49 protein-coding genes and 1 pseudogene are annotated in these 57,217 nt (G+C 71.4%); 15 read left to right on the top strand and 35 right to left on the bottom strand.

The features are described from left to right. The coding region (locus ABZ459_RS32700) for a S8 family peptidase (protein ID WP_357978922.1) at positions 1-1,238 on the bottom strand (1,238 nt) is incomplete at its 3' end. 235 nt (positions 1,239-1,473) lie between these two features. On the opposite strand from ABZ459_RS32700, the gene ABZ459_RS32705 reads away from it, so the two are divergent. After that, entirely contained in the window at positions 1,474-2,841 is a 1,368-nt protein-coding gene (locus ABZ459_RS32705; RefSeq protein WP_357978678.1) for an L-serine ammonia-lyase, read from the top strand. 150 nt (positions 2,842-2,991) lie between these two features. Here the strand turns inward: ABZ459_RS32705 and ABZ459_RS32710 are convergent, their stop codons facing one another. After that, positions 2,992-3,333, bottom strand: a complete 342-nt coding sequence (locus ABZ459_RS32710) for a hypothetical protein (protein WP_357978680.1) — start codon at positions 3,331-3,333, stop codon at positions 2,992-2,994. A gap of 155 nt (positions 3,334-3,488) precedes the next feature. Beyond that, positions 3,489-4,322, bottom strand: coding sequence for a GntR family transcriptional regulator (locus ABZ459_RS32715; protein WP_357978682.1), 834 nt, complete (start codon positions 4,320-4,322; stop codon positions 3,489-3,491). 59 nt (positions 4,323-4,381) lie between these two features. Between ABZ459_RS32715 and ABZ459_RS32720 the strand changes: the two genes are divergently transcribed. Then, positions 4,382-5,272 carry a LysR substrate-binding domain-containing protein gene (locus tag ABZ459_RS32720; protein WP_357978924.1) on the top strand — a complete coding sequence of 297 codons (891 nt, stop codon included), beginning with the start codon at positions 4,382-4,384 and terminating at the stop codon, positions 5,270-5,272. A gap of 16 nt (positions 5,273-5,288) precedes the next feature. On the opposite strand, the gene ABZ459_RS32725 is transcribed toward ABZ459_RS32720, so the two are convergent. From ABZ459_RS32725 to ABZ459_RS32740, 4 genes are read right to left on the bottom strand one after another with little or no spacing between them, the layout of a single operon-like run. Then, entirely contained in the window at positions 5,289-6,488 is a 1,200-nt protein-coding gene (locus ABZ459_RS32725; protein WP_357978684.1) for an MFS transporter, read from the bottom strand. Further along, positions 6,379-7,338: an alpha/beta hydrolase gene (locus tag ABZ459_RS32730; protein ID WP_357978686.1), complete on the bottom strand. Its 960-nt coding sequence runs from the start codon at positions 7,336-7,338 to the stop codon at positions 6,379-6,381. The genes ABZ459_RS32725 and ABZ459_RS32730 overlap by 110 nt, the downstream gene beginning before the upstream one ends. Beyond that, on the bottom strand, positions 7,335-8,138 hold the full coding sequence (locus ABZ459_RS32735) for an alpha/beta hydrolase (protein ID WP_357978688.1): 804 nt from the start codon (positions 8,136-8,138) through the stop codon (positions 7,335-7,337). Before ABZ459_RS32735 ends, ABZ459_RS32730 begins: the two co-directional genes overlap by 4 nt. A gap of 26 nt (positions 8,139-8,164) precedes the next feature. Continuing rightward, positions 8,165-9,319 carry an NAD(P)/FAD-dependent oxidoreductase gene (locus tag ABZ459_RS32740; RefSeq protein ID WP_357978690.1) on the bottom strand — a complete coding sequence of 385 codons (1,155 nt, stop codon included), beginning with the start codon at positions 9,317-9,319 and terminating at the stop codon, positions 8,165-8,167. A 468-nt stretch (positions 9,320-9,787) separates the two neighbouring features. Between ABZ459_RS32740 and ABZ459_RS32745 the strand changes: the two genes are divergently transcribed. Then, positions 9,788-11,224 (top strand): amidohydrolase family protein, encoded by a 1,437-nt coding sequence (locus ABZ459_RS32745; RefSeq protein WP_357978692.1) that lies wholly within the window; start codon positions 9,788-9,790, stop codon positions 11,222-11,224. A gap of 1,322 nt (positions 11,225-12,546) precedes the next feature. Here ABZ459_RS32745 and ABZ459_RS32750 read toward each other — a convergent pair. Then, the gene (locus ABZ459_RS32750) at positions 12,547-16,299 is read right to left on the bottom strand and encodes a trypsin-like peptidase domain-containing protein (protein ID WP_357978694.1); all 3,753 of its coding nucleotides are present in this window, start codon (positions 16,297-16,299) and stop codon (positions 12,547-12,549) included. After that, a complete protein-coding gene (locus ABZ459_RS32755) occupies positions 16,278-16,616 on the bottom strand; it encodes a CU044_2847 family protein (protein ID WP_357978696.1) in 339 nt (112 codons plus the stop codon). The genes ABZ459_RS32750 and ABZ459_RS32755 overlap by 22 nt, the downstream gene beginning before the upstream one ends. Before the next feature lie 556 nt (positions 16,617-17,172). On the opposite strand from ABZ459_RS32755, the gene ABZ459_RS32760 reads away from it, so the two are divergent. Further along, positions 17,173-18,003, top strand: a complete 831-nt coding sequence (locus ABZ459_RS32760; RefSeq protein WP_357978698.1) for a helix-turn-helix transcriptional regulator — start codon at positions 17,173-17,175, stop codon at positions 18,001-18,003. A 13-nt stretch (positions 18,004-18,016) separates the two neighbouring features. Here the strand turns inward: ABZ459_RS32760 and ABZ459_RS32765 are convergent, their stop codons facing one another. The 5 genes from ABZ459_RS32765 to ABZ459_RS32785 form a co-directional block, all read right to left on the bottom strand. Continuing rightward, positions 18,017-19,552, bottom strand: coding sequence for a long-chain fatty acid--CoA ligase (locus ABZ459_RS32765; RefSeq protein ID WP_357978700.1), 1,536 nt, complete (start codon positions 19,550-19,552; stop codon positions 18,017-18,019). 147 nt (positions 19,553-19,699) lie between these two features. Next, positions 19,700-20,518 (bottom strand): GNAT family N-acetyltransferase, encoded by an 819-nt coding sequence (locus ABZ459_RS32770; protein ID WP_357978702.1) that lies wholly within the window; start codon positions 20,516-20,518, stop codon positions 19,700-19,702. 643 nt (positions 20,519-21,161) lie between these two features. After that, positions 21,162-21,587 (bottom strand): hypothetical protein, encoded by a 426-nt coding sequence (locus ABZ459_RS32775; protein ID WP_357978704.1) that lies wholly within the window; start codon positions 21,585-21,587, stop codon positions 21,162-21,164. Between the two features lie 39 nt (positions 21,588-21,626). After that, on the bottom strand, positions 21,627-22,073 hold the full coding sequence (locus tag ABZ459_RS32780; protein ID WP_357978706.1) for a VOC family protein: 447 nt from the start codon (positions 22,071-22,073) through the stop codon (positions 21,627-21,629). Next, positions 22,070-23,482, bottom strand: a complete 1,413-nt coding sequence (locus tag ABZ459_RS32785; protein WP_357978708.1) for an alanine racemase — start codon at positions 23,480-23,482, stop codon at positions 22,070-22,072. Before ABZ459_RS32785 ends, ABZ459_RS32780 begins: the two co-directional genes overlap by 4 nt. Positions 23,483-23,621: 139 nt before the next feature. On the opposite strand from ABZ459_RS32785, the gene ABZ459_RS32790 reads away from it, so the two are divergent. After that, entirely contained in the window at positions 23,622-24,665 is a 1,044-nt protein-coding gene (locus ABZ459_RS32790) for an Lrp/AsnC family transcriptional regulator (protein WP_357978710.1), read from the top strand. Here the strand turns inward: ABZ459_RS32790 and ABZ459_RS32795 are convergent. The 5 genes from ABZ459_RS32795 to ABZ459_RS32815 all read right to left on the bottom strand — a co-directional run bounded on the left by ABZ459_RS32795 (position 24,613) and on the right by ABZ459_RS32815 (position 28,785). Next, positions 24,613-26,064, bottom strand: a complete 1,452-nt coding sequence (locus ABZ459_RS32795; RefSeq protein ID WP_357978712.1) for a hypothetical protein — start codon at positions 26,062-26,064, stop codon at positions 24,613-24,615. The two genes, ABZ459_RS32790 and ABZ459_RS32795, sit on opposite strands and share 53 nt — an antisense overlap. A 36-nt stretch (positions 26,065-26,100) precedes the next feature. Continuing rightward, entirely contained in the window at positions 26,101-26,787 is a 687-nt protein-coding gene (locus ABZ459_RS32800) for a response regulator transcription factor (protein WP_357978713.1), read from the bottom strand. Between the two features lie 5 nt (positions 26,788-26,792). Further along, a complete protein-coding gene (locus ABZ459_RS32805) occupies positions 26,793-27,923 on the bottom strand; it encodes a histidine kinase (protein WP_357978715.1) in 1,131 nt (376 codons plus the stop codon). Between the two features lie 103 nt (positions 27,924-28,026). Next, positions 28,027-28,470 (bottom strand): hypothetical protein, encoded by a 444-nt coding sequence (locus tag ABZ459_RS32810; protein ID WP_357978717.1) that lies wholly within the window; start codon positions 28,468-28,470, stop codon positions 28,027-28,029. Between the two features lie 60 nt (positions 28,471-28,530). Then, on the bottom strand, positions 28,531-28,785 hold the full coding sequence (locus tag ABZ459_RS32815) for a hypothetical protein (protein WP_357978926.1): 255 nt from the start codon (positions 28,783-28,785) through the stop codon (positions 28,531-28,533). Positions 28,786-28,809: 24 nt separating this feature from the next. Between ABZ459_RS32815 and ABZ459_RS32820 the strand changes: the two genes are divergently transcribed. Then, positions 28,810-28,995, top strand: coding sequence for a hypothetical protein (locus ABZ459_RS32820; RefSeq protein WP_357978928.1), 186 nt, complete (start codon positions 28,810-28,812; stop codon positions 28,993-28,995). A 53-nt stretch (positions 28,996-29,048) separates the two neighbouring features. Here the strand turns inward: ABZ459_RS32820 and ABZ459_RS32825 are convergent. Next, a pseudogene (locus tag ABZ459_RS32825) lies at positions 29,049-29,147 on the bottom strand (DUF4236 domain-containing protein); the annotation flags it as partial. Positions 29,148-29,273: 126 nt separating this feature from the next. Next, a complete protein-coding gene (locus ABZ459_RS32830) occupies positions 29,274-30,917 on the bottom strand; it encodes a chitobiase/beta-hexosaminidase C-terminal domain-containing protein (RefSeq protein WP_357978719.1) in 1,644 nt (547 codons plus the stop codon). A 465-nt stretch (positions 30,918-31,382) separates the two neighbouring features. On the opposite strand from ABZ459_RS32830, the gene ABZ459_RS32835 reads away from it, so the two are divergent. Both ABZ459_RS32835 and ABZ459_RS32840 read left to right on the top strand, forming a co-directional pair. Continuing rightward, positions 31,383-31,853, top strand: coding sequence for a pyridoxamine 5'-phosphate oxidase family protein (locus ABZ459_RS32835; protein ID WP_357978721.1), 471 nt, complete (start codon positions 31,383-31,385; stop codon positions 31,851-31,853). A 51-nt stretch (positions 31,854-31,904) separates the two neighbouring features. Beyond that, positions 31,905-32,519 carry an NTF2-like N-terminal transpeptidase domain-containing protein gene (locus ABZ459_RS32840; RefSeq protein WP_357978723.1) on the top strand — a complete coding sequence of 205 codons (615 nt, stop codon included), beginning with the start codon at positions 31,905-31,907 and terminating at the stop codon, positions 32,517-32,519. On the opposite strand, the gene ABZ459_RS32845 is transcribed toward ABZ459_RS32840, so the two are convergent. Continuing rightward, positions 32,476-33,546 (bottom strand): WYL domain-containing protein, encoded by a 1,071-nt coding sequence (locus ABZ459_RS32845; RefSeq protein WP_357978725.1) that lies wholly within the window; start codon positions 33,544-33,546, stop codon positions 32,476-32,478. The genes ABZ459_RS32840 and ABZ459_RS32845 overlap by 44 nt on opposite strands. Positions 33,547-33,649: 103 nt before the next feature. On the opposite strand from ABZ459_RS32845, the gene ABZ459_RS32850 reads away from it, so the two are divergent. Continuing rightward, positions 33,650-34,495 carry an NAD(P)H-binding protein gene (locus ABZ459_RS32850; protein ID WP_357978727.1) on the top strand — a complete coding sequence of 282 codons (846 nt, stop codon included), beginning with the start codon at positions 33,650-33,652 and terminating at the stop codon, positions 34,493-34,495. Between the two features lie 31 nt (positions 34,496-34,526). On the opposite strand, the gene ABZ459_RS32855 is transcribed toward ABZ459_RS32850, so the two are convergent. From ABZ459_RS32855 to ABZ459_RS32880, 6 genes are read right to left on the bottom strand one after another with little or no spacing between them, the layout of a single operon-like run. Continuing rightward, a complete protein-coding gene (locus ABZ459_RS32855; protein ID WP_357978729.1) occupies positions 34,527-35,885 on the bottom strand; it encodes a carboxylesterase family protein in 1,359 nt (452 codons plus the stop codon). Then, a complete protein-coding gene (locus tag ABZ459_RS32860) occupies positions 35,882-37,204 on the bottom strand; it encodes a M28 family peptidase (RefSeq protein WP_357978731.1) in 1,323 nt (440 codons plus the stop codon). The genes ABZ459_RS32855 and ABZ459_RS32860 overlap by 4 nt, the downstream gene beginning before the upstream one ends. Continuing rightward, on the bottom strand, positions 37,201-38,001 hold the full coding sequence (locus ABZ459_RS32865; RefSeq protein WP_357978733.1) for a carbohydrate ABC transporter permease: 801 nt from the start codon (positions 37,999-38,001) through the stop codon (positions 37,201-37,203). The genes ABZ459_RS32860 and ABZ459_RS32865 overlap by 4 nt, the downstream gene beginning before the upstream one ends. Then, positions 37,998-38,927 carry a sugar ABC transporter permease gene (locus ABZ459_RS32870; protein ID WP_357978735.1) on the bottom strand — a complete coding sequence of 310 codons (930 nt, stop codon included), beginning with the start codon at positions 38,925-38,927 and terminating at the stop codon, positions 37,998-38,000. Before ABZ459_RS32870 ends, ABZ459_RS32865 begins: the two co-directional genes overlap by 4 nt. Next, the gene (locus ABZ459_RS32875) at positions 38,924-40,177 is read right to left on the bottom strand and encodes an ABC transporter substrate-binding protein (protein WP_357978737.1); all 1,254 of its coding nucleotides are present in this window, start codon (positions 40,175-40,177) and stop codon (positions 38,924-38,926) included. The genes ABZ459_RS32870 and ABZ459_RS32875 overlap by 4 nt, the downstream gene beginning before the upstream one ends. Positions 40,178-40,187: 10 nt before the next feature. Beyond that, complete coding sequence (locus ABZ459_RS32880; protein ID WP_357978739.1) at positions 40,188-41,045, bottom strand: alpha/beta hydrolase; 858 nt, start codon at positions 41,043-41,045, stop codon at positions 40,188-40,190. A gap of 66 nt (positions 41,046-41,111) precedes the next feature. Between ABZ459_RS32880 and ABZ459_RS32885 the strand changes: the two genes are divergently transcribed. Then, positions 41,112-41,798, top strand: a complete 687-nt coding sequence (locus ABZ459_RS32885) for a TetR/AcrR family transcriptional regulator (RefSeq protein ID WP_357978740.1) — start codon at positions 41,112-41,114, stop codon at positions 41,796-41,798. Here ABZ459_RS32885 and ABZ459_RS32890 read toward each other — a convergent pair. From ABZ459_RS32890 to ABZ459_RS32900, 3 genes are all read right to left on the bottom strand, one after another. Further along, positions 41,768-43,660 (bottom strand): hypothetical protein, encoded by a 1,893-nt coding sequence (locus tag ABZ459_RS32890; RefSeq protein WP_357978742.1) that lies wholly within the window; start codon positions 43,658-43,660, stop codon positions 41,768-41,770. The two genes, ABZ459_RS32885 and ABZ459_RS32890, sit on opposite strands and share 31 nt — an antisense overlap. 2 nt (positions 43,661-43,662) lie before the next feature. Further along, entirely contained in the window at positions 43,663-45,243 is a 1,581-nt protein-coding gene (locus tag ABZ459_RS32895) for a hypothetical protein (protein ID WP_357978744.1), read from the bottom strand. A 70-nt stretch (positions 45,244-45,313) separates the two neighbouring features. After that, positions 45,314-46,324 carry a LacI family DNA-binding transcriptional regulator gene (locus ABZ459_RS32900; RefSeq protein ID WP_357978746.1) on the bottom strand — a complete coding sequence of 337 codons (1,011 nt, stop codon included), beginning with the start codon at positions 46,322-46,324 and terminating at the stop codon, positions 45,314-45,316. A gap of 156 nt (positions 46,325-46,480) precedes the next feature. Between ABZ459_RS32900 and ABZ459_RS32905 the strand changes: the two genes are divergently transcribed. Genes ABZ459_RS32905 through ABZ459_RS32925 form a run of 5 tightly spaced genes read left to right on the top strand, consistent with a single transcriptional unit; the run spans position 46,481 to position 53,037 of the window. Continuing rightward, positions 46,481-47,770, top strand: a complete 1,290-nt coding sequence (locus ABZ459_RS32905) for an ABC transporter substrate-binding protein (RefSeq protein WP_357978748.1) — start codon at positions 46,481-46,483, stop codon at positions 47,768-47,770. Further along, complete coding sequence (locus ABZ459_RS32910; protein ID WP_357978750.1) at positions 47,770-48,618, top strand: sugar ABC transporter permease; 849 nt, start codon at positions 47,770-47,772, stop codon at positions 48,616-48,618. Before ABZ459_RS32905 ends, ABZ459_RS32910 begins: the two co-directional genes overlap by 1 nt. Then, the gene (locus ABZ459_RS32915; protein WP_357978752.1) at positions 48,615-49,433 is read left to right on the top strand and encodes a carbohydrate ABC transporter permease; all 819 of its coding nucleotides are present in this window, start codon (positions 48,615-48,617) and stop codon (positions 49,431-49,433) included. The genes ABZ459_RS32910 and ABZ459_RS32915 overlap by 4 nt, the downstream gene beginning before the upstream one ends. Continuing rightward, the gene (locus tag ABZ459_RS32920) at positions 49,430-50,419 is read left to right on the top strand and encodes a serine hydrolase domain-containing protein (RefSeq protein WP_357978754.1); all 990 of its coding nucleotides are present in this window, start codon (positions 49,430-49,432) and stop codon (positions 50,417-50,419) included. The genes ABZ459_RS32915 and ABZ459_RS32920 overlap by 4 nt, the downstream gene beginning before the upstream one ends. Then, on the top strand, positions 50,416-53,037 hold the full coding sequence (locus ABZ459_RS32925) for a family 78 glycoside hydrolase catalytic domain (protein WP_357978756.1): 2,622 nt from the start codon (positions 50,416-50,418) through the stop codon (positions 53,035-53,037). The genes ABZ459_RS32920 and ABZ459_RS32925 overlap by 4 nt, the downstream gene beginning before the upstream one ends. Before the next feature lie 3 nt (positions 53,038-53,040). Here the strand turns inward: ABZ459_RS32925 and ABZ459_RS32930 are convergent, their stop codons facing one another. The 4 genes from ABZ459_RS32930 to ABZ459_RS32945 form a co-directional block, all read right to left on the bottom strand. Continuing rightward, entirely contained in the window at positions 53,041-54,375 is a 1,335-nt protein-coding gene (locus ABZ459_RS32930) for a peroxidase (protein WP_357978758.1), read from the bottom strand. A gap of 10 nt (positions 54,376-54,385) precedes the next feature. Further along, entirely contained in the window at positions 54,386-55,405 is a 1,020-nt protein-coding gene (locus ABZ459_RS32935) for a hypothetical protein (RefSeq protein ID WP_357978760.1), read from the bottom strand. 26 nt (positions 55,406-55,431) lie between these two features. Further along, on the bottom strand, positions 55,432-55,965 hold the full coding sequence (locus ABZ459_RS32940) for a hypothetical protein (protein ID WP_357978762.1): 534 nt from the start codon (positions 55,963-55,965) through the stop codon (positions 55,432-55,434). A 106-nt stretch (positions 55,966-56,071) separates the two neighbouring features. Then, the gene (locus ABZ459_RS32945; protein WP_357978764.1) at positions 56,072-57,022 is read right to left on the bottom strand and encodes a fatty acid desaturase; all 951 of its coding nucleotides are present in this window, start codon (positions 57,020-57,022) and stop codon (positions 56,072-56,074) included. Positions 57,023-57,217: the final 195 nt, after the last annotated feature.

The raw sequence follows: 57,217 nt of genomic DNA on the forward strand, positions 1-57,217 counted from the left end.
CACCTGCCGGCCGTCGCAGTGTCGGTGCCTGCCGGGTTGACCGTCCATCCTCTGTCCTCCTCGAAATCGTCGGCGAACACCGTCGAACCGGCCGGGGGTGTGCCGCCGATGAACAGCAGGCGGTTCGGCGAGCCGCTGCCCGGGTCGGCGATCTTGCCTGGGGTGGCGGCGGCGACCAGCGCGGCCTGCACGTCGGCGGGCGTCGCGGCAGGGTGCGCCGCCAGGTAGAGCGCGGCGGCCCCGGTGACGTGCGGTGCGGCCATAGAGGTGCCGCCGATGGACTTGGTCGCGGTGTCGCCGGTGTTCCACGAGGAGGTGATGCCGACACCGGGGGCGAACAGGTCGGTGCAGCGCCCGTAGTTGGAGTCGGAGGCGCGACGGTCCCCCGAACCGGCGTTGTTGACCACGATCGCCTCGGCGATCCGCCCCGGCGAGTTGCCGCACGCGTCGGCCTTGGAGTTGCCGGACGACACCACATAGGTGATGCCGGCCGCGATGGAGTTCCGGATCGCGGTGTCCTGGGTGCTGCTGGACGTGCCGTTCAAGCTCATGTTGACCACGGCGGGCCGGACGGCGTGCGCGGTGATCCAGTCCACCCCCGCGACGACCTGAGAGGTGGTGCCGTTGCCCGAGCAGTTCAGCACCCGGACGGCCACCAGCTCGACCTCTTTGGCGACGCCGTAGTCCGTTCCGCCGACGGTGCCGGACACATGGGTGCCGTGGCCGGCGCAGTCCTGCCCGTTGTGGCCGTCGCCGATCTCGTCCACCCCGATGGTGGCCCGGCCGCCGAACTGGCGGTGCGTGGTCCGGATGCCGGTGTCGGCGATGTAGGCCGTGACGCCCGAGCCGGTGTTCGGGTAGGTGTAGCTCCTGTCCAGCGGCAGGTCGCGCTGGTCCACCCGGTCCAGGCCCCACGACGGCGGATTGGGCTGGGTGCCGCTGGCCCGCACCACCCCGTCCTGTTCGACGTAGGCGACCTGCGGGTCGGCCGCGACCTGGAGCGCCTGTTCCGCGCTCATCTGGGCGGCGTAGCCCTTGAGCGCGGCCGAGTAGGTGTGCCGGACACGGCCGCCGTACCGCTGGGCGAGCCGGTCGACCTGGTCGGTGACCCTCAGGGCACGGTCCTTCAGGACGACGATGTACTGGCCCGGCACGGGCTCGGCGGCGGCCCGGACCTGGGGCTGTCCCGGATCGGCCATGACCGCCCCCGGTGGGGCCAGGGCGATCGCGCCGGACATGATCAGCACGGCTAAGCCTCGTGAACGTGGTGACACCGCTCCTCCAAAGGGGTTTCGGTGATGCCTCGGTCTAGTGCCTTCGCGGCGGCCGTGGTGACACATCGGCGCCAGTGGCTGTGTTGGGACTTTTCGGCCGGGGGTGGCCACATCGCGCCACTAGCGTCGGTGCGCCACCGCGCTTCCCTTCCCGGCGGTACACCTGGGTTCCGCACTCCCGCGATCTCGGAGCGTCTCCTTGCCCATCAGCGTCTTCGACCTGTTCAAGGTCGGCATCGGCCCGTCCAGCTCGCACACGTGCGGCCCGATGACCGCCGCCGGCACGTTCGTCCAGAGCCTGCGCGCCGACGGCCTCCTGCACCGCGTGTCCTCGCTCCAGGTGATCCTTTACGGCTCCCTCGGCCTGACCGGACTGGGCCACGGCAGCGACAAGGCGGTCATCCTGGGCCTCCAGGGCGCCACCCCCGAACTGCTCGACGTGGACACCGCTGACGCGTGCGTCTCGGCCATCCGCGCCTCAGGCGTGCTCCCACTGGACGGCCGGCGGCCGGTGCCGTTCAGGGTGGGCGAGCACCTCCTGTTCGAACGCCGCCACACCCTTCCGCACCACCCCAACGGCATGCGGTTCACCGCCTACGGCGAGGCCGGGGAGCCGCTGCGCGAGCAGGTCTACTACTCGGTGGGCGGCGGCTTCGTGGTCGCCGAACCCGTCGCCCAGGCCGGTCGGGCGACGGCGCCGACGATGCCGTACCCGTTCACCACGGCCGCCGAGCTGCTGGCCCACTGCGACCGGACCGCGCTGCCCATCTCCGCGTTGATGCTGGAGAACGAACGCGCCTTCGGCCGGTCGGCCACCGAGATCAGGGAAGGGCTGCTGAACCTGTGGGAGGTGATGCGCGCCTGCGTGGCCCGCGGCTGCTCCCGCGATGGGATGCTGCCCGGCGGCCTCCAGGTACGCCGCCGGGCGCACCGCCTGCACCGTGCGCTGTCGGCCGAACGGGAAGCCGGCACGCTGAACGCCGTGGACTGGGTGTCGCTGTTCGCGCTGGCGGTGAACGAGGAGAACGCCTCCGGCGGCCGGGTGGTGACCGCGCCCACCAACGGTGCCGCCGGGATCGTCCCGGCCGTCCTGCACTACTACGACAGGTACGTTCCAGGCGCCGATGACAACGGGGTGATCCGCTTCTTGCTGACCGCCGGCGCGATCGGCGTGCTGTTCAAGGAGAACGCGTCCATCTCCGGAGCCGAGGTCGGCTGCCAGGGCGAGGTCGGCTCGGCCTGCTCCATGGCCGCCGCCGGCCTGACCGAGATCCTTGGCGGCACCCCACGGCAGGTGGAGAACGCCGCGGAGATCGGCATCGAACACAACCTCGGCCTGACCTGCGACCCCGTCGCCGGCCTGGTGCAGATCCCGTGCATCGAACGGAACGCGGTCGCCTCGGTCAAGGCCGTCGCCGCGGCCCGCATCGCGCTCCGCGGCGACGGCGTGCACCTGGTCTGCCTGGACACGGCCATCAGAACGATGCGCGACACCGGCCGCGACATGCTCGACAAGTACAAGGAGACCTCGCTCGGTGGCTTGGCCGTCAACGTCGTCAACTGCTGAACGGCTCGGATGGTCGGGTGCCACACAGGCAGGGGGTCGATGATCGAGTGATCTGCGTTGCCGCCAAAGCGCCTGGGAGCGCGTTCAGCGAGCTGGCGTCCCTTCTGTCGTTGAACTTGGCATGGAGCGCCGCTCCGCACAGCCGCGCAGTCAGGACCTCCACCGGAGGCCAGGGCCCGTTGCCCAGCGCTCCTGTTCGGCGGGCTCGCGCTCGGCCAGGGCCTCGCCGCGGCTCTGGGTGGTGGAGCGGGCCACGGCCATCGCGGCCGCCAGGTCGCCGTGGCTGCCTCCGAGCTGGGCGTGCGCGCAGACGGCGGCGTGCCGGATCCCGGCCAGGCGGGGCAGCAGCGTCCGTTCCAGGGCGCGGATGACCCCACGCGGGTGGGCCCGGTCGTCGTGGGCGTCACCGGCGTAGGTTTCCTTCCGCTTCAGGATGCGCAGCAGGATCGGGCTCCAGATGACGGCGTGTGCAGGTCGTTGAGGTCGGCGCATGACAACGATCTGTTGAGCGACAAGTTTCCGGTCGCACGACGGCGATCCGCCCCCGCGTATGCCAAGACCGTTATGGGAGCAGTCGACATCGGTATTGGACGGAGTCGTCAGGGTCACCCAGGATGCAAGTGAATATCCTAAATTGGATCCAATTCTTACTGCTTGCGGGGGTGGACATGCTCAGATGTCGCGTCCACCACGTAGTCGGCGAGCACGGGGCGGTAGTCAGGCAGCGCCGATTCCCATGTGACCCGCACAGGAGGTGTCAGCATTCCCTCCGCGGTCACCGGGATGCGGATGCCCACGCCCGCGGCGGCGTCGATCAGCGGCCCGAACCGGTGCCAAGGGTCGGCGTCGGTGATGAGGCCGACCGCCGAGTTGAGCATGTGGAGTTCCTGGATCCGCCGCGCCCTGGCACCGTCCTTGGCCTGTATGGCCCGCAGGAAGGCCAGGTCGAGCTCCTGCGCGAAGGCGGGTATGCGCCGGCTGCGGTAGTAGAAGCGTTGCAGGCGCGAGAGCCGAAGGTACAGATCGTCGATGACCTTGTTCAGGGTCGGTCCGAACGTCAGCTGCGGCATGGTGTGAAACTCGGTGTGGTCGCGGTGGAAGTCGCGCGGCTCCTGCGGCAGGGTGCGCATGACCAGAGACAGCTCCTCCATGCGCTCCAGCGCCTGGTCGGAGATCTCCCGCACCGCTCTCGGCAGCAGCGGCGGCTGCAGGAGCAGCAGCGCGGCGAACAGTCCCTCCGCCTCATCGAGGTCGAGCCCGGCGACCGTGATGCCGTGGTTGGCGCGGGAGATGACGAAGCCCTCGGCCTCCAGCATCCGCAACGCCTCCCGGACCGGGGTGCGCCCGGCACCGAGACGGTCGGACAGCTCCCGCTGCGTCAGCCGCTGTCCCGGCGGGAGGTGCCCGGTGAGGATGAGCTCCCTGAGTTCCTCGTGCAGCAGTGCCACGGCATCGCCCGCCCGCGACCCATCTGTATCCATTTTTGGATCATATCTTCGATTGAAGGAGGGAGACGGTCATCGACCTTCTGCACGGCCGGCTGAAGCTTCGCCATCTCGTCGTCGTGGTCGCGATCGCCGACCACGGCAGCGTGCTGCGCGCCGCCGACCGGCTGACGCTCGCGCAGCCCGCGGTCACCCGGTCTCTGCGCGAGCTGGAGCACATCCTGGGCGTGCAGTTGTTCGTGCGAGGGCCTCGCGGGGTGACGCCGACCCCGTCGGGAGAGGTGTTCTTGGAACACGCCCGCGCGGCGCTCGCCGAACTGCGGCGCGCCGGTGAGCGAGTGTCCGGCCTGGCCAAGGGGGCGATGGGCACGGTACGGGTGGGCACGTTACTGGCCGGTTCCAGCGTGCTGCTGCCCCAGGCGATCGCCGATCTCAAACGGTCCCATCCCGGCGTCACGGTGGCGGTGTTCGACGCGACGTTCGACACGCATGCGCCCCGGCTGCTGTCGGGCGAGCTCGACCTGATCGTCGGACGGCTCAACCCGATCACCAGAAGGGGACGTCTGCGGCAGATCAAGCTCTGCTACGAGCCGATGCGACTGGTGGCCAGACGGGAGCATCCCGCGCTCGCGCAGCAGGAGGCGACCCTCGCCAGTCTGCTGGCCTACCCGTGGATCCTGCCGCTTCAGCAGACGGCACTGCGGCACGAGGTCGAGCAGGCCTTCGCCGACGAAGGGCTGGAACTCCCGGCGGATCTGGTGGAGTGCACGTCGATCCTGACCATGCGCGCGTTGCTACGGCAGACCGACATGATCGCGGTCCTGCCCGAGTTGATCGCCACCGCCGATCGCGACCTGGCGCCGCTCGCCGTACCGCTGGAAAGAATCAGGCGGCCGGTGGGCGTCACGCTGGTTCAGGGCAGGCCGCTCGCGCCCTTGGCGGCTCGGTTGCTGGACCTGCTTCGGGAGCGGGCAGCCGCCATCTGAGGTCATCCGGTTCTGGTCAGGTCTCGACGGGAACAGGGCGGGCGCTCACCGCGGCCCGGAGCAGGCCCAGCAGCGCGCAGCCGATGCTGAGCACGCCGAGCGCGGACCACGCCAGCGGGTAGCCGGCGGTGGCGGCGACCTCGCCGAACAGGTACGGCAGCGCGAATCCGCCCACCGCCGAGATCGTCAGCATCAACCCGAAGGCCGTCCCGATGTTCTCCTGCGACAGGCCCGGCCAGTCGCCGGGGATCGTCTGCCATACGGCCAGCGCGAAGTTGAACATGAAGCCGACACCGAGAGCGGGCAGCCAGAACCAGCCGGGCCCGCTCAGGGGCACGAGCAGGATGAACACCCCTTCGATCACGGCTGCCGCGACGAAGACGTTGCGGCGGCCGGAGAGCCGGTCGCCGAGCCAGCCGCCCGCGATGCTGCCGGGCACGCCGGCGATCCCGATGAGGAAGGCGGCCAGCGCCACCTCGCCCGCGCCGATGCGCTTCTGATCGAGCCCGTAGCCGGCGATCAGCTGGGAGCCCGCGATGAACGCGCCGTAGGCGCCGAGGAAGGCCGCGCCGTACAACCAGATGCCACGATTCATGAGGCTTTCGCGCAGTGCGGCCCGGGTCAGCCGGATGCCCCGCAGGTGGTCGCCGCCTGCGGGGACCCGGAACACGGCGGCGGTCACCAGCCCGACGACGACGCAGAACGCGCCTCCGGCGACCAGCGCCGTGCGCCAGCCGTAAGCCTCGGTGAGGTCACGCCAGGCGTACAAGCCCGCCGCGGAGCCGACGCTGAAGCAGGCGGAGGTGATTCCCAGGGCCAGCGCGTGGTGGCGATGCCGGAACCAGACGCTGACGGCCGCGACGCCCACCGCCGCGAACACCGAGGCGCCGATGCCGCACAGAACGCGGAAGACGACCAAGGTCGTGAAGTCCGTGGCGACGGCCGAGAGCACGGCGGCGACCCCCTCGACGGTGAGGCCGAGGGCGAGCACCCACCGCATGCCCATGCGCGTGGCCAACACGCCGCCGGGGATGTGAAAGACGCCGTAACCGACGACGAACACCGAGATCAACAAGGCGACCTGCGGGATGCCCAGCTGAAAGGTCTCACTGATCTGGCCGAATCCGGCTGCGACGTCGAACCAGTTGATCGTCATCGCGACGAACCCGGCGGAGACGATCGCCAGCATCCACCATTTGCGGGACGGGCGGTCCACACGGCCTCCTGAGGGGGGTGAACAGGTCGAGCAGGGCGCGGCTGAGCACGGAGTCCTGCCTGGTGAGTTCCAGCACGATGTCGTAGTGGTGGACGTCCGGCACGACCAGGAGCGCCGAGCCGGGTCCCCAGTCCCGCTGGAAGCGGGTGCTCTGGTCGAGGAAGCCGGAGCCGTCGTGCTCGGCCACGGCGAAGACCGCGGGCGGGCGCCGCCCCGGGAGACGAAGCGCGGGACTGAGATCGGCGGCCCTGACGTCGTCGAGCCCGAGCCACTCGTTGGCGAAACTGCGGACCAGCGGCCTGATGTCGAACAGACCGCTGATGGGCAGGGCCGCCTTGACCACGTCCTGAGGCAGTCCGAGCGCCTCCTGCCAGTCGTCGAGCATGAGCATGCCGGTCAGATGGCCGCCGGCCGAGCTGCCGCCGACGACGACGCGCGCCGGATCGAGCCCGTACCGGTCGCCTTCGCGGTGCACGAAGGCCACGGCCGCGCGAACCTGACGGACGATCTCCTCCAGAGGCGCGCCCGGTGCGAGCGTGTAGTCGACCGCGACGGTGGCGATGCCGTTCGCGTCCAGCATCCGTGCCATGAAGGCCGAGTCTTGGCGGGACAGAGCGCGCCAGTAGCCGCCGTGCACGAAGACGAAAACGGGTCTGGGCCGGTCACCGACGCCCCAGACGTCCAGCCGTTCACCGCTGGGACGGTCGTAGACGAGGTTCGCATGGCCGCGTAGCCCGGCTACCGCGGCCCCGGACAACGTCCGGTAGAGCCGCATGTTCTCGTCGAAGACCCGTGCGGGTACGGTCGCCCGCACGTTGTAGGCCCGGTCGACGTCCGGCTCAGGGATCACCGCCCGACCGAGGCGACGAACTTCTCCACGAGCCCGGCCAGGACTGAGGGTGACTCAAGCGTCGGGAAGTGCGTCTGCCCGGGGATGCGGTGCGGCTGGAACCAGGGGTTGGCCGCGGCGAACTCCTGCTGGACCGCCTCGTAGTCCGGCAGGCTCGGCTGGGAGAACAGGTGCGCGATCGGCCGTGACGCCGACAGGGCCGTCATCCTGCGCAGAGGGGAACCCCAGGTGGCGTAGGCGCTCTCGATGACCCGGCAGGAGCGGGCCCACATGTCGAAGTCGAAGGAGGCCATCTCGTCGCCGAGGTGACGGGCGACCGCGGGATGCGCGGTGCCGCCGAGCCAGAAGTCGAACAGCCGCTGTCGCCCGGCGATCCAGAGCGCGGGGTCCTGGATGTCGCGCAGGTCCTGGATGAACTGCGGCCAGGCTTCCACCATGATCCAGTCGATGACCACGGAACCTGGGACCCGTTCGAGGCTCATCCGGTCGATGATCTCCATGTTGGCCCAACCACCGTGCGAGGTGGAGATCGGGATGAAACGGTCGACGCCGAGTGCGTCCATCAGCGCTATCACGTCGGACGCCTGCTCGGCGGGCCCGAAGTCGGCGTCCACCGAACGGACCGCGCCGTGTCCGCGCCAGTCGACGCGGATCACCCGGTGGTTCTCCGCCAGAAAGGGGAGAACGTGGTCGAACAGGCGATGGTCCTGGCACCATCCGCTGACGAGCACCACCGTGGGACCTGTCGTCCCGGTGACGTCGTAGTCGATCGGGTTGCCGTCGACGACCAGGGTTTCCATGGGGCTTCCTTCCGCCGGCGTGTCGGTCACGCCGGAAAACGGGTCATACCGGTGGGGACGGTGGTCGCGGCGCGCATCCGCATCCTGGCGAGCGCCCGTGACCGGTTCATCAAGGTCAGGAGAGCCGCCCGGGGCCGGTCGGGCAGCGGATTGAGGTGGCCGAGCCGGTAGGAGAAGCGCTGGGTGTGCTGGATCACCGGCCGCTCGACGGTCTCCCAACGCCGCAACCGCGTCTCCAGATCGCCCTCGCCGAAGGTGACCGTCTCCGCGAGGCCGAGGGCGTTCATCATCGCGCAGCCGCCGCCCTGCCCGAGGTAGGGCGGCTGGGCGTGCGCGGCGTCGCCCAGAATGGCCGTCGCGCCCGCCGACCACCGGTCGAGCTCCAGGTACTCGAATCCGTCCCAGCGGCTCTCCACACCGAGATCGCCGATGAGCTCCTCCAGCTGTGGGAACGAGCGACGCCAGGTGTCCTGGTCGAGCGGCACGCGCTGCGCGGCCTTGTCGCCGGTCGAGCAGACCAGCGCGACGTAGAGCCGGTCGGCGCTGGAGGGGGTGTAGAGGATGCGGCGGCTGCCGGAGAAGTACTCGATGTACTTCGCCTCGTCCTCGGGGGCGACGAAGCCGGGGCGGCGGGGGATGAGCATGCGCGCCGCGCCCTGCGGCATGCGCACCCGCCGGCGCAGCAGGCCGAGCGAGTCCCGCAGCCGCGAGTTGACCCCGTCGGCCGCGACGACCAGATCGCTTCGCCGCCGTGTGCCGTCGGCGAACTCCACCTCGCCGCTGGGGGTGGCGGCGATGGCGGCGGATCCCGTGACGATCTCGACCCCGGCTCTGACGGCCGCGCCGGTGAGCGCGTCGATCAGCCGCCGGCGCAGGATCGTGTAGAGCTCGGGTCCGCGCTCGCCGTTGATCGGGATGCTCTCGACGACGCGGCCGTGCCGGTCACGGCTTTCCATGACTGGGCCGAGATGCGCGCCCTCGACCGCCTCGTCGAAGACGCCGAGGGCGCGAAGGACCGACAACCCGTTGCTCCACAGGTAGATGCCGGCGCCGATCGCCCTGATCTCCGGGTCGCGCTCGTGCAGCTGGACGGTCCAGCCGCGCTGGGCCAGCGCCGCCGCGGCGGTCAGCCCGCCGATGCCCGCACCGATGACCTGGGCGTGCCGCACTTTGCTGGACACCGCTCACCTTTCCCTTGCTTGACGCTGTCAGGTGATGCTGTCGCGGGAACCCCCTTCCGGACTAATGCCTAATCAAGCTGGAGATATAGCCGAATCGAGCTATGCCGGAGCGGTCATAGGTCCGGCCCGGATTGAGATTGGTCAGCCACGGGCCGAAGCGAGACCATCGGTGCATCCCAGACCCCACCGGAGTGCGCGGTCGGAACGGGTGTCATCGAACCGCCGACGCTCATCCCTCTGATCTCGGCCCGCGTGGCTTCGAGCGCCTTCACAGCCGTCGACGAGGGAGGTGCGCCGTCGTTCCCGGATGAGCCGGTGACCGTCGCCGGTGACCGGGCGGACCGGGCACTCGTCCCGTCCTGCGGTGGTGGTCGACCGGCGCGCCGGTCGCGGCGGCCACCGTCACCCAGCATGCCATCAGCAAACTCAGGCGGCTCGCCGCCTTCCCCCGATTGGCGAGGTCATCCCATGAGCACGAAGCGCACCATCATCTCCGGCGGACTGATCGTCAGCATGGACCCCGAACTCGGGGACATCGACGGCGGCGCCGTACTGATCGAGAACGAGAAGATCGTCCAGGTGGCCCGGTCGGCCGACGACCTCACCGGCGTGGACGCCGAGCGGATCGACGCCGCCGGCGGCTACGTGCTGCCCGGCATGATCGACAGCCATCGGCACACCTGGATGGCGCTGCTGCGCGGCGTCTCCGGCGACCAGGCCCTGCTGGAGTTCATCGCGAACACCTTCTACACCACGGGCGCGATCATGCAGGCCGCGGACATGGGCGTCGCCACCCTGGTCGGCTCCCTGGAGGCGCTCGACGCGGGCGTCACCTCAATCTTCGACTGCGTCAACAGCCCCGACCACGCCAGCGCCAACGTCGAGGGCCTGCGCGCAGCCGGGCTCCGCTCGGTCTACGCGTACGGCATGCAGCGCTACGACTACCAGCCGCCCGCGTTCAACAGCCACGCCGAGCGCCTGGCCGACGCCACCCGGCTGCGCGCCGAGTACTTCTCCGGCGACGACGACATGTACCAGATGGGCATGCTCTACAGCGACTTCGGCACCATCTCGTTCAACGACACCGCCGCCGAGGTCCGCCACTCGCGCGAGCTGGGCGTGCACGGCGCCTCGCACACCGGCGCGGCGGCCGGCTCGTCGCTGCTGCGCGGCCTGCGCGAGCTCAATGACCACAAGCTGCTCCTGCCCGGCCACCTGCACGTGCACTGCAACGGCCTGGACGAGACGGAGTGGAAGCTGCTCGGCGACAGCGGCGCGCACGTGGTCACCTCGCCGGAGACCGAGCTGCAGATGGGCATGGGCCTGCTGCCGATCCGCCAGGCAATGCGGCACGGCATCGCGCCCGGGGTCGGCACCGACATCGTCGCGGTCGCCGCGGGCGACCTGTTCGGCCAGATGCGCCTGGCCCTGCAGCACCAGCGCGCCATGGACGCCCTGCCGGTGCATGCCGAGGGCCGCACGCCGATCGAGGTCGACCTCAAGATCCGCGACGCGCTCACCTGGGCCACCACCAACGGCGCGAAGATCATGGGCCTGTCGTCCAAGATCGGTTCGCTGACGCCCGGCAAGCTCGCCGACGTCATCGTCGTCAAGCCGCGCTGGAACCTGGTGCGCTCCAGTCACCCCACCGCCACCGTGGTCCTGCAGTCGACCGCGGCCGACGTCGAGACCGTGCTGGTCAACGGCGAGTTCCGCAAGCGCGACGGGCAGCTCGTCGGGCACGACCTGGCGGCGCTGCGCACCAAGGCGAACCGCGCCCTGGACAACATCGAGCGGGCCGTCGCCACGCAGCGCACCTTCGCCACCAGCGAACTGGCCGACTTCGTGGGCCAGGTCGAGCGCGGCGCCAGCGTGAACTACGCGCACGCCTACATGACCAACTGAGACACCGCCCAGACAGGCAGGTCGCCCACCCAGTCCGGTTAGATCGCCCATGATCGGATGCCGTGCGGCAGGCTCCTCGTCCGCAGCCGCGCATGCGCGCCTGCAGCTCGGCGTCGTAGCCGGTCAACCGCTCCCGATGCCGGCGCAGGTGCTCCTGTCAGGACGGCACGGTGAACACCTCGGTGTAGGACCCCACGCGGGCCGCGGCCCCGCATGCCCACCCACACGACATGGCCTCCTGTCTCCACCTGGAAACGCCGAGCGCCCGCACCTCCCACAGGAACGCCTCCTGCGCGCGCACTCGGTAGGTGACCTCGACCGGCACAGGACCGTCACCGGCCGCCACCCGGCGGTCGGTCGACGCCCATAGTAAAAAACGCGCGGTTGCTCGGTGGTTGCTCGCGTGAACGCGGTACGGCACAGCATCTACCGTCACTTCCCGACACGACAGCGGGGAGAATTCCGGCCACAGCCACAGAAAACAGCACCCCGCGACACTGAACGGCATCGAGGGAACCGACTCATAATCCGTGGATCGTGGGTTCAAGTCCCACCCGCCCCACTCTTCAAAACCGCATCCGACCTGGGGTTTGTCGATTCCGCCACCCTCGAATCCTGTCTTTGATCATGGTCGGCCGCTCGGTCGTCTCCCTTGCACACGGGCCGAGCATCCTGTGTGGAGCGAAGCCGGCCTCGGGTGCGCCGACGCGATCGCTGATGTCGCCCGGTCGTTCACGTGGTCCCTGGGCGAACTCGACTTCGCCCTCGTACGCGGCCAGCGCGACTGGGGGCGTCACCAGCCCGGGCCCAGCCCACTGCGACCCCAGCGGAGACGGCGGCTCCTGCCCGGCTCGTACCAGGTGGGCCAGAGCGTGGGTTGCCCGTTCATCCCATGGTTGGACAGCGACGGCTCGGTGAGGGGGTGAGCTGGGGCTACCGGCTCGCCAACGATCCTCCGGCCTGCCCTGCACCGGCTCCGGGCCCAGCTGGGTGATCTGCCGCCCCGGCGTTCCGGCGGTCAGGTCGACGTCCTTCACCGCAGTCCGACGGCCCCGCCTCGGCGTAGCCCGCGCAGGGCGATCAACCGGTGGAGCGCGAACAGCCGATGGCTGACGGCTTGGGGGAGGAAGGCGAAGGTGTGCGAGAGCGCCCGACTGCCTGGCCGGAGACGGTTTGCCGGAGCAATGATTCCGCCTCCAGGACGACGGCATGAGCGATGAAGTGGCCGGACTGGACGACCTCGTCGTTCAGGGATGAACGATCAGAGGCATCAAGCTCATCAAGGACACCTTCGAATGCAGCCTTCACGCGACCCAGCTGTCTTAGTTGCCGACCGGGTTCGTGAGGCGGGTGAGGTACTCGGTGGCCGCAGCGCGCAGGGGCAGCGACTCGTCTGTGGCGCCGACGGTGGCGGACAGGAAGGCAGGGCCGCGCGGGTCGTCCAGGCAGGCCAGTGCGTAGGCGGCACGGATCCGCGGCGAGGGCGGGATCTGGGGGTTCAGCAAAGACGCCAGCAGGTCCGAGGCCCGTTGTGGATCGGTGTGGACGATCTGACGGGCCAGGATCAGGACATGCTCGGGCAGGAGGCCGGGAGCGGTGAGCAGCCTGTCCAGGCACTCCGCGTGCAACGGATCCGCCACCTCCAGGAGGACGCGTAACAGGGCGGGGTTGCCGGACAGCGTGGGCGGCAGGACGAGCCAGGCGCCGACCGCCGCTTCCGGGTCGCGGTGGGAAAGGTGCGCGAACGCCAGGCGGCGCGTCCCGGGATCGAGCGCGGGATGCGCGACCACGGCCGAGAGCGCGGCTGGGATGGACGGGTGTGGGCGCCGGGCGCATCCACCGAGCGCTATGCGGCGTGCGGTGCGGTCCAGGCTCTCGTCGGTGAAGACGTCCGCCAGGAGACGGGCCACCTCGTCGCCCACGTCAGGCTGAGCCGCCGAGCCCTGTGGGTTCGAAGTGACCAGAGCTTGGGCTTCGCGCGTGAGCAGGGCGAGAGCGGCAGAGCAGCGGTCGATGACGTGGCAGGCGGGGTCGGCGGCGAGCTCGGCGAGCAGGCTAAGACCGCGTTTCTCGCCGAAGCTGATCAGGATGTGCGCGATGCCGTGGCGGACCGCCCAGCCGGTGCTCCTGTCTCGGGCGAGCCCTTCGAGGATTTCCGGGCCTGAGGCGCGCCAGTACATGAGCCTGACGGCGGCGCTGCTGCGTACGCCTGCTGGGACGGCGGGATCGCCCACTACCTCCTTGAGCACGGTGATCGCACGCTCCCGCATCCTGGGAAGCGTGCGTAAACAGCCCACGGCCCAGACGCGTATCCGGGGCGACACCGACGGTGAGACGGCAAGTCGCAGGGCAAAGGCCTTGGGCATGTCACGGGGATAGGTCTGGGTGATCTGGCCGAGCTGCTGTCCAGGGTCGACCCGCCGGTCGCAGGCGACCGCGTGCAGGAAGTCCTGAACGCCGTGCGGGTTGCTGGCGCACAGTCCGCGCATCAGCAAGGGCTTCCTGCTCACGTCGAGGTTCACCTGTTCGAGCAGGTCCAGGCAGAGCTGCACGGAGGCCGATGTGGCCGTGCCCTCCAGAACACTCCGCAGCCAGTCGGCGGGGAAGTTTCTGGGCAGCTCCGCCGCGACGCGCGTGTACCAGTCGTGGCGCAGCTCGGCGTGGTCAGACGTTCGGGCCAGCGCGATGGCGGCACGGCCCTGCTCCGCTCGGCTGCGGCACGGATCGTTGACGATCCTGGCCAGCAGCGGGTGCGCGCGCTGGTCGCCGAGGCGGAGGAGGTGGTCGAGCGCGCGCCAGGCGATGCCCTGGCGCCGCTCCTCCGCCTCCGCCTGCCGCAACAGCAGGTCGGACGCGCGCGGATCGTCCAACGAGTCCAGGAGCAACCCAGTCTCGAACAGGGCGGTCCCGAACCTGTCGGCGTTCCGCACGAGGCGATCCGCGGCGACCTTGCGGACGTTCTCGGGCAGCACCACCCCCTCCCGAGCCAGCCGGGCGATCAGCCGACTGCCGTTCCCGTCCTTCGCCAACTCGGTCAGCACGGAGCGCAGGGCGCGGACGTCGCGCAGCTCCGAAAGCACGAACTGGTCGGCCAGCCTGATCGGTGCCTTCGACACGGCCAGGTTCGTCAGCAGGTTCTTCAGCTTCTTGACCGCCCACGCGTGCAGGTCAGGAACCTCGCGGATGTGGCGCGCGGCGAGGAACTCCGCGATCGTCTGATGCACGAAGACGAACTCGCCGCCGGCCCGCTGCAACACCAGCCCGCTGCGCCGGGCGATCTCCCTGACCAGGCTCTGCCAGACGGGCTCGGGGACATGTCCCGGCCGTGTCTTGTCGAATGGCGCGTACACCACATCTGGCTTGATGGCTCTCCCCTCACGCTCGAACATGTCGAACGCCGCCGCGCACAGGGCCTCGACGATCCGGGGCGGCACCTGCTCGGCAGCAGAGACGGCCTGGGGGCCGTACCGGGAGATCGTCGTGCGTGTCTGGGGGAACAGGCCGCCGGACGTGGCGCTGAACGAGCGTTCGCGCAGCAGAGCGAGGAACGCCTCGTACGCCTCGACCCGGCTGCGCGGCAGCTCGCGTCTGGGGTTGGCGGCGAACAGCTGGCACAAGATCGTGGCCATGAGCGGCGTTCTGGCCAATTCCGACAGCCGGGCCTCCTTGATGGCGTCGACCAGCCGGGAAGCGGCCTGCACGGGCAGCGGGAGTTCCAGCTCGCTGAACCAGCGCTCGGCGAGCAGTGCGAGCTGGTACTCCGACAGCGGCATCAGCGCGTAGCTCGCGGCCCCTTGGGGCCTCTCGGCCCAAGCCAGGGGCCGGGTGGCCACGATGAAGCGGTACGGGGCGTCTTGGGGAATGTCGCGGACGCCGAACGTCCTGCCGATCACCCGCCGGCGCTCTCCGAGATCGAGGATCTCGTCCAGGCCGTCCACGAGAACCAGCCAGCGGCCGCCCGGCACGGGCGCGTTCCTGAAGAAGTCGGCAGGCAATTCGTCCAGCAGACCGGCCTGGGCCAGGTCGCCGTGCACACCGGCGGCGATGGCCTGTGGCAGCGACGCGGAACCGGCGAGGTCGGCGGCCTGGACCAGGACCGGTACCTCTGTGACGGCCGCGTCGTTCCGCTGGCGCTCCGCGAGCGTGGTCACGAACATGCGCAGCAGGCAAGACTTCCCGGCACCCGGCCCGCCGACGACCAACGCGTCGGTGTCCTGCCCCAGCAGGAAGTCGGCACTGAGCGGTATGTCGTCGTCGTACTCGGCGGACAACGCGCCGGCGTTCTGCTGGACATAGATGGCGGCGAGTGGCGGGGCGGCCACGTCCGGCAACACCCCGGGGTACGGGTGTGTCTTTGCGGCCTGCTCGGCGGCACGCAGGTAGGCGCGGACGGCGCGGCCCGGGTACGACCAGCCGCCGTGCCGCAGTTGCTCGTCGGTGAGCTCCGCCAGCCAGTCGGGCCGTGGGAGGGCGTTCAGCCCTCCACGCGCCATGATGTCCGCCACGTCGATCATGTGGGCGCTGCCCCGGTGGTCAGAGGTGGACAGCATGCCGCAGATCGCACCAGTACGGAGGTTCACCACGGGCCCGCCGCTGAATCCTCCGGTCACCGGGGTCCCGCGTAATCTCGGCAGCTCCAGCCGGGAGCCGGGCGAGCGCCGGGAGGATCCCTCGTAGACGAACGTGGCGGGCTGGCCCGCCCGGAACAGCCCGTCGGGATGGCCGTAGGCCCACAGCCGGTCGCCGACCTCCAGCTCCGGCGACAGCAGCACGGGTCGTCTCTCGTGCTGCTCGGCATCGGCGAGAAAGGCCACGTCAAGGCCGGTGGCATCGTCGCGGAAGTACCATTCGGGCCTGGTACGCAGGCGTATGGCCGCGCCCTCGGACACGACCTGCCCCACGATCTCCTCGGGCAATGCCTCACCCTGGTCGGCCAGGACGTGGGCACAAGTGACCACGAGGCCGGGCGCGACGAAGAATCCGGTGCCCGTCCTGCCCCCCGTACCGCCGGTCAGCGCGACCGTAGCGGATTTGAGGAGGGGCTCCCATCCCGTCACGGAGCCGAGTTGCTCCACTCCATCGTCACCTTGAAGGTCGACTTCGCCGAGCCCTTGCCGATCACCGCGACCAGCTTGCCGGACTCCAGCGCGAATTCGCAGCCGAACTCGATGGCGACCTTGGAGGCGTCGGTCGTCCGCAGCTTCTCGGACACCCGCTCGGTCACCTCGGACAGGCCCGCGAGCGCCTGCTCCAGGGTGGGCCTCAGTCCGCTGATCGCCACTTCCGTGCCCGCCTCACCGGGGGCCCGTACGGCGTGCAGGTAGACGACGCTGTCGCCCGCCCGCACGCGTACCAGGTGCTCGTTGTCGAGGAGAGTCCCCTCATCCAGCATGTTCGGCCTTTCGACGGGAGAGATCCGCTGCCGTATGAATACCACGAGCATCGACGGGATGGACAACCGTCACCACGTCTCATGGGCATCTCCGGTGGACCGGCCGATTCCCGGTGGCGAGTTGGCGGCTGCGAGGCGTCCTCCGAACGAGTACGTCGATCACTACAACGACCACCTGCGTCGTGAGGCACGATGCCGGCATGCCCCAGCGTGCCCCGCACCACCTTCAACTCCGCGCCCGCCGCGCCGGCGCAGCAGCCGCACGGTCTCCGGATCGGGTGCCAACGTCCGCCGGCCGGCCGCGCTCTTCGGCTCGCACCAGACCAGCCCCTCGTCGGTGTGCACCAGCTGATGAACGATGGTGAGCACTCCAGATCGACGTCCACCCAGAGCAGCCCGGCGGCCTCCCCACGCCGCCGGGCCGCCTCCCGACGGGATCCCGGCCGAATCCACGACATCGAGCCGACTGTGGAGCTCGTCGGGGAGATGATGGAGCCGGCCAAGTGGAGGCCGGCCGGGCGCGGCGGGCCGACCCCCTGGGAAGGAGGGCGGAGTGATGTCGCGTGGCTGGCGCGGCTGGTGTCTCCTGCGGCCCGGCCTCATGCTGTACGGCGGCGCGATCGGCGGCAACGACCTGCACGCGCACCACGCGGTCCAGCTCGTCATCGCCACCGAACCGTTCACCATGGCCGACGCCCACGGCGAACAGCTGACCACGCGCGTCGCCGTCATCCCGCCCGACACCGGCCACACGGTGCTTACCGGGGCTCGCGACGCCCTGCTCGTCCACCTGGATCCGCGCAGTTCGCCGGGCAGGTCCCTGCTCGCGCGCGCCGGCACCGGGCCGGGGGCTTCGTCCTGGTCGCTGTCCGCCGCCCGGACCGGACACGGCCCTCCGCCGATCGCCCCCGTGAGCTCGCAGCCGGCGAGCCGCGCGGGAACGCGGCCGCTCATGTTCACCGAGCCGCCGGTCGGTCACGCGCGCTCGGCCGAGGCGGCGAGCGCGCTGCGCGCCGTCGAGGCGTGGAGCGGCCTCGCCGGCCCCGGCGGCGTCCCGCCGCACCCGGCGGTGGAGGCGGCGATCGCCGTCATTCCCGCGCTCCTGGCGGGAGGACCGGTAAGGCTGCGGGCGGTCGCGGACGCGGTCCACCTGTCGCCGAGCCGGCTCGCGCACCTGTTCAGCGCGCACGTGGGGATCCCGCTACGGCCGTACGTACGGTGGCTGCGCCTGCGGCGGGCCATCGACCGGGTGGCCGCCGGGGAGACGTTGACGGCGGCCGCGCACGCGGCCGGGTTCACCGACGGCCCGCACTTCACCCGGGCCTTCCGGCGTACCTTCGGCAACGCGCCCTCCGAGCTCGCCGCCGCGATCGACTGGTTGCCCTGACTCCGGCGAGTGCCTAGCGCAACTCGCGCTTGAGGATCTTGCCGGTCGCGGTCATCGGCAGGCTCTCACGGAACTCGATGGTCCGCGGGTACTTGTAGGCCGCCATGTTCTCCCGGCACCAGGCGACGAGCTCGCTCTCACTCGCCGTCGCACCGGCCGACGGGACGACGTACGCCTTGACCTCCTCCCCGTACGAGCCGTGCGGCACGCCGACCACCGCCACCAGCGAGACCGCCGGGTGCGTCATCAGCACCTCCTCCACCTCGCGCGGGTAGACGTTGAACCCACCCCGGATGATCATGTCCTTGGTGCGGTCGACGATGGCGTAGTAGCCGTCCTGGTCGCGGGTGGCGATGTCGCCGGTGCGGAACCAGCCGTCCCGCAGGACCTCCGCGGTCTCCTCGGGCCGCCCGTGATAGCCCTTCATGACGTTGTGACCGCGGATGGCGATCTCGCCGGGCCCCTCCCCCTGGACGGTGTTCCAGTCGCCGTCCACCAGCCGCATCTCCACACCCCAGAGAGGGAAGCCGATGGTGCCGGGCTTGGTGGGCCGGCTGAGCTGGTTGAAGCAGGCCGCGGGCGACGTCTCCGACAGGCCGTAACCCTCCAGGATCGGGATGCCGAACGTGGCCTCGAAATCCTTCAGCACCTCGACCGGGCAGGCGGCCGCCCCCGACACCGCCACCTGCAGCGTCGGGGGCACCTCGGCACCCTCCGCGTGAACCTTCGACAGCATCGCCCAGTACATGGTGGGCACCCCGGCGAACATGGTCACCTTCTCCCTGCGCATGAGCTCCAGCGCCTGGCCGGGCTCGAAGCGCGGCAGGAGCACCAGGGTGGCGCGGCGGCGCAGGCTCACGTTCATGACCGAGGTCTGGCCGAAGGAGTGGAACAGCGGCAGTACGGCGAGCGCGACGTCCCCCTCGGGATCGGCGGGGAACATCTGGTCGCTGACGATGGCGTTGATCAGCAGGTTCGCGTGGGTGAGCTCGGCGCCCTTGGGCCGGCCGGTGGTGCCGGAGGTGTAGAGGATGGCCGCGAGGTCCTCCGGCCCGGTTCGGGCCGTCTCGAACTCCCCGGGCATGCCGTCCAGCGCCGCCCAGAACGACTCGCCGTACTCCGACTCCGTGGCCAGCGGCGTGGCGGGCAGGACGAAGAAGTGCTCACACCCCTGCGTACCGTCGAACCCCTCCCGCCCGCGCGCCCCCATCGGCAGCTCATCGGTGCCCTCGAAGCAGAAGAGTGCCTTGGCGTCGCTGTCGGTCAGGTGGTAGGTGATCTCGCGCGGCTGCAGCAGCACGCTGAGCGGGACCACGGTCGCCCCGGCCTTGAGGATGCCGAAGTAGACGAACGGGAAGTAGGGGAGGTTCGGGCAGAGCAGCGCCACCTTGTCGCCCCTGCCGATCCCCCGCGCCACCAGCAGGTTGGCCACCTGGTTCGCGACGGAGTCCACCACGGCGTACGACAGGCGTAAGTCACCGAGGACCAGGGCGGTACGGTCCGGCGCGTTGCGGGCGCTGTCCTCCAGAACGATCGACAGATTGAGCATCGTGCCCCTCTCGTGGGAACGCGTCGTCCGTCTCCAGGATGCTCCGGTGGATCACGGCAGCACTTGTACGAACGTGCCGACTCCTCTCCCGCTGCGGGCGCCGGAACACGGCGGCCGCGGGAACGCGGCGGCCGGTCCGAAGCCCGGTCAGCCCATCGAGATAAGGATGGGTGCGACGTAGCGCCCACGGTCGCCCGGGTGGCGGCGGGCGCCGTGGACCATCGTCGGCAGGGCCGCGGGTCCTTCCGTGGGCCCCAGCTTGGTGAGCCACGGGCGCAGGCCCGGGTAGGCGTCCAGCAGGTCTATCCGCACGTCGCGGTCGGAGCCGTGCGCGGCGGCCAGGATCAGCTCCCGGGCCGCTTCCTCCGAGGGGGCGACGACGGGGCCGATGACGCGGTGGGGGCCGGCGTTCCAGGCCACGGCGAAGCCGCCGTCGGTGACGACCGTGCGCTCGGCCGTGGCCAGCAGCGCGGTCAGCGCCTTGCTCCGGTCGGCGCCGGTGACCTCGGCGTCCAGTTCGAGGAGCGCGGCGTGGTCCTCCGGTGTCGCCGCGCGAACTCCGGACGACCACACCGCCCCTTCCATCGGGCCCATGGTGATCGTCAGGCTGCCGGTGGGCCGGAAGCCCAGCCGCTCGTAAACGGGGCGCCCGAACCGGGTCGCGGTCAGCTCCACGACGCGGTCGCCGGCGACTTGCAGGGCGTGTTCCATCAGCCGCGTACCGAGCCCCTGCCTGCCATACCTGCCGGCGACCAGCATCATGCCGACACCGGCCAGCGAGTCACCGTGGCGGGTCACCACCACGCACCCGGCCAGGCCGTCGCCGTCGGCCGCGTCGACGGCGTACACCTCGCCCGCCTCGAACATCAGCCGCCATTTGGCCTCGTCGGTGGACCACTCACGATCGCTCTCAAGCCGCTGGCACAGGGGCAGTTCAGCTGGACCAAGAAGTCGAATATCAGTCACAGGCGAGAACCTACTCCGTCGGCCACCCCGCCCCGGCACCGGACATACTGGCCGGCTCCGAGGTGTCGGGGCCGTAGGTGGCTGAGGTCGAGGCCTGATCCGCCATCGACCTGGGACAGGTCGAGCAGACCAGGGCCACGGGTCAACTCAGGCGAGCCTGACGCGCGCAGGACACTTCGTTGGGAGCGACCTACAGTATGGGCGTGACCCAGCACGAAGCTGCCCCAGCGGTCCACGCCGCTTCTCTTCCGGCTGAACGGGTGTGTGAGTGTGGGGAACGGTACCGTGTCGCCTCGCGCGGGGAAGGAGGGCCGTTTCACTTCCGGACGATGACCATGGAGGCAGGGCCGGACCACAGCGTGAGGATCACCGGTCACTGGCGTTCGGGGAATTGGTGTCCCGGGGAGGCACTCGAACTTCGGCGTCGGGATGGCTTCAGGCTCCTGATCACGGGCGCTCAGATGGAGCCGGCCACCAGCGCTGGGAGCGAGCTCCGAGGGCAGCGCATCCTCGTGGTGCCAGGACACCGGTCACTGCAGGCTGGTGGTTGCATCTGGGCGGCGCGGCGATCTCCCTGAGCAGCCCGGCGAAGAGCCCGACTTCGTCAGTGATCATCCATGCCAGCGCTCGTGAGATCCAATAGTCAGTCGGCCACGAAAGCCCGCACTGGATGAGCTTGGACTGGCCTGCGCTGCGGCCTGGTCGGCGATCGCGCAGGCGTACATCGCCCGGACGGCTCTGGGCGGCGGCCGACCTCGTCGATGTCGCGGGTCCTGGCGCATGTCGTGGTCGGGGCGCTTTGCAGGGCGTGCGGGTGGCCGAGCGGTTCGGGAGGCTCGGCTGCTCTGTCGACAAGCACGACCGGATCCAGGACGGCCACGTCGCAGGCCAGATCGCGCGGGCTCGTCCGGGACGGGCTGCCGGGCTCGGCGGTCAGGAACACCTCGCCGGGCTGGTGCGGCACTTCCTCCCGCCCGAACCGGTTTCGCAGCCGTCCCGATCGCAGCCGGCCGAACCACGGCGTGCCGAGCGGTTCGTAGTCGGCCTCCAGGGCAGCCCGGACGCTCACCCGGTCCAACCGCAGGCCGCGGCAGACCTGGCGGAGCACTTAGGCGGCGAACTGGACCAGTTCGATCACATGGCGGTCGGGGTCGAGCACGTACACCAGCCTCGCGCCGTCCCAGCGGCCCAGTTCGGGGGCGGACATGGTGACCGGCGTCGCGGTGAGCGGATGGAAGCCGGCCTCGGCGAGGCGGGCGAGCACCAGGTCGAGGTCCTGGACGCCCAGGGCGACGTGCCCGCCCCCGGGGCTGTTGACCGGCGGCGCGGTCGAGGCGGTGCCGGCCTCGCGGTACTCCAGCAGCTCGATCATCTGGCCACGGCCGGCGTCGAGCATGGCGTAGGCGAGCCAGGCGCCCTCGATGCCCGCGGCGCGGCCCTGTGCCTCGCCCGTCTCGAGCAGGGGCATGCCGAGCAGGTCGCGGTAGAAGGTGAGGGAGGCGGACAGGTCGGCGCAGGTGAGTCCGGCGTGGTCGAGGGTGGGTGTGGCGTTCATCGGGCGGCTCCGGTCGCGGGGTGGTGGAGGTGGTCGGGGACGGTGTCGCGGGCGAGCAGGTCGTCGATGCTCTCGGCCCGCCGTACCAGGTGGGCGTGTGTGCCGTTCACCAGCACCGTGGCCGGCCTGGGCAGCAGGTTGAGGTTGCTGGCGTTCGCGTCGTTGTAGGCGCCGGTGAAGCAGAAGGCCAGCAGGTCGCCGGGGCTCATGGCGGGCAGCGTGGCGGTGCGGGCGAGCACGTCCGACATGCAGGAGCGGCCGACGACGCGGACCTCGGCGCGGTCGCCCGTCTCGGGAAGGCGCACGGGGATCACCGGCGGACGACCGGCCTCGTCGGGGATCTCCGACAGGAACAGTTGCGTGGTGTCCGTCTCGTACCAGGTGAACGGGAAGGGCCGAGTCTGCCGCTTCACGTTGAGCAGGGTCGAAACGTGGATGCCGCAGGGGCCGAACAGCGAGCGGCCGGGCTCGACCTCCAGGACGCACTCTTCGAGGTCAAGGCCGCCCGACGCCAGGCCCTTGCCCAGGTTCTCGCAGACGACCTCGGCATGGCGTTCGATCGAGGGCGGGTCCGGTGGCACGAAGTCCGGATTCGCCCGGCCGAACCCGTCGACCGGCGGCGCGAATCCGCCGCCGACGTCTATGGTGCGCGGCGTCCAGCCGCCCCACAGTTCCGACACCTCCGCGATCAGCTCACCGAACCGCCTGCTGTACCCGCCGATGACGGACAGGTCGGTGGTGTAGCGGCCCATGTGCATCATCACGCCGCTCACCCGTAGCTCCGGGGCGGTCAAGGCGCGGCCGGCCTCGGCCAGGTCGTCATAGGGCAGGCCCGACTTGTACGTGCCGTAGATGTCGTTGATCGACACGCCGAAGGAGTCCATGCGGGCGTCGGTCTCGAAGTGGGGCCGCAGGCGCACCCGCAGGTCGGCCTGCTTGCCGAGGGCGCGGGCCGCGATCACCGCGAGTTCGATCTCCCGTACGTCGTCGACGGTGACGCGGACGCCGAGCGCCACGGCCCGCTCGATCGTGGTGCGATCCTTGGCGGTGCCGTTGAGTGAGATCCGGCCGGGGTCGATGCCGGCCCTGACCGCGACCTCCAGCTCGCCGGCTCCGACCAGGTCGGCGCCGCATCCCTCCTGCGCGAGCACCCGTTGCAGCGCGAGCACGGGGTTGGCCTTGACCGCCGGAAGCACCAGCACCGCGCCATGAGGCCAGACCCGCTCGAAGGCGGCGCGGATGCGGCGGACCCGCCGGCGCAGGGCGGACTCGGAAACCACGAACAGCGGCGCGGAGAACCTCTCGACCAGGACGTCCACCGGCACCTCCTCGATCAGCAGACGGCCGGACTCCCGGCGGAGCATGCCGTCCGACAGCGCCACCGCCTCGTCGTCGTAGGATTCGCTCATGCTGGTGAAAATAGTTGGCACAGATCGAACAAGCAACTGATTCTCAACAGAACCACCCCGAAGGAACAGTTTTTTCGCTGAAGGACCTACCCGTGCCAGCGATGTGGTGCGTGAGTCGCCTCCGTGCTTCGATTGCCGAATGACCGATGCACCACCCGACAGCCGCGAACCACGAGATCGGCCCGTGCTGGACGAGATCGACCGGCGGATCATCGCCGAGCTGCAGCAGGACGGCCGGCGGACCTATGGCCGCATCGCCGAGGCGGTCGGGCTCACCGAGGCGCCGACCCGGCAACGTGTCGCCCGTCTGACCAGGTCCAACCTGATCGAGATCGTGGCCATCACCAACCCGGGCGCCTTCGGATGCCGGCTGCGGGTCGCGGTCGGGCTGCGCTGCGCGGGCGACCTGGACGCGATCGCCGCGGCGATCGCACGGGTGGACGAGGTCGACTGGCTGGTCGCCACCGCGGGCCGCTACGACCTGATCGCCGAGCTGCGGTGCGTGGACGAGCAGCACCTGTACAGCCTGCTCACCGACCGGATCCGGGTGATCCCCGGGGTCCGCGACGTCGAGACCCTCCTCTACCTCAACCTGTTCAAGGCCGCGTACTCCTGGCCACCCGGGTCAGGCAGGCGGATTCCGGACGAGACGACCGGCGCCCGGCGGTGCCCCCCGGTCCTGCCGGTGCTGACCGACAACGGGGAGGAGGTTCCGCTCGACGAGATCGACCGGCGGATCATCGCCGAGCTGCAGCAGGACGGCCGGCGGACCTATGGCCGCATCGCCGAGGCGGTCGGGCTCACTCTCGCGCCGGCCAGGCAGCGGGTGGCCCGCCTCATCGACACGGGCGTCATCAAGGTCGCGGCCATCGTCAATCCGAGCTCGGCGGGGCCTCTGCGCCGCGCCGCCATCGGCCTGCACTGCGAGGGTGACCTGGACGCGATCGCAGCGGCGATCACGCGGGTGGACGAGGTCGAGTGGCTCATGGCCACCGCAGGCGGATTCGACCTGATGGCGGAGGTCGGCTACATGGACGAGGAGCACCTCCACCGGCTGGTGACCGCCCGGATCCGCACGATCCCGGGCGTGCGCGGCGTCAAGATCCTGATCTTCCTGTCCATCTTCAAGGTCAGATATCCGTGGCCGCCCGGACTGGCGCACCGCCGGCCGGCCCACCCGTAGACGGCTGGACCGTACGGGCATCCTGTGCGGGGCGGCGGACGCGGAGCCTGGCGAGTCCGATGAGCAGCAGCGCGACCGAGGACCAGGCGGCCCAGTCGCCCAGGCCGGTGTAAAGGGTCGAGGCGCCCTGCTGCGGCAGCGCCGCGAACACCGTGTTCACGCCGGGCATGCCGCTGCGGCCTTCGGCCAGCACCCGTCCCCGGGTGTCGCTCACCGTGAGGAAGCCCTGGCGGGCCGCGCGTGCCACCGACAACCCGCTCTCCACCCCGCGGACCATCGCCATGCGGCTGTGCAGCCAGGCGTCGTCGTCGAAGTCCCAGGCGGGGGCGAGCAGCGCTGTCGCGCCGGCCTGGCGGTACTGCCGTACCAGCCAGGGGAAGTCGAGGTCCTTGCAGACGATCAGGCCCGTCGTGGTCGGGCCGAGCATGGTCAGCGTGCTGCCGGGCGTGAACTCCGACTCCAGCCCGGGAATCATGTGCTGTTTGTCGTAGCGGGCCCCGGACGGGTAGGCCAGCGCGCTGTTGGTCCGCGTCGCGCCGGTCCCGAGCGCGACGCCGGCGACGACCGCCACTCCCGGCCTGGCCAGCGGCAGGCGGGCGGTGGCCGTCCCGAACGTCTTCTCCGGCAGCACCGCGATCTCGGCACCGCGGGCGGCGGCCGCGTCGACGGCCCGGCGATAGCGCCGGAGCAGGTCGCGTCCCTGCGGGGTGTCCAGTTCGGCGGTGTCGCGCGGGTTGTCGGTGGAGATCAGCGCGACCTCGCGGCGCTGCCCGCCGTCCTGGCCGGTGCCGAGCCGCGCGAAGCCGTACGCGAGAGCGAGCGCCACCATCGCGCCCGCGGTCACCGCGACGGGGAGCCGGCGGGTCGCGCCCGGCGCGAGAAGCGCGGCCACGGCGGCGGGCACGAGCAGCAGCAGGAAGGTGATCCCCCAGACGCCGGCGACGGAGGCCGTCTGCAGGACGGGCAGCACGTCGGCCTGCGTATAGGCCAGGCTCCACCAGGCGCCGTGCGGTCCGGCCAGCGCCATCAGGTACTCGACGCCGACCCACAGCGCCGGTACGGCGAGCACGGCCGACAGCGGCCGCCGCCTGGCCAGCAGCGAACGGTGCAGCAGCACGCCGAGGCCGTACAGCAGCGCCGGCCCGGCGAGCAGGCCGGCCGCCACCGGGACGGGCGTCTCGAGCGATCCGGTGAAGTACGGCCACCACTGCAGCTGCCCGCCGAGCCAGGCGAGGGCGCCCGCGGCGAAGGCCGCCCCTCCCCCCACCCGGGGCGCGGCGAGCAGCACGGGCAAGGGGGCGAGCCACGTCAGCCAGGCCACGGGGTGCAGGCCGGTGCCGAAGTGCAGCAGGACAGCCGAGGCGAGGGCCGCGGCGAGCGCGATCAGGACACGTTTCATGGCCACGATGCTGCTCGCGGCCACCCCGGTGGCGCGTCAGTCGTGAGTGTGATCTCCGATGTCACTCTCACCGGCGACCACGAGGCCGCATTCGTAGGCGAACACCGCCGCCTGCACCCGATCCCGCAGGTCCAGCTTGGTCAGGATGCGGCTGATGTGCGTCTTGACCGTGTGCTCGGTGACCACGAGCGCGGCGGCGATCTCGGCGTTGGACAGCCCGCGGGCGACCAGCCTGAGCGTTTCGCGCTCCCGCTCGGTGAGCGCCTCCAGGCGTCCCGCCAGCCGCGGCATCGGGCCGTGAGCCGGCCGTCTGACCAGGCTCTCCAGCAGCCTGCGGGTGGCGGCGGGCGCCAGCAACGCCTCACCGGCGGCCACGGTGCGCACCGCGTGCGCCAGCTCGTCGCGGCGGATGTCCTTGAGCAGGAAGCCGCTGGCCCCCGCGCGGACGGCGTCGTAGACGTACTCGTCCAGGTCGAACATCGTCAGGACGAGCACCTTGGCGGCGGTGGTCGCGCAGATCTCCCTGGTGGCCTCGATGCCGTTCCTGCCCGGCATCCGCACGTCCATCAGGACCACGTCCGGACGCAGCCGCTCGGCCAGGGCGATCGCCTCGTCACCGTCCGCCGCCTCGCCCACCACCAGCATGTCCGGCTGAGCACCGAGGATCAGGCCGAACCCGGCGCGGAAGAGATCCTGGTCGTCGGCGATGAGCACGCGCAGCATGCGCGCTATTCAAGCGGAAAGACGGCTCTGACAAGGAATCCGCCGTCCTGTCCCGGTCCCGCGGTGAGTGTCCCGCCGTACGCGGTCGCCCGTTCCCGCATGCCGATCAGGCCGTAGCCGCCGCCGTCGCGACGTGACCCGCCGCCCTCGTCGGCGATCTCGACGAGCAGTTCCCGCGCGGTCCAGCGCAGTCGCAGCCGTACGTTGCGCACCCCGGCGTGTTTGCGCACGTTGGTGAGGGCTTCCTGGACGATCCGGTAGACGGCGGCCTCCAGGCTGCCCGATATCCGCCGCCGCTCGCCTTCCACGGTCATGGCCACGTCCAGGCCGCTGCGTTCGGCCAGTGAGGCGAGTCCGTCCAGGCTCGGCTGGGCGGGCCCGAGGCCCTCCCCGGCCGGCACGTCCGACGCCCGCAGCGCCGTGAGCAGGCCGCGCAGCTCGGTGAGCGCTCCCCTGCCGGTGTCGGCGATCGCGTCGAAGACCGCCTCGGCGCGGGGCGCGTCGCTCCGTACGACCACGGGCCCGGCCTCGGCCTGAACGACCATCAGCCCGACGGCGTGCGTGATGATGTCGTGCATGTCACGAGCGATCCGCGCCCGTTCCTCCGCCACCGCGGCGATGTGCTCCTGTTCACGGCGACGGGCCCGTTCGGCCAGCTCCGCGGTGCGTGACCGGTTCGCCCGGGCGCTGGTGCCCAGCGCGTAGGCGGCCACGAAGGCGGTGCCGATCAGGCGGAAGATCTCGCTGTCCTCCCCCGGCAGCGCCAGGGAGACGCCGACGATGACGGCGATCGCCGGGATCGCGGCCAGGCGCTTCCACGTGGGACTGACGTCGGCGATGGTGTAGACGGCGACCAGCGGGCCGAACGGGAGGAACGGCTTCTCCCAGAAGACCATGACGGTCATCGCGGCGCCGACGAACAGCGCCACGGCCATGGGCGCGCGCCTGCGCCAGTAGACGGGCGCGGAGGCGAGCGCGCCCAGGGCGACGATCCACCACGCCTTCGGACCGGGCACCAGCAGCGGACCGAGGGTGGCCACGGTGGTGACCGCCGCGACCGCGACGTCGCCCCGCAGACCGGAGAACCTGGCGGCCCAGGGCGTCAGAACCCCGGCGGCGCGACTCACGCTGCTCATCCGGTCCTCAGAGGGTGTTGCTGCTGACATGCGGAAACTCCTTGAGGAACGCGATCAGCACCGCGCCGCGGGGTTCGTCCGGCCGGCGGTCCGCCTCTCGGGGTCAGCTTCGTCTGGTGCGCCAGCGGGAGGTGCGAAAGCCGTCGGAGCGCTCCAGGAGGTAGGTCAGCCTGGCCGCCGTCTGGCGTACGCCGTCGTCGTGGCGGTGTCGTTTGTCGGGGGCGAGGCGGGAGCGCAGGTCGAGGATGTGGGCCAGCTGACCGGCGACCTCCGAGACCAGCCGGTAGCGGATGCCGAAGGAGTGCAGGTCGCCGTGCACCTCGTCGACCAGGTCCTCGTCCACGTGCCGCAGCAGCGGTCTGAGCTTGGTGAGCAGTTGGGCGTCCATGCCTGCCACGGGCGCCCTGCGGCGGCTGTCGTCGGCCGGCACGGCGACCAGGGCGCGAATCCGTACGAATGCCAGCGCCCGCTCGGCGTCCGAGGTGGAGGGGTGTTCGGCGAGGTCCAGCAGGCGCCGCAGGGTCTCCTGCGTTTTGTCGTCGAACATGACGACAAGTCTATTCACTCCAGCTCAGGCGCTCTTCCGCAACGACCCCGGCCGAGCACCTCAGGGGTGGATCATGGGCGGGCGGGCGGCGGTGCACTGGTGGAGGGCATTCGCCACCGCGTGGACGAGCGGCGCCTGGGAGACGTCCCAGACGAGGTTGAGACCGCTGTGGCTGCGGAGCGTGAGCCTGCCGTACCGCAGGACGGGCAGGCGGGCGTTGTTCTTGAAACGGCGGTCGGGGCCGCCGTTGACGTTGACGTAGCGTCGTACATGACGACCACCGCGCGAGCCGCCCGGTCGCGCAGCGCCACCCACAGCACGCCGGGCAGCCCGACGGCGATGACGACCAGGCCGAAGCGTCCCGTCACCAGCCCCGCGAGGAGCAGCGCGGCCAGGGCGAACGGCCAGTACGCCCGGCGTCCTGCTGCCTTCTGCAACTGCTGCACGACGTCGCTCGGCCGGGCCGGGACCAGGCTGACGACGTCGTGCATGACCACGTCACGCTCGGGCGCGGTGGTGCGGTAGGAGATCGCGCCGCGTCCCATACGGACGACGTTGCCACGGGGGCTCATCCCCGCTCGAAGGCCCGGAATTCCGGTCGAGACCCCCAATCCGGCCTGGCTGAGGGTGAAACGGAACGGTCCAACCCTGAGGCTGGTACGCACATAGAAACCCACGATGGGGAATCCCCCGGCCCCGGGTCCCCGTTACCCGCGCCGGGCGCTGGAGACGTCCGCCTGGAGCAGCGCTTTCCAAGAAAGCCCCGTTATCGACCGTGGCCGGTCGATAACGGGGTCAAAGTACTACTTCAGCACGCCCACGGCGACAGGCGACTGGTTGCCCTGCGCGTCGACCGCGACGACCTCCGCGCGGTACTTCGCGCCGTCACGCTGGACCGGGACCGGAATGTCCATGGTGGCGGCGGCGGGCACCACGTCGAAGCGGTTCGCGACCTTGGTGTTGAGCACCTCGGCACCGTTGTCGGCGCGGGTGACGCGCACCTTGTAGTGGTACACCAACTCGTCGTCCTCGGCCTGTTCGACGCGCAGCGCGAGCCGGCCGTCCTTGCCGGTCTGGGCCGTCAGCGGGTGCTGGGACGTCCAGGCCGGGGCCGTGCGGTTGCGGTTGGCGTCGGTGTAGGTGAAGTTCTGCACGACCTGGGCGTCGGCGCCGGCCGTCCTGATCTCCCAGGACTTGCCGGCCAGCGTCCCGTCGCTCTGGAACGGGGGCTTCCAGTTCGCCGACCACTTCCCGCCGGTGTAGATGTCGTGGAGGTCGGCGTTGAGGTTGATGCGGTTGACGACGGTGCGGCCCCGGTAGACCTCGACGGCCAGCCCCTGGGCGGTGGGGGTCTCGAAGCGATTGGCCAGCTGTCCTTCCGCGTCGAGCATCTGGTAGCCGTGGTCGATCTCGATGTACGACGAGCTGCCGTCGTTGACCGCGGTGAAGTTCTTCTGGTGGATCGAGCGCGGGTCGTTCACGTTCAGGTGCGAGTGGCCCGAGAAGTAGACGGCGCGCGGGAACTTCGACAGATCCTCGGTCAGGCGCGGGTTGCTGGTCTGCTGGCCGTCCATCACGGTTCCCGGAGCCGGCCGGTGTCCCTGGACGATGATCGGCAGGTCGCGGTAGGCGGGGTCCGCAGAGATCTGGCCGAGTTGTTCACGCAGCCAGGTGGCCTGGGCCGGGGAGTAGTTCTCGGTGTTGACCGTGATCATCGGGACGCCCTTGACGTCCGTGCGGTAGTACCCGTCGCCGGAGTCGGGGAACCACTCCTTGGGGTAGCCCGCACGGAGCTCGGCCAGGGTCGCGTCGTGGTTTCCGTACGACATGAAGACCTGGGTGGCGTTCATGCCCTTGCGCGCGAGATTCTCCTTGAAGATGCGCGCGGTCAGCTGGTGGTCCTTGCCGCGGCCGTCCCAGTTGTCGTTGATCATGTCGCCGTTGGAGAGGATGGCGTCCGGGGTGCCCGTGACCGCCGCGATGGTGTCGAAGTAGGACGACCAGCGGTGGCGGTCGGCCTCGTAGTCGCCGATGTGAACGTCCGAGACGATCATCATGCGGGCGATCGGCTGCTCTCCCTCACGAATGAGGTACCCCTCGGACTTGACGGCGCCGGCCTGGTTGCCCTTGAAGGCGCGTGCCGTCAGGTTCGTGTCCTCGGTGATGCGGATGGGCTTGCCGGCGAAGGTCGGGCTGCTCTTCGTGGGAATGCTGCCGTCGGTGGTGTAGCGGATCGTCTCGCCCTGCCTGGCCCGCAGTTCGACGGAGACCGCCTGCTCGTACCGACCGCCGTCGACACTGAACGCCGGGGCCTGCGGCGTCCCGTTCGGGACGGCCGACGCGCTGTGTGCCAGCGGGAACAGCCCCAGACCGATGCCGACCGAGACTGCTGCGATGTGGCGCCAGACAGCCGGTTCTCGGCGAACGGTGAAGTCGGCATGTCGCATGTGGTGCTCCCCGATCTTGTCGCGGCGCGCTGGGCGCCGCGACACGTGCTTTAAAAGTGAACGACTTGAACCTGGAGCACCAAGGTGTACGGAAACGGCGACCTGCATGAAGTTCGCACGACCTGCAAGGTAAGAAGTGAACCTCCCACCCGCCGAGGGGTGACCTGGACAACCTTCTGATCGTCCGCGGGCGGGGCCATCGAGGTTATGTGGTGGCGGGCGTCGTCGAGATGGACGAGCACGATCGCCGTCTGCGTGAGCGCGACAAGTGGGGGATAATCCCGCCGAACGCCAGGCCGTTCGGGCGACCAGGCACCTCGTGACGGATCTGCGGGCCTGGTCAGGAGCGGTTCCCCGGCGGTAACCCAGTGCCTTCGAAGTGCCGTCTTCCGCGGTCTTCGCAGGTGACGCAAGATCCTTGGTGACCGAAGAGAACCATGGAAGAAGTCGTCAGGAGTGCCGTCGATGACCACGTCCTTCGCCGAGATCGAGAGCGAGTTCAACGCCTACATCGGTGCCATCCGGTACGCCACGATGGTCACCGTCGACGCCAGGAACCGTCCCCGCACCCGCATCCTCATCCCCGTCTGGGAGAACGTGGACGGGCAGCCGCGCGGCTGGCTGGCCACCTACCGGACCCCGGTCAAGGCGGCCCACCTGGCGGGCAATCCGCACACCTCCTTCTCGTACTGGAAGCCCGGCAACAGCTCGGTCGCCATCGAGGCCACGGCCTCCTGGGACGACGACCTGGCGACCAAGCGCCACGTCTGGGACCTCTACCGGGCGACCAGCCCGCACGGGGCCGGTTACGACCTCGGGGCGTTCTGGCGGTCGCCCGCCGACCCCGCGCTGCACGTCCTCCGCCTGGAACCCTGGCGCGTCCAGGTGATCCGCGGCACCGACCTGCGCAGCCGCATCTGGACGCCTCCGGCATGATCCGAGCACGAATGGCCGCGGGTGGGGCCTCGACCCATAGGATCACCCGATATGTCGGTATTTCCTTCCCGCTGCGGACGGGCAAGGGCCACCATCGCCCTGTCCTTGGCCGTCCTCGCCGGGCTGGGCACAGCCGTCTACCTGGCGGTACGCACCGAAGGATCGCCTGAGCAGACGGCGACCGCGTTCCTGACGGCCTGGCGACGCGGCGACCTCCCGGCGATGAGAGCCCAGGTGGTGGAGCCACCCCGGGACTTCGAGGACGTCTACGACGCCTTCACCCGCGGCTCCCGGGCCAGGCGGATCACCGTCGAGGAGATCCGCCTTCGCCCCAAGGCCCATCTGAACTTCGGAGAGAGCGCCACCTACTTCGCCACGTTCTCCGTCCTCCTCGACGGCCCGGTTCCCTACAGGTACGAAGGGCAACTGGAGATCATCGACTTCGACCGCGCCTGGAAGATCGTTTGGGGACCGAACACGGTCCATCCCGACCTGCAGGAGATCGGCTCCAGCGAGGTGCGGCAGATCCGCGTCGTGCCCCGGCGCGACGGCTCCTCCCAGCTGGTGCTGCTGGAGCGGCGAGTCGACGGAGAGGGAGGACCGCTCTTCGCCGGCGAAGGACTCAAGCTGGCGGCGGAGCTGGCCGAAGCCGGGCCTCGCCGGTGAAGGCGGGTTCGTCGCACGTCGCCAGGAGACCGGCGGCGTGGGCGAAGGCCGCGGACCGGTCCCGGAGGAGGGCGGCGAGCTCGGGAGAGTCGACCACCTCGAAGGGCCATCGCACCCAGAGCAGGCCGCCGGCGAGGACCTCGAGGCGTACGTCCGCGATGCGCCAGTGTGTCGCCGCCTGCCCGGTGGCGGTGGTCGTCGGGGCGAAGTCCGTGGCGAAGCCGCCCATGTACGCCTGCACCTGCTCGATCGGGGCGTGGATCAGGATCGTCGCCGTGTGCCGGCGGGGCGGAGCGCCGAGCCGGCTGGTGACGAACGCGACCGGGTCGCCCCCGGGGACCTCCTCCGGCTCGAAGCGCACGCCCGTCGCCGACGCCCCCGTGATCCGGTCGACGCGCAACACCCGCCAGCCGCGGTCGAGGTCGCGGCAGACGAGGAACCAGCGGGTCTGCCGGGGCACCAGGGCGACGGGCTCGACGTGGCACGGGGACTCCCGTCCGGTGTCGGCCCCCTCCGTGCTCATCACGCGCAGCCGGACCCGCTCGGCGTCCCGGCACGCCAGCGCCAGGACCGCCAGCACGCCGGCGTTCAGCGGCGCCGGATAGGCGCCGGCCACGGCGTTCGGCGTGCCGCCGAAGGCGACCGAGGAGCGCAGCGCCCGCACCCGCCGGCGCACCGCGGGGGGCATGACCTGCTCCATCTTGGCCAGGGCGGTGAGCGCGACCTCGCCGCCGCCGGCGGCGCCGTTGGCGGCCGACGAGGCCAGGGCGGCGGCCACGGCGAGCGCCTCGTCCGGGGTGAACACCAGCGGCGGCAGGTCGCTGCCCGTGGACAGCCGGTAGCCGCCGTCGGGGCCGCGACGCGCCTCGACGTGGTAGCCGAGGCGCCGCAGCCGCTCGACGTCCCGCCGGAGCGTGCGGCCGTCGACGCCGAGGCGGCCGGCGAGCTCGCCGCCGCTCCAGGACCGGCGGGCCTGCAGCAGCTCCAGCAGGCGCAGCGCCCGCTCGGTCGTGGTCTGTTCCGGCATACTCACCGAGCCTAGTAGGAAGTGGACAGATATTGCCCTAAATGCTCCCTAGGTTGGAGTTCGGGCCGGACGGACCGGCACCACTTCCCTGAGGTGAGTCACCTTGAGCATCCTTGTCACCGGCGCGACCGGCGCCGTCGGCCGTCACCTTGTCACGACCCTGCTCGCCCGCGGCGCCGCCGTACGCGCGCTGACCCGCAAGCCCGACGACGCGGGCCTGCCGGCCGCGGTCGAGGTGGTGGCCGGCGACCTGGCCGACGCCACCACGCTCGGGCCGGAGGTGTTCGCCGGCGTCGATCGCGCCTTCGTCTTCCCCGCCGAGGGGGTGGAGGCGTTCGTCGCCGCGGCCACCGCCCGCGGCGTCCACCGCTTCACCGTGTTGTCCTCGCTCGCCGCCGCGCGGGAGTTCCGGCGCGACCACGGCTCGGCGAGCCAGCTCCATCACACGGCGGTCGAGTCCGCCGTGACCTCGCGCGCCGACGCCTGGACGATCCTGCGTCCCGGCACGTTCGCCGGCAACCTGCTCTCCTGGGCCGGGCAGATCCGCTCCGGCGCACCGATCCGGGCGCCCTACCTCGCCTCGGCGCAGGCCCCGATCCACGAGTACGACGTCGCCGAGGCCGCCGCCGAGACCCTGCTCTCCGACGATCACGTGGGGGCGGCGATCCCGCTCACCGGCCCGCGGGCCCTGACCCGCGCCGAACAGGTGGCGATCATCGGCGAGACCCTGGGACGGGAGATCCCGCTGGTGGAGATCACGCCGGCGGAGTTCCGTGCCGAGACCGGGCGGTTCATCCCCGAGCCCGTCATGAAGATGCTGCTCGACTACTGGCAGGACACCCTCACCGTCCCCGACGTCCCGCGTCCGGTCACCGCGGTGACCGGACGGCCGGGCCGCACGCTCGCGGAATGGGTCGCCGACCACCGCGCGGACTTCACGGCCGGCTGACGCCGGCGAGGACCCGCCACCGCCGGGCAGGTCACGGCCTCCGGGCGAGGGGTTCGTCGAAGATCATGATGTCGCCGAGCGGCCAGCCGGGGTCGCCGGTGCGGGCGAAGCGCACCCAGGCGGCGTGCATCGCGTCGGCCAGCGCCTGCGGCGCGCCCGGTCCGGCCGTGCGGGCGACGCCGGGCGCGTCCAGCACGTCGAAGACGAAGGGCAGGTCGAGGTTGTGCACCGCGCCCACGCGTCCGCCGCCGGCCGGGCTCTCGACGGGCGACTCCCATCGGAACTCGTAGGCGTAGGCGGGCCTGGCCTCGCGGATCCAGTGCGTCTCGCGGGTGAACAGGTGCCGGGTGACGGCGCGTCCGACCCGCTCGGCAGGGGTGAGGCCGGGTTCGTCCACCTGGACGCCGAGGTGGTCGAGCGCCGCCCGCGCGGCGGCCTCGTCGAGCCCGGCGGCCAGGCCGCGGACGAACACGTCGGCCTCCTGGGACGTGCAGCCGACCAGCAGCGGAAGGTGCCCGCCCGCGCCCGCGCGCAGGGCGTCCAGCGGGACGGCCGGGATCAGGTCGCCGTCGACGACCGGCTTGACCGGCACCGAATCGTTCAGCCCGCCGGAGCCGCCGGTCAGCGGCGGCGGCTGTGCGGCGACGAGCGCCTCGGGGGGCAGCGCGGCGAAGGACGCCCTGGTCGGGGCGATCCCCAGGCGGGCGGCGAGCGCCCTGGCGTGGTCGCGGGCCTCCTGCTCGCCGGCGACCAGGGTGGCCGAGCCGCTCATCACGATCGCGCGCCGGAACAGCCCTTCGGCGCGGGGCATGGTGAGCAGCGTCGCGACGGCCGCGGCGCCCGCCGACTGCCCGGCGATCGTCACGTTGCCGGGGTCGCCGCCGAAGGCCGCGATGTTGTCGCGCACCCACTCCAGCGCGGCCAGCCAGTCGAGCACGCCCCGGTTGAGCGGTGCGTCCTCCAGGGCCAGGAAGCCCTCGAAGCCGAGCCGGTAGTTGACGGCCACGCACACCACGCCGTCGCGGGCGAAGCGGTGGCCCTGGTGCCAGGCCGCCCCGTTGCCGCCGATGGAGAACGCGCCGCCGTGGATCCAGACCAGGACGGGCAGCCCCGCCTCGCCGGTGCCGGGGGTGCGCACGTCGAGGTTGAGGCAGTCCTCGCCGGCCTCGAAGACGTCGGGCGCGTACAGGCCGATGTCCGCACCGGCCGCCTGCGGGGCGGCGGGGCCGCGCGTGACGGCGGGCCGCACGCCGTCCCACGGCGGTGGCGGGACGGGCGCGCCGAAGCGGTGCTCGCCGAAGGGCGGGGCGGCGTACGGCACGCCGAGGAAGGCCAGGCCGCCCTCCTCCGCCCTGCCCTCGACCAGCCCGGACGCGGTACGGACGATCATGCGCGACGCCATCCGGCCGTCCCTTCGACGATTCTGACGGCCGCCCGGGTGAGCGGTTCGAGTCCGTCCTCGTACACCTTGTCGAGGGTGTCGGCCGAGTCGAACAGGTACATGGGAGCCGACAGGAAGTGCACCAGCGGCACCCCTTCGGGGTGGAAGAAGGCCCCGTCGGTGGGCGGCATCGGGGAGAAGGCGTCCGGCGGCAGCACGAACGAGCGTCTCAGGTCCTCCGCGACGAGGGCCGCCGCCACCAGGCTCTCCAGCTCCGGCTGCCGGGTGGTGAACCACCAGCCGGGTTCGGGGTCGCCGGTGGGGACCAGCTCGCCGTCCACGACCACGCATCGCCGGGCGGCGTGCTCCAGGTGGAGCTGGAGCACGACGTCGCCGAGCAGGCCGCGGTGCTGCTCGATGAAGGCCCGGGTGCCGGCGGCGTGCGCCATGTGCCCCGCGGTCAGCAGGAAGAGCAGGTTGTGCGGCCGGTCCCGCTCGGGCACGGCCGCCCAGTACCGCGCGGCGGCCAGCACCAGCGCGATCCCCGAGGCGTCCTCGACGGCCGAGGCCCAGGGCGCGTCGTGGTGCGAGCCGATGATCACCCACTGGTCGGAGCGGCCGGGGAGCGTGCCGATCACGTTGTGCGAGACGGCCGGGCCGGTCTCCGACTCGACGGTGAGCGTGCCCGTGCAGGGGCCCGCGTCGACCAGGTCGAGCACCCGCCGCGAGTCGCCGCCCGACAACCAGACGGCCGGCAGGTCGCGGTGCACGGCGTCGTAGGGCACGTAGTAGTCGCGGGTCTCCCACGGCACCCCGGTCAGCGCGCCCGCGAACGCGGCGGCGCCGCCGTCGATCACGCCCTGGAGCACGTCGAGGTAGTCGAGCTGGAACGGCAGCGTCTGGACCAGGTCGTCGAAGACGCCCTCCGGGTCGTGCACGGCCGTCGCCAGGTCCCTGACGTAGGACTGCGGCAGCTCGGTGAAGGCGTACTCGGGCACGACGATCGCGCCCGGCACGACCTCGCGGCTGACCGGCGCGGTCACGGTCGCCTTCGGCGTGGTGTACGGCAGCGCGGACGCCGCCACCCGCACGACCCGCGACGGGTCGGCGTCCAGGCGCACCACCAGGGACGCCGTCACCGGCCGCCAGACGGGCAGCTCGACCGGCGCGAGCCGGACGTCGCGCAGCCCGAACTCGGTGAGACGCCCGGCGGCCCACGCGACGGTCCAGTCGTCGGCCGGGTAGCCGGGACGCCGGACGCCGCGCGCGGTGACCGTCTCGATCCACTCCATCATCCGCGCGGCGCCGGGGATCAGGTCCTGGATCATCGTTTCAGCCCTCCGAAGGTGAGCCCCGCCACGTAGTAGCGCTGCAGCGCGACCATGAGGACGAACGGCGGTACGGCGGTGACCAGCGCCGCGGTGGTGGTCAGGTGGTAGGTGACGCCGACCTCGCTCTGGAAGTTGGCCAGCCCCACCGGCAGCGGCCACAGCTCCTGCTCGTTGGCCACGATCAGCGGCCACAGCAGGTTGTCCCACTGCGCCAGGAAGTGCACCAGGAACAGGGTGATGAGCGCGGGCCGCAGCAGCGGCACGGCGATGCGCGCGAAGATGCGGAACTCCCCCGCGCCGTCGACCCGCGCGGCCAGCAGCAGCTCCTTCGGGATGCCGAGGGCGAACTGGCGCACCAGGAAGACGCCGAACGCGCTGATCATGCCCGGCACCATCATGCCCTGGAACGTGTTGACCCAGCCGAGCTCCTTCACGATGAGGAAGACCGGGATGACCATGACCATCGGGGTGAGCGCGAGCGTGCCGACCACCAGCGCGAACAGGACGCGGCGGCCGGGGAAGGACAGGTGGGCCATGGCGTGCCCGGCGGCGGCCGAGAAGATCACGTCCAGGACGCCGGTGCCGACGCACAGGATCAGGCTGTTGCGCAGGTACGTGGGCAGGTTGCCCGCGCCGAACAGCGCCCCGATGTTCTCGGGCAGGTGGAAGCCGTTGAAGACCAGCCCGCGCAGGTCGGTGTCGTCGGGTGCCGAGGCGACGACGAGCATGGCGTAGACCGGCAGCAGCATGAACCCGACCGCGACGATCAGCCAGACGGCGCGCAACACCCTCATTCGTCGCCGCCCTTCAGGAACGCGAACTGCAGCGCCGAGACGATCACCATGGCGACCAGCAGCACCATGCCCATGGCCGCGGCGTAGCCCATGTGCTCGTAGGGGAAGGCGTTGGCCCAGATGTAGTACGGCAGCACCTGGGTGGCGTCGGCGGGCCCGCCGCCGGTGAGCAGGAAGGCGGGCACGAACGCCTGCATCGATCCGGCGACCGAGATGACCAGGACGAACAGCAGCGTCCTGCGCAGCAGCGGGAGCGTGATGCGGGTGAACGTGGTCACCGGCCCCGAGCCGTCGATGGCGGCGGCCTCGTACACCTCGCCGGGCAGCGCCTGCAGGCCGGCGGTCAGGATGATCACGAACAGCCCCATGCTCTTCCAGACGACCATCACGACCAGGGCCCAGATGGCCAGGCCGGAGCTGGTCAGCCAGGACTGCGGGGGGATCCCGGCCAGGCCGAGGAGGGTGTTGGCCAGGCCGCGGTCGGAGTAGATGATCACCCAGACCATGGACGTGGCGGCGAGCGGCATCACGGCCGGGATCATGACGAGCGCCCTGAGCCAGCGGTTGAGCCGTCCCGGCCTGCTCAGCGGCACGGCCACCAGCAGGGCCAGCACGATCGTCGGGACGACCGTGCAGACCGTGTAGACGACGGTGATCCACGCCGAGTTGAGGAAGCCGGGGTCGGCGAACATGCGCTCGTAGTTGGCCAGGCCGATCCAGTTGGGCGTCCCGGCCATCTCGTAGTCGGTGAAGCTGAGATAGATCGCGGACAGGAACGGGACCAGCCAGAACACCACGAAGAAGACGGCCACCGGAAGGGTCAGCGCCACGCCCGCCGTGGCCTGCGGCCGGGCCCTGACCCCGCCGAGCACTCCGCCGAGCAGCCCGCCGGACACCCCGCCGGGCCGGGCGCCGAGCACGCTCACAGGACCGGTCGCACGGTGGCGTCGAAGGTCGCCGCGGCCTGGGCCGGGGTCGCCTTGCCGTGGGCGACGGAGTCGACGGCGCCGGACGCGGCCTTGGCCAGTTCGAGCGCGCCGGGGATGATCGGGCCGAAGTCGACGTGCGGCAGGCTGTCGGCGACGATCTCCATGATCTCGGACTTGCCGCGCGGCCCGGCCTCGCGCCAGCCCTTGGTCGGGATGATGATGCCGTTGTCGAGGTTGGCGGCCACCGACGGGGCGCCCTGGAGGTAGTTGACCAGGTGCCAGGCGGTGAACTGGTTGGGCGAGTCCTTGGCCACGCCCCAGCCCCACGTGTAGGCGGGGACGACGGACGGCCCACCGGCCCAGGTGGGCATGGGCGCGACGCCGTACTGCTTGCCGAAGGTGAGTTTGTCCTTGCCCAGCTTCTCCAGCGCGGGGCCGAGGAAGGCGCCGCTGACGACCATGGCGGCCTGACCGGAGTAGAACAGGCCGAGCGCGCCCAGCGGGTTGGAGAGCTTGGGATTGCCGAGACCCGACATGTACGTCAGGGCGGCGATGCCCTGCTCGGTGGCCAGCGACGCCTTGCCGCCGCCCGCCGCGACGAGCTCGCCGCCCTTGCCGCGGACGAGGGCGGTCAGCGTCATGAGGGCCCACTGCGGATCGCCGTAGAGCCACTGCAGGCCGACCCGCGCCCGGTCGGCCGAGGTCAGCTTGGCGCTGTACTCGGCGACCTCCTCCCAGGTCGCCGGGGGCTTGTCGGGGTCGAGCCCGGCCTGCTCGAACCGGTCCTTGCGGTAGTAGAGCAGGCAGGGGTTGAAGTCGATGGGCACGCCGTAGGGCACGTCCTGGTAGGTGAGCGGGGTGGTTGTGCCCGGCTCGTAGTTCCCCAAGGGGAGGGCCTTGGTGTCGACGGGGGCGAGCCGCTGCTTCTTGGCGTGGGCGGGGAAACTCCAGTGGCCGATCTTGAAGACGTCGGGCGGGGCGCCGCCGCTGAAGGCGGTCAGCAGTTTGGCGTCGAGCTGGCCCACGGGCAGGTAGAGCAGCTTGACGTCGACCTTGAACTCGGCGATGTAGCGGTGCACGAGCTCCTGGAACTGCTGGCCGGTGTCCTGCGAGCCGTGCAGCCAGACGGTGACCTCGCCGTGCGGCCCGGCGGCCGCGGCCTGCTGCCGGGGCTGGTCCTTGCCGCATCCGGCGAGCAGGGTGAGCGCGCCGGCGGCGAGGAGCCCGCGCCGCGTCAGATCCGCCATGGTGGTTCTCCTAGGTGAGGTTCTTGAGCGCCTGGTTCTGCCAGGCGGTGTTGGTGGGGAGCTCGGGGGCGCTGCCCGCGAACGCCCCGCGGGCCTGGGCGTCGGCCTGGAGCCGGTACCTCAGCCAGGCGGTCACGTAGCCGAGGAAGGCCCCGCCGGTGTTCTGGATGTCGTTGTGTCCCGCGCCCTTGAGCAGCGCCCGGCCCGCCCCGGCGGTGGCCTGGTCGTAGTAGCCCTGTACGGTCGCGGCCGAGGAGATCAGCCAGTCGTCCGCGCCGCTGAGGAAGAGCACCGGGCAGGTCAGGGCGGCGACGGAGAACTCGTCCCCCGGGCTGGCCATCCACTGCGCGGGCACGGCGATCGGCACGACGGTCCTGATCAGCCCGGCGGAGTGGTTGGCCGCGTTGACGACCCCGCCCGCGCCCTGGGAGTGGCCGACGGCGCCGATCTGGGCGGTGTTCAGCTTTCCGTGGAAGACGCTGGCGGGGTCGGCGTCCAGGCCGGCGAGGTGCTGGGCGGCGGCGAGGATCTCGGCGCCGGTGCCCGTGGTGGTGTCGGTGGAGGCGACCACCGCGAAGCCCCAGGAGGCCAGGTGGTTGAGCAGCCCCGGATAGTTGTCGGGGGTGGCCCACGAGCCGTTGCCCCACGTGACGATCGGGTGGGTGACGCCGCCCGCGCCGAGGTTCGAGGGGTAGTAGAGCCGGTGGCCGCCCGAGGTGCCGGTGGCGACCGGCCACGGACCCGTCGCCTTGTAGATGGTCTCGATGGTGGAGGCGGCGTCGGCAGCGGTGGTCCAGGACAGGAATCCGGCCGACACGAGGCCGAGCGCCCCTGCCCGCAACGCCTGCCGACGAGTGAAGTTCTCCATGGTCACCTCGTGGGATATTTGGAGACGTGAACGTCTCCTAAGAGAGGGAAGTACGATCGGTGAGCGATGTCAAGAGATGAACAGAAGGAAGTTCCGGCGGCCCGGCCGCTTCCCCGGGGGCGGCACGGGCTCTCCCCCGACACGGTGCGCGAGTCGCAGCGCGACCGCCTCGTGGAGGCCATGCTGCGGCTCGTCGCCAGGCGCGGCTACGCCGCCACGAGCGTGCCCGACGTGATCGCCGCCGCGCGGGTCTCGCGCAACGCCTTCTACGCCCAGTTCACCGACAAGGAGGCGTGCTTCCTCGCCGGCTGCGAGCGCGACCTGCCCGAGATGATCGACTCGATCCGAGCGGCCGCGTCGGGGGCGGGCGACCGCTGGCGCGTGGCGCTGCGGCTGGGCCTGGCCGCCTACCTGCGGTGGTGGCAGGAGCGCCCGGAGTACGCGCAGGCGTACTTCGTGGAGTTGCCCAGGGCGGGCGAGCGGGCCGTCGAGCAGCGTGACAGCGCCTACCGGCCCTTCCTGGACATGCTGGCGGCGCTGGCCGCGCGGGCCAGGCTGGAGGACCCCTCGCTGCCGCCGCTGCGCGCCACGATCCCCCGGCTGATCGTCTACGGCACCACCGAGTTCATCGCCTCGGAGGTGCGCGCGGGCCGCGCCGCCACGCTGACGTCGTCGGCGGACGACCTCTACCACTACACGGTCGCCCTGCTCGCCGGCCCCGATCACGGCATCGGGACCACCCCTTCCGCCTGAACCCGCCAGCCCTCGGGGAAGCAGCCCGACGCCGCCATGTGGGCGACGGCGGCCAGCAGGCCGCCGTTGCCCGGCAGGTAGAGGGGCAGCAGGCCGGGCCACTGGTGGTTGTGGCCGCTGGGCAGGTAGGTGTTCTTCGGGGCGTCCATCAGCAGCGCGTCCACGGCGGTGCCGGGCTCGCCGAGCCGGGCCGCGCACATGGCGAGCATCGGGAAGTCCCAGCCCCAGGCGCTGTCCCAGTCCCAGTCGGCGAGCACGTCGTGCAGGGTGGCCCGCATGGTCTCGGGGTCGATCAGCGGGGTGGGCGGCACGAACCCGAGCGCGCCGGTCATCGAGGGATGGTCGGTCCTGACCGTGTACGGCTCCACGCCGATGGCCGCGTACACGCCGTCGCGCACCAGCGGACGGGCCAGGCCGTCCAGCACCCGCGCCCACTCCGGGTCGGGATCGAGGCCGAGCAGGCCCCGCCACCGCTGGGCCGTCGCCAGCCCCCACCACCAGTAGGCCAGCTCGAACGCGGGATCCCGCACCGACCTCCTGGACTCGTGGTAGGACTCCTGCGCCGGCACCAGCGGCGGCCCCAGGTGCCCGCCGGCCGCGAAGGAGGCCATGAACTCGGCCGTCTCGAACACCAGGTCCCGGTACTCCTCCAGCGCCCCCGGGCGGATCCGGCGGAGCAGCTCGGCGAAGTGGATCAGGTGCGGCTGCTGCCAGACGATGAAGGCGCCGATCTCGCTCGGGCTCTCCCTGCCCTCCGGCCCCACCTGCTTGGGCCAGCGGGCGCCGCGGAACCCCTGCCGCGCGGCCGTGGCCCTGGCCCGCGGCAGGATCGAGCGGTACCACGGCAGGCTCCGCTCCAGCAGCTCCGGCCGGCCCCACAGGGCGAAGTGGGCGGCGTGCCACCAGTGCATCTCCAGGTGGAACTTGCCGCTCCAGGAGTTGACGGCCAGCCCGGTCTCCTGCGGCGGGGTGGTGCCGGCGCAGTTGACCGCGGTGAGGTACTGCGAGAGCACGACCCGGCGTTCGAGCTCGGGCGCCCGCGGGTCGGCGCTGCCCTCGAAGCTGACCGCGCCGCCGCGCGTCCAGAACCGCTCCCAGTGGGCGGCGGCGGCCGTACGGACCTGGGAGAAGGACGGCAGAGCCGTGCCGACGGGGTGCCGGGCGAACTCGACGACCAGCTCCAGCTCCTCGCCCTCGATCAGGTACACGTGGGGGGCGGGCGAGGTGAACCGCGCCGGTCCCGTCCACTCGGCGGCCACGTGGTAACCGTCCTGGTCCAGGACGCGGGTGAAGTCGCAGCGCGAGCCGCGCCGCGTGCACGTGGTGGTGTGCCGGTCGGGGCTGTCCCAGTCGGCGGTGGTGTGCCAGCCGTCGCTGGCGTAGGGGAAGGCGATCCTGATGCCCGTGCCGCCCACGACGCGTACGGCCAGCAGGTCGCGCTCGGGATGACAGACCGTCTCCACCTCGTGCGGCCGGCCGCCCAGCTCGAAGGAGCTGGACAGCGTGCCGGTCCACAGGTCGAGGGTCTGCGCCGACCTGCCGATCGCATCGGCCTCGCCGGCGTCCAGGCCGATCCGGCCGAGATGCAGGCGGTGCGGGTTCACATGCAGCCAGCCGCCCGCCTCGGTGGCCGGATAGAGGTCGGGATAGCCGACGCCGTCGTAGTCGGTGAGCGCGTCCGCCAGCACGTGGCCCTTGGGGTTGGGCATCGTGTGCCAGCCCCACTGCGCCTGCGTGCCGAGCGGCGCGAACGTCTGGAGCCCGGTGGCGTCGGCGGTGAAGGCGAACTCGCCGTTGCCGACGGTCAGCGGGCACCCGGCGTCGGCGACGTTGTGCCGGCGCACGAGTGCCCTTCTGTCCATGCTCACGCACACCCCGGCGTGCCGGCGGCGCGCTGCTGGCGCATGGTCGTCACGTCGCCCGCGACGGCCGACTGGGCCATCGGGCCGAGGTCGAGCACGACGTCGGTGAAGGCGAGCGACGCCTTGCGCATCACCGGCAGGTCGATCGCCTCGGCGCCGAACTGCGGCGAGAACAACGTCTTGGGCGCGGCGATGGGCGCGATGACGGGCAGCAGGTGCTGGTTGTACGGCGTGCCCTCGCCGCCGAAGCTGCAGTGGCGCGGCACGGTGGCGAGGTCGGCCGCCGACAGACCCTTGAGGATCGCGGTGCGCCGCACGTCCCAGTACTCGATGTGACCCTTGACCAGCTCGCGCAGCGGCGTGCTCTCGCTGACGGGGACCCACAGCAGCTCGGTGAGGGTGGGGCTGGCGACGAGCTGCTTGCCCGGCAGGCCGTTCGGCCTGGCGACCGCGTCGTAGCGCCTGGCGCCGAGGTGTTCGAGCACGACGACGGAGGAGACCTTGCCCTGGTCGTACTCGGCGTCGAGCTGGGCGGCGAGCTGGCCGGCGCCGCCCTCGCGGACGTCGGGACCGGTCAGGTGCTGGTAGAGATGGCCGGTCACGAACGCGAACTGCACGGTCCGCGGACGGCACTCCACCGGCAGCGACGACAGGTAGCGAGCCATCTCGATCATGGTGAGCGGGCCGTTGTCCCACACCGGGCTCATGCCGTCGGTGTGGCTCTCCACCACGATCTTCTGGGCGCTCCCGCCGGGAAGCGTGGCGAGCAGGGTGCGGGTCGTCGTCGGCGTCCAGGCCGCGTTCACCTTCAGCGACGCCTGGACCGGCTGCCCGGCGGCCAGCGCGTCCTTGATCTGCTTGCCCTGGTCGGCGCCGACGTACGCGCCGGGCACGCCGTACGGCAGGCCCTCGTAGGGCGCGTACATGTCCTTGATCTGGGCGTGCGGCAGCTGGCTGACCTCGATCACGCCCAGCGCGCCCGCGGCGGCGGCCGCTTTGAGGTCGGCGTCGGCCGCGGCCGGGGCCTCCATCGACTCCGAGCCGAGCAGGTTGATCGTCATGCCCGGGTCGTACATGGAGTAGCCGAGGGTGGGCGGATAGAACAGCAGGTTGGGCACGCTGGTCCAGGGCAGGTCCCGGACGACGATCTTCCCGGCGGCGTTGGCGGCGGTGATGTTCGTCCCCGCGGCCAGGTGGACGAGTGGCGCCGAGACGCCGCCCGCGCCGGTGGAGGAGGAGAACGGCACGGGTGCGGCGACCTGCACGGACGTGCCGCCGACGGTCAGCCCGGTGCCGAGGTCGTCCCAGCGGTCGATGGTGTAGGGCAGGGAGGAGAGCTGGAGGCCGGGGATGGCCGCCATCTCCTGCTCCAGCCAGTCGACGTAGCCGGCGTGCGCGGCCGAGCCGGTCGGCCTGGGCCCGAACGTTCCCTGCCGCGTGGCCAGGGCGCTCAGGCGGGCCTCGGAGGCGAACGCGGCCGGGTCCACCCGGACCGGGCAGGCCGTGGCGGACGCCTGGGCCAGGGCCGGTTGCGCGGGCGCGACCAGCGGGAGGAGAAGGGCGAGGAGAGCGAGTCGTCTCACGTGGGGGGTCCTTCCATCGAATCGTTTTAATGCATGGCCCGCGACAGTCCCCCGAGGCGCGGGACGGTTCTCAGAGTCGGGGCGGTCCGGTGGTTCCGCGGACGATCAGCGTGGGCGACACCGACGACGCCACCGACCGCGTGCGTCCCTCGATGCGCTCGACGAGCAGGCGCGCGGCGGTCGCCCCGATCACCCGTCCGTCCTGGTCGACGCTGGTGAGCGAGATGCGCTTGAGCGAGGCGATGCCGATGTTGTCGTACCCGGCGACGGAGAGGTCCTCCGGCACCGACAGGCCGGCCTCGTCGGCGGCGCGCAGGACGCCGAGCGCCGCGATGTCGGCCCCGGCGAAGATCGCGGTGGGCCGTTCGTCGCGGGCGAGCAGTTCCCGCGCGCCCTCGAAGCCGCCCTCCTCGGTGAAGGAGGTGGCCAGCACGTCGTCGGCGAGCCCGTGGGCGCGCATCGCCTGGCGGTAGCCTTCGGCGCGCACCATGTGCGGCAGTCCCTGGGCGCGGGCCCGCTCCAGGTGGGTGATGTGCGCGATGCGGGTGTGCCCGAGCCCGACCAGGTGGTCGACCACGAGCCGGGCCCCCATCACGTCGTCGTCGACGACCGCGTCGTGGTCCGCGGCGCCGCCGTGCCGGCCCACCACGACGACCGGGACGGCCGCCGCGATGGCGGCGAGTTCGGCGTCCGTCATGACCGGCGAGATCAGGATGAGCCCGTCCATGCTCCGGTCGATCATGGCGTCGGTCATCCTGGCCTGCGTCTTGGGCTCGATGCCGCCGGGCCCGAGCAGCACCTGGTACTCGGTGTCGCCCAGCCGGCCGGTGATGCCCTCGATGATGTCGGGGAAGAACGGGTTGCGGGTGTCGGAGAGCATGACGCCGAGGGTGTAGGTGCGTCCGCGCAGGGCGCGGGCCGCGGCGTGCGGGCGGTAGCCCAGCTCGTCGATGGCCTGCCGCACCTTGGCCTGCATCTCCGCGCTCACGCCGTACGCCCCGCGCACCACCTTCGACACGGCGGCCGTGGACACCCCGGCCCGCCTGGCCACATCGGCGATCGTCACCCGTCCGCTCGTCACACGCCGTCCTTTTGGGTTCTCGTAGAACGAACTACACACTTTGCTGGAAGCAGAGGCTAGCCCTCTACCACTCCTCAGGTCCACCCCTTGACGGAGGTTTCGATCTTGCCGTAGAACGTTCTACACATTCTCCCCCACATGAACAGGAGCACGAGCGTGAGAGCACCAACTCGTCCGCTCGGCGCGGCGATAGGCGCCGTCCTCGCCCTGTCCCTCTCCGGCTGCGGGTCCACCGCCCCCGAGGGGACCGGTCAGGTGAAGCTGACCCTCTGGCACAACAGCGCGGACCCGGCGCCGCTGCTGGAGATGTACAAGAAGTTCGAGAAGCAGTCCGGCCACAAGATCGAGCTCGTGTCCATCCCGTCCGACGGTTTCGAGGACACCACCCAGACCAAGTGGGCCACCGGCGAGCGTCCGGACGTCCTGGAGTACCACGCGACGGTGAGCGGCCTGCTCGCCCTCAACCCGACCGAGAACCTGCGCGACCTGACCGGCGAGGCGTACATCGCCAGGTCCGGCGACCTCTACCAGGCCGCCGGGGCCGTGGGCGGCAAGGTCTACGCCGCCATCACCGGCTTCCCCCAGGTCTTCGGCCTCTACTACAACAAGAAGGTCTTCACCAAGGCCGGGCTGACCCCACCCGCCAACTTCACCGAGCTGGCCGCCGCCTGCCCCAAGCTCAAGGCCGCCGGAGTCACGCCGGTCTTCGAGTCGGGCGGCTCGATCTGGCCCGTGCAGATCCTGCCCATCCTCTACCTGGCCGGCGCCAACCAGGCCAACGCCTACGGCAAGGCCATCGCCGGCCACAGCAGCACGCTGGCCGACCCCGGCTCGCCCTTCGTCGCCGGCCTGACCGCCTACGCCAAGCTGAAGGCCGACGGCTGCTTCAACAAGGACATCGTCACCGCCAAGTTCGAGGACTCGATGAAGGCCCTGGTGACCGGCGAGGCCGCCATGGTCGCCCAGCACTCCGACATGCTCCCGGCGCTGCTCGCGGCCGCCGGCGGCGACCAGAAGACCGTGGACGAGTCCGTCGGCTTCGTCGGCCTGTCCAGCGACAAGCCGGTGGTGACCTACGCGCCCGGCCCCATCGGCACGTTCTACCTGCCCAAGACCGGCGACACGGCGCGCGAGAAGGCCGCGCTCGACTTCGTGCGCTTCATGACCGGCCCGGCCTACGCCGAGTACATCGCCGCGTCCAAGACCTTCCCGGTGCTCAAGGACGTGCCCGATCCGCAGGGCGTCTCCTCCGTGCTGCAGGACGTCAAGAAGGCGTACGACACCGGCGCCGTCATCGCCTTCAACTCCGACATCCCCGGCATGGGCGGGCTGGCCCAGCTCATGTCCGAGCTGATCGCCGGGCAGAAGGACCCGCAGAAGGCGGCGACCCAGCTCCAGGGCCAGGTCGAGCAGGCGGCCAAGGCGGCAGGGCTGCCCGGATGGTGATGCGGAACAGGGCGGCCTGGCTGCCGTGGGCGCTGCCCGCGATCGTGCTGGTCACGGTCTTCTTCGTCGCCCCGTTCCTGCTCAACGTGCGGTTCGCGTTCTCCTCCTGGACGAGCTTCCGGGCCGAGATCACCTGGAACGGGCTGGAGAACGTCCGCACGCTGATCGACCAGGACCTGCTGGCCAACGCGGTCACCGTGACCGTGCTGTACGCGATCCTGTGCATGGCGATCCAGAACACGGTCAGCCTCTCGCTGGCCCTGGCCCTCCAGCGGACCAGCGGGATCAACACCGTCTTCCGCTCGGCGTTCTTCCTGCCGACGCTCATCTCGCCGCTGGCCGCCGGCTACATCTGGCGCGGGCTGCTGGCCCCCGACGGGGCGATCAACTCCTTCCTCGGCATCGAGTGGGCGTGGCTGGGCGAACCGGCCACCGCGCTGGTGGTGGTCGCGTTCATCGACGCGTGGAAGTGGAGCGGGCTGATCACCCTGGTCTACATCGCGGGCCTCAACTCCATCCCCAAGTCGCTGCTGGAGTCGGCGACCGTGGACGGCGCCGGCCCGTGGACCCGGCTGCGCCGGGTGGTGTTCCCGATGCTCGCCCCGGCGCTGACCTTCAACGTGGCGGTCACGCTGGTGGGCGCGCTCAGCGCGTACGACGTGATCGCCGCCACCACCGGCGGCGGCCCCGGCGACCACACGCGCGCCCTGAACGTGGTGATGCGCCAGCAATGGGGACAGGGCTTCTTCGGCTCGGCCAGCGCGCTGGGGTTCACCGTGACGCTGCTGGTGATCGCGACCGCCGTGCCCCTGGTGTGGTGGCTGCGGCGCAGGGAGGTGGCGGGATGAGAGCGGCGCTCAAGTACGCGGCGCTGACGCTCTTCGCGGTCCCGTGGGTGCTCGTGCCCGTCTGGCTCGTGGTCGTCAACTCCTTCAAGCCCGCGGGTGAGGCCGCCGAGCTGGGCCTCGGCCTGCCCAGGACGTGGGCGATCGCCGAGAACTACGGCATCGTGCTCGACCGGGGCGGCTACCTGACCGGGCTGCTCAACAGCCTCAAGGTGACCGTGCCGATCGTGATCGCGGTGGTGCTGCTCGGCGCGGCGGCGGCGTGGGCGTTCGGGCGCAGCCGGTCGCGGTGGCTGCAGGCGGCCTACTTCGTGATGGGGCTGTCGATCCTGCTGCCGCCGTCCATCATCCCGACCGTCTACCTGCTGCGCGCCCTGTCGCTGGACGGCGGCTCGCTCGGCTACGTGCTGACGATGACCGGCTGCCGCCTGGGCGTCGTGATCTTCCTGGCCACCGGGTTCGTCCGGGCGTTCCCGCCCGACCTGGAGCAGGCCGCCGCCATCGACGGCGCCTCGCGTCCGCAGGTGTTCGTGCGCATCCTGCTGCCGCTGCTGCGGCCGGTGCTGTTCGTCGGCGGCGTGATCCTGATCATCAACGTCTGGAACGACTTCTTCTTCGCCCTCTTCCTGCTCCAGGGCAGCGCGAACGCCACGCTGCCGCTGAGCCTGTTCCAGTTCGCCTCCGGCACCCTGCAGAGCCTGAACTGGAACCTCGTCTTCGCCCACGTCCTGCTCACCACGCTGCCCCTGGTGGCGGTGTACGCCGTCGCGCAGAAGCGCGTCCTGGCCGGCCTCACGGAAGGTGCACTGAAGGGATGACCACGCACGACATCGCGCTCGACTGGGTCAGGCGCGAGATCAAGGAGGGGCGGCTGCCGTGCGCGGTGTTCGGCGCCGCGACCTCCGACGGGATCCAGGTGCTGGAGGCGTTCGGCACCCACGACGGCCGCGGGACCAGGACCGACGACCACTTCGCGCTGTTCTCGGTGACCAAGCCGCTGATGGGCCTGCTGGCCCTGCGCCAGGTCGAACGCGGATTGTTGTCGCTGCGCCGCCCGCTGCGGGACGTGCTGCCGAACTTCGCCCGGCCCGACGTGACGCTCTGGCACCTGCTGACCCACACCGGCGGCATCGCCGAGCAGACGCTGACGCCCGACGACCTGGTGGAGCACCTCGTCACCGCGCCGTCGTTGTTCGAGGCGGGCACCCTCAGCCACTACTCCAACCTGGCCTTCGCCGGGATCGCGGAGATGGTCCGCGACGTCACCGGCCGCGACGTGGCCGAGCTGGTCGACTCCGACCTGAACACGCTGGTGCCGGGCGGCGGGCGGATCACCTTCGACCCGGCGTGCGAGGCGGCCGAGGTGCACGGCCTCGAACTGCTCGGGCCCGGCTTCGACTTCGACGCGTTCGTCCGGCTCCGCCACCCGGCGGGCGCGCTGTTCTCCCGCGCGGAGGACCTGCTGGCGCTGGGCGGGGCGCTGCTGCGCGGCGACCGCGCGCTGGTCCACCCGACCACCCTGGCCGCCATGACGACCCCGCAGACGACCGGCCTGGTCAAGCTGCAGCCCGACCCGGTCAACGCCGGGCAGGATTGGGGGCTCACCTGGAACCTGCGCCACTCGGCCCCCGGGCTGCTGGAACGCCGGCTGTACGGGCACGGCGGCGCCTCGGGCTGCCAGTGGTGGATGTACCCGGAGCAGGACGCGTGCTTCGTGCTGCTGATCAACGTGATGGCGCCGAGCCTGTCCGGCGTCGACGTCGACGGCCTGCACAACGCCTTCACCACCGGGCTCGATGCGTGAACCGGGACTCGGGGGTGCTCGACGTGCAGGTCTCGGGCGCGCAGACGCCCTACATCCGGCCGGCCCCGGCCGGTGCGCGGGCGGGCCTGACGTGCGGTCTGGCGGATCCGGTGGGCGTGGACGAGCCGTCGCCCCGCCTGTCGTGGGACGCCCGGACGACCGCGCAGTCCACCGTGGTGCTGTCCGCGGACGGGCGCGAGGTGTGGCGGTCCTCCGTGCCCGCCGGTTCGCACGGCGTGGACGTGCCGGACGAGCTGCTGGCGCCGCTGACCCCGTACACGTGGGAGGTGGCGGGGCAGGCGGCGGGCGCGTTCACCACGGGCCTGCGGGCGCGCGGCGCATGGGACGCGCCCTGGCTGCCGGGCGATCCCGAGGCGGCGGTGAGCCTGCGCGGGTCGTTCAGCTGGCGTCCCGCTCCGGCACGCGCCTGGCTGGCCGCCACCGCGCTCGGCGTCTACCGGGCGCTGCTCAACGGCACGCGGCTGGGCGAGGAGGAGCTGGCCCCCGGCTGGACCGACTACGGCCACCGGACGCGCTACCGGCTGCTGGAGCTCACCGAACTGCTGGTGCCCGGCGAGAACGAGCTGGAGTTGTGGCTGGCTCCCGGCTGGTACGCCGGTCACGTCGCCGGCGGCGGCCCGCGCCGCTACGGTGACCGGCCCGCGGCCAGCGCCCAGGTGCTCGTGCGGGACGACGACGGCCCGCGCCGCGTGTTCGCCACGGACGCGGCCTGGACCCGGCGGGACCTCGGCCGCCCGCGCGCCGACCTGGTGATGGGCGAGACCGTCCAGGCTCCTACCGAGGGGACCGGACCGGCCGGGACGACCGCCGCGCCGGAGATCCTGGTGGAGGCCGACCCCGCTCCCCCGGTCCGGGTGATCGGCACGGTGCCCGCCGTGTCGGTGACCGAGCCCGCGCCGGGCGTCCAGGTGGCCGACTTCGGGCGGAACGTCGTCGGGCGCGTCCGGCTGCACGTGGACGCGCCGGGGCCCGTGCGGATCGTCGTACGGCACGGGGAGGAGCTGACCGCGACCGGGCGGCTCTACACCGACAACCTGCGCACCGCGGACCAGCGTGACGAGTTCGTCCTCGGCCCCGGATCACACGTCGTGGAGCCCGCGTTCACCCTGCACGGGTTCCGCTACGCGGAGGTCACCGGCTGGCCGGGCGCGCTGACGCCGGACGACCTGGAGGCGGTGCTGCTGTCCTCCGCGCTCGCCGTCACCGGCTCGCTGACCGTGAGCGATCCCGCCGTACGGCAGCTCGTCGCCAACATCGGCGCGTCGGCGGACGGCAACCTGGTGAGCGTGCCGACCGACTGCCCCCAGCGCGACGAGCGGACCGGCTGGACGGCCGACATCTCGGTGTTCGGCTCGACGCTCAGCTTCCTGCGGCACACGCAGGCGTTCCTGTCCGGCTGGGTGACGACGCTGATCGACGGGCAGCGGGCCGACGGCGCGGTCCCGCACGTCGCGCCGGTGCTGCCCGAGTACGGCTACGACTCCCCCGTCTGGTCCGACGCGCTGGTCGAGGTGCCGTGGCTGCTGTGGCGGCGCTACGGCGACGACCGCACGTTGCGCCGCGCGTACGACCCGATGCGGCGGTGGGCCGGCTACTGCCTGGCGCAGTCCGACGACGGCCTCAGGCCGGGCCGGGCGCTGGGCGACTGGCTGGCCCCCGGCACGGTGGAGACGCCCAGGAGCCTCATCGCCACCGCCGCCCTGGCCCGCAGCCTCCGCCTGATCGCGCACACGGCCGCCGTGCTCGGCGAGCCGCACGCCCCCGAGTACGACGAGGCCGCCGCCCGCGTGTCGGACGCCTTCCGCCGGGCCTTCCTCGACGGCCCGAGGCTGCGCACCGAGACGCAGACCGGCTACGCCGTCGCCCTGGCCTGGGATCTCGTCCGGCCGGAGGACCGCGCCGCGGCGGCAGGGGCGCTGGCCGACCTGGTCCGCGCCGACGGGCACCGGCTCATGACGGGCTTCGTCGGCACCCCCCTGCTGCTGCCGGTGTTGTCGGAGACCGGCCACCACGACCTGGCGTGCCGGATCTTCAACCAGGAGGGCTACCCGTCCTGGCGCTACCAGCTCCGCGCCGGGGCGACCACCATGTGGGAACGCTGGGACGCCTGGCACCACCGGCACGGCCTGCAGACGCCGGCCATGAACTCCTTCAACCACTACGCCTACGGCTGCGTGGGCGACTGGCTGTTCCGGCACGTGGCCGGCCTGGGCGACGACCCGCGCGGTACGGGTGGCGGGTTCGGCGAGCTGCTGCTGCGTCCGGGTCCCGTCCCGCTGCTGCGCCAGGCACACGCCCGTTACGCGAGCGCGTCGGGGGCCGTCGAGTCGGGCTGGCGGGCCGGGCCCGACGGGGTGCAGTTCACCTTCGCCGTCCCCGAGGGCGTGACCGCCCGCGCGGTGCTGCCCGTACGCGGCGCCTGGGACGGGATGACCGTCAACGGCACCTTCCTCATGGGCCTGAACGAGCAGCTGCCGACCACCAGGCTGGCCGACGGCGGCTGCGCCCTCGACCTGCCGCCGGGCCGCTGGTCGTTCACCGCCCCCGCCGCCGCCACGTCCCACCTGCTCCAGGAGTGGGACGACCTGGGCCGGTGAACGTCAATCGGCGAGGTCGCCGAGCCAGCGCAGGGCGGTCAGGCTCGGCATGAAGCCGTATTCGCCGCCGCGCGTGACGACGAACCGGGGCAGGGACTCCAGGCGCCGCCGTACGGGACGCCGGGGGACGGTGAACTCACCGGAGCCGTCGGCGGAGCCGGTCAGGGGATCCCTGGCCGGGCCCGCGCCGAAGAAGACGCCGTCGTTCAGCCATTCGGTCTGGACGAACTCGAACTGCCGCCCGAGATGGGCGCCGACGAAGGCGAACATCAGCCCCCGGTCGGCGCCGTCGTCGTCCAGGACGCCGTCGGGCAGCGGCGGCCCGTAGACGGTGCCGCGCCTGATCATGCGGTGCAGCCTCGGGACGCCGGCCACCGCCGCGTCCCGGGGGTTGGCCCGGCGGATGTGGCAGCCGCCGGGCGTGGTGAAGCCGGCGGGGTCGTCCCGCTGGTACAGGAAGGCGTTGCGGCGGGCGGCGTCGGCGCCGAGGCCGGGGTCGTCGTGCAGCGGGCTGAGCGCCAGCGGCGCGCCGCTGCGCCAGCGGCCCATGATCTTCGCGGCCAGCAGCTCCTCGTCCTGCGGATCGGTGGAGTTGTCCCTGAGGTAGCGCCGGAACAGCGCGACCCGCTGGTGCAGCTTGCGGATCGCCACGTAGGTGCCGTTGCGTCCCAGCTCGTCGGGCTGGGGGATCTGGACGCCGCCCAGCTCGTCGGGGTGGCCGAGCACGAACTCCCCCGCCTTGAGCGGCGTCTCCAGGGGGTTGGACCCGGCGATGCCGCTGCCCTCGACGGCGGGATGGCTGACGCCGTCGCGGTAGCCGAAGGGTTCGGTCTCGGTGGGCAGGGCGTGGCAGTTCTGCCGCCAGATCGCCGTCACGCCCGGCAGGGCGTCGTAGGCGGGGCGGGCGCGTTCGATCGCGGCCTGCAGGCGCGCGTTGTCGGGCGCGAGCGCCGCCAGCACCACGTGCACGTCCGGTGTGCCGAGCGGGCGCTCCCAGCGGTCGGGGCCGCTGTCCCCGGTGTCCCCCAGGGCGGCGGCGCGTGCGGCCATGCCCTGCCGGAACTCCCACGCGAACGTCTCCAGCGACCGCCGGGGCACGCCGAGGGCCTTCAGCCCCTGGTAGGTGAGCGCGACGCTGACCCACGTCTCCCCCAGCGGGCTCACCGGGCCGGCGGCGGAGGTCACCACGGCGCTCACCCGCCGCATCAGTTCCCGGCCCTGCGCGCGGTCGTCGATGCGGAACAGCAGGTACGTCGCCGCGTACGGGGTCGGCCGCGCGCTGAGCACCCCGCGTTGGATGTCGTCCAGGCCGAGCATGGCCGGAGCGTGTTCGTTCACCGGATCTCGCTCACGTGGCTCTGACGAGGTTGTTCCAGAAGGCGCGCAGGCTGTCGTCGACGCCGAACAGCGAGCTGAAGATCGTGGAGTCGGCGAGGATCACGTCCCCGGCCCGGTCGCCGCGCGGTGGCAGCCACAGGAACATGTTGAACTCGGTGTTCCCCGCCTCGACGAACGGGTGCGGCGGCCTGGTCAGGTCGATCGGCTGCCGGCCCAGCACCCGGACGGCGTCCGGGTCGTCGGTGGTCACGGCGTAGTGGGGAAGGTGCATGTGGAAGTTGAAGTGGGACACCCCGGCCAGCCATCCCCTGGTGTCCAGGTCCCTGGCGACGGTCAGCGGGGCGTTCGTGCCCGCGTCCGTCACCGCGGGACGCAGCCCGTACCGGTTCTCCACCGGCACCCCCAGCCCCGCCATGAGTGACCGGGTGTACCTGCCGAACCGCTGCTGGCGGGGCACGAGCGCGTCGCCGTGATGGTGGTACTCCACGTCGCGGACGGCCATGTCGCCGGTCGCGCCGACGTCATGATGCGGCCCCAGGGCCAGGCAGGTCCCCTCGCGGGTGAGGAACGCGCGCACCGCCTCGATCTCCGCGGCCGTGGCCTCCTGCCCGGTGATCATGTGGTCCAGCCCCCACACGAACAGGGTGTCGGTGTCGGCCAGCACCCGCTCGTCCAGCGGGGTGTGGAAGCCGGCCTGGTCGACCCGCTGGTACACCGGCACCGGGTACCCGGTGACCTCGTGGACGAACCGCTGGAAGGGCAGCCAGCCCCAGAAGAACAGCTCCAGGCCGCCCGCGATGCCCTGCTGGAAGCGCAGCGGGTCGGACCACTGCGGATCCTCGTAGGCCGGCCACTGGACGCGGCGCACCTCGGTCATCGTGGAGAACCGGTTGTCCAGACCGGCCACGTCCTGGCCCGCCTCGGCCGGATAGCTCCAGGCGACGTAGATGCTCACCCGCCGCCGGCCGGGGGCGTACGGGCGCGGCACGTGGTCCTGGTTGTAGGTGCGTGCCGTCTTCGGCTCACTCATCTGATCTCCTGCGCCGTCCGGGGCCGTCACTGCAGCTGGTCGAGCATGTCCGACAGGGCGCTCTTGATCCGCAGAGCCTTCTTGATCTCGTCGGCGGTGACGTACGGGTACTCGCCGTACTCGATGAAGCTGGGGCAGTGATGTGCGCGGACAAACCGGACGAACGCCTCGGGGTTGGTCTTCCAGTCCTCGGGGAAACCTTCGAGGTTCTCGAACACCGTGTTCACCCCCGCCCGGGTGAACAGCGCGATGGCGTCTTCGGTGTACTTGTCGAAGTCGGTGTCGAAGATCCCCTGGTACATGAAGCGGGTGTCGTCGTCGAACAGCACCCAGCGCAGGTAGTGCAGCTTCAGAGGGGCCAGCAGGCCGGGGTCGTCCCGCAGCGCCTCGGCGAGCGTGTCGCCGTAGCCCCGGATGGCGTCGGCCCGGCCGGGCTTGACCCCGGCGATGATGGTGAAGCCGTAACACGCGGGGCCGCGCGGGAAGACGGGCCCGTACTTGCCCTGTTCCAGGTGGCCGGTCTCCTTCGGGATGACGACCGCCTGCGGCGTGATCTCCATGACCGTCCTCTCCGACGTCGTGCTCGTGGGAGGAAGGCTGAAGCGACCCGACTGACGCCATCGTCCCATACGGGGGTGGCGCGTCGCGGTATCCCGGCCGCCCGTGTCAGCGCGAGGAGCCGGGGACGCGCTCGGCGCGGCGGGCCGTGAGGCGGTCGGGGGCCGGCCAGCGCACGGCGTGGGCCCAGCCCGCCCGCTCGAACCACCGGATCAGCCGCGCGCTGGGGTCGAGCTGGCCCTTCAGCACGCCGTGCCGGGCGCAGGTGGGGTCGACGTGGTGCCAGTTGTGCCAGCCTTCGCCGAGCGTCAGCATCGCCACCCACCACACGTTGGACGAACGGTCCCTGGTGCGGAACGGGCGGTCGCCGAAGGTGTGGGCGATCGAGTTCACCGACCACGTGACGTGGTGCACGACGGCGTAGCGGACCAGGCCGCCCCACAGGAGCCCGCTCCACGCGCCCGCCCACGACATCGACCAGAGCCCGCCGGCGGCGGCCGGCAGCACGAACGACAGCAGCACGACCGCCGGGTAGGCGGCGTCGAAGCGGCGCACGTCCGGGTCGGCCAGCAGGTCGGGCACCCAGTGCCGGCGGCTGGAGCGCTGACGGGCCGTGTAGAACCAGCCGATGTGGGCGTGCAGCATGCCGCGCAGCAGGGCCGGGCCGCTGTCGCCGTAGCGCCATGGCGAGTGCGGGTCGCCCTCGCGGTCGGCGTACTTGTGGTGGCGGCGGTGCTCGGCGGCCCACAGGGTGAGGGGGCCCTCGACGGCCACGCCGCCGGCCAGCATGAGCGCGATGCGCAGCGCCCGGTTGGCCCTGAAGGCGCGGTGGGTGAACAGGCGGTGGTAGCCGATGGCGATGCCGAAGATGCTCACCAGGTACATCACGACCGCGATGGCCAGGTCGCGCGGGCCGATGCCCCACCCCCAGGCCGCCGGAACCGCGAGGGCCAGCAGCACCACGGGCAGGACGACCAGGACGACCAGATAGGCGGTGCGGCGGCCGGTGGTGACCGTCACCGTCTCCGCCGTGCCCGGCTGCGGCAGGGGTGACGTCACGTTTCCTCCCATGAGCGGTACAGGTCGATCAGGCTCCTTATTCAATGACCAGGCCCATGGACTGCGGCAATGTCCTGACAGTGACGGAGTCATTACCGTGAGGCACCAAAACAATGCACTCGATTGTCATGAAGAAAGGCTGTGGCGCCTCCCTAGATTGTGATTGCGCAAAGTGATCATCCCTGTGCGCTCCGA

It is taken from the genome of Nonomuraea sp. NPDC005692 (assembly GCF_040631115.1).
In the GTDB taxonomy this organism is placed as follows: domain Bacteria; phylum Actinomycetota; class Actinomycetes; order Streptosporangiales; family Streptosporangiaceae; genus Nonomuraea.

Excerpts from the sequence above, each read along its gene's own strand:
- ABZ459_RS32710 (WP_357978680.1), bottom strand. The coding sequence starts at position 3,333 with ATGCGCCGACCTCAACGACCTGCACACGCCGTCATCTGGAGCCCGATC.
- ABZ459_RS32715 (WP_357978682.1), bottom strand. The coding sequence starts at position 4,322 with ATGGATACAGATGGGTCGCGGGCGGGCGATGCCGTGGCACTGCTGCAC.
- ABZ459_RS32735 (WP_357978688.1), bottom strand. The coding sequence starts at position 8,138 with ATGGAAACCCTGGTCGTCGACGGCAACCCGATCGACTACGACGTCACC.
- ABZ459_RS32745 (WP_357978692.1), top strand. The coding sequence starts at position 9,788 with ATGAGCACGAAGCGCACCATCATCTCCGGCGGACTGATCGTCAGCATG.
- ABZ459_RS32755 (WP_357978696.1), bottom strand. The coding sequence starts at position 16,616 with ATGCTGGATGAGGGGACTCTCCTCGACAACGAGCACCTGGTACGCGTG.
- ABZ459_RS32760 (WP_357978698.1), top strand. The coding sequence starts at position 17,173 with ATGTCGCGTGGCTGGCGCGGCTGGTGTCTCCTGCGGCCCGGCCTCATG.
- ABZ459_RS32765 (WP_357978700.1), bottom strand. The coding sequence starts at position 19,552 with ATGCTCAATCTGTCGATCGTTCTGGAGGACAGCGCCCGCAACGCGCCG.
- ABZ459_RS32780 (WP_357978706.1), bottom strand. The coding sequence starts at position 22,073 with ATGAACGCCACACCCACCCTCGACCACGCCGGACTCACCTGCGCCGAC.
- ABZ459_RS32785 (WP_357978708.1), bottom strand. The coding sequence starts at position 23,482 with ATGAGCGAATCCTACGACGACGAGGCGGTGGCGCTGTCGGACGGCATG.
- ABZ459_RS32790 (WP_357978710.1), top strand. The coding sequence starts at position 23,622 with ATGACCGATGCACCACCCGACAGCCGCGAACCACGAGATCGGCCCGTG.
- ABZ459_RS32795 (WP_357978712.1), bottom strand. The coding sequence starts at position 26,064 with ATGAAACGTGTCCTGATCGCGCTCGCCGCGGCCCTCGCCTCGGCTGTC.
- ABZ459_RS32800 (WP_357978713.1), bottom strand. The coding sequence starts at position 26,787 with ATGCTGCGCGTGCTCATCGCCGACGACCAGGATCTCTTCCGCGCCGGG.
- ABZ459_RS32805 (WP_357978715.1), bottom strand. The coding sequence starts at position 27,923 with ATGAGCAGCGTGAGTCGCGCCGCCGGGGTTCTGACGCCCTGGGCCGCC.
- ABZ459_RS32810 (WP_357978717.1), bottom strand. The coding sequence starts at position 28,470 with ATGTTCGACGACAAAACGCAGGAGACCCTGCGGCGCCTGCTGGACCTC.
- ABZ459_RS32820 (WP_357978928.1), top strand. The coding sequence starts at position 28,810 with ATGACGACCAGGCCGAAGCGTCCCGTCACCAGCCCCGCGAGGAGCAGC.
- ABZ459_RS32830 (WP_357978719.1), bottom strand. The coding sequence starts at position 30,917 with ATGCGACATGCCGACTTCACCGTTCGCCGAGAACCGGCTGTCTGGCGC.
- ABZ459_RS32835 (WP_357978721.1), top strand. The coding sequence starts at position 31,383 with ATGACCACGTCCTTCGCCGAGATCGAGAGCGAGTTCAACGCCTACATC.
- ABZ459_RS32840 (WP_357978723.1), top strand. The coding sequence starts at position 31,905 with ATGTCGGTATTTCCTTCCCGCTGCGGACGGGCAAGGGCCACCATCGCC.
- ABZ459_RS32845 (WP_357978725.1), bottom strand. The coding sequence starts at position 33,546 with ATGCCGGAACAGACCACGACCGAGCGGGCGCTGCGCCTGCTGGAGCTG.
- ABZ459_RS32855 (WP_357978729.1), bottom strand. The coding sequence starts at position 35,885 with ATGATCGTCCGTACCGCGTCCGGGCTGGTCGAGGGCAGGGCGGAGGAG.
- ABZ459_RS32860 (WP_357978731.1), bottom strand. The coding sequence starts at position 37,204 with ATGATCCAGGACCTGATCCCCGGCGCCGCGCGGATGATGGAGTGGATC.
- ABZ459_RS32865 (WP_357978733.1), bottom strand. The coding sequence starts at position 38,001 with ATGAGGGTGTTGCGCGCCGTCTGGCTGATCGTCGCGGTCGGGTTCATG.
- ABZ459_RS32875 (WP_357978737.1), bottom strand. The coding sequence starts at position 40,177 with ATGGCGGATCTGACGCGGCGCGGGCTCCTCGCCGCCGGCGCGCTCACC.
- ABZ459_RS32880 (WP_357978739.1), bottom strand. The coding sequence starts at position 41,045 with ATGGAGAACTTCACTCGTCGGCAGGCGTTGCGGGCAGGGGCGCTCGGC.
- ABZ459_RS32885 (WP_357978740.1), top strand. The coding sequence starts at position 41,112 with ATGTCAAGAGATGAACAGAAGGAAGTTCCGGCGGCCCGGCCGCTTCCC.
- ABZ459_RS32890 (WP_357978742.1), bottom strand. The coding sequence starts at position 43,660 with ATGGACAGAAGGGCACTCGTGCGCCGGCACAACGTCGCCGACGCCGGG.
- ABZ459_RS32910 (WP_357978750.1), top strand. The coding sequence starts at position 47,770 with ATGCGGAACAGGGCGGCCTGGCTGCCGTGGGCGCTGCCCGCGATCGTG.
- ABZ459_RS32915 (WP_357978752.1), top strand. The coding sequence starts at position 48,615 with ATGAGAGCGGCGCTCAAGTACGCGGCGCTGACGCTCTTCGCGGTCCCG.
- ABZ459_RS32920 (WP_357978754.1), top strand. The coding sequence starts at position 49,430 with ATGACCACGCACGACATCGCGCTCGACTGGGTCAGGCGCGAGATCAAG.
- ABZ459_RS32935 (WP_357978760.1), bottom strand. The coding sequence starts at position 55,405 with ATGAGTGAGCCGAAGACGGCACGCACCTACAACCAGGACCACGTGCCG.
- ABZ459_RS32940 (WP_357978762.1), bottom strand. The coding sequence starts at position 55,965 with ATGGAGATCACGCCGCAGGCGGTCGTCATCCCGAAGGAGACCGGCCAC.